This window comes from Pseudomonas sp. YQ_6 (assembly GCF_043103245.1).
Taxonomy (GTDB): Bacteria; Pseudomonadota; Gammaproteobacteria; order Pseudomonadales; family Pseudomonadaceae; genus Aquipseudomonas; species Aquipseudomonas alloputida.
Map to the genome: position 1 here is coordinate 1 of NZ_JBICJR010000049.1, position 48,109 is coordinate 48,109.

Annotated in this window: 51 protein-coding genes, 1 tRNA gene and 1 pseudogene; 44 read left to right on the forward strand and 9 right to left on the reverse strand. The window is 61.4% G+C overall.

Annotated features, from left to right (window positions below):
* Positions 1–172 precede the first annotated feature (172 nt).
* The 3 genes from alaC (at position 173) to ACF8FG_RS15925 (ending at position 3,167) form a co-directional block, all read left to right on the forward strand.
* A complete protein-coding gene (gene alaC / locus ACF8FG_RS15915) occupies positions 173–1,381 on the forward strand; it encodes an alanine transaminase (protein WP_004576357.1) in 1,209 nt (402 codons plus the stop codon).
* A 113-nt stretch (positions 1,382–1,494) separates the two neighbouring features.
* Positions 1,495–2,622 carry a hypothetical protein gene (locus ACF8FG_RS15920; protein ID WP_014589729.1) on the forward strand — a complete coding sequence of 376 codons (1,128 nt, stop codon included), beginning with the start codon at positions 1,495–1,497 and terminating at the stop codon, positions 2,620–2,622.
* A gap of 161 nt (positions 2,623–2,783) precedes the next feature.
* On the forward strand, positions 2,784–3,167 hold the full coding sequence (locus tag ACF8FG_RS15925; RefSeq protein WP_003248590.1) for a YkgJ family cysteine cluster protein: 384 nt from the start codon (positions 2,784–2,786) through the stop codon (positions 3,165–3,167).
* 186 nt (positions 3,168–3,353) lie between these two features.
* Here ACF8FG_RS15925 and ACF8FG_RS15930 read toward each other — a convergent pair whose 3' ends face one another.
* Positions 3,354–4,085: an RHS repeat-associated core domain-containing protein gene (locus tag ACF8FG_RS15930; RefSeq protein WP_318075625.1), complete on the reverse strand. Its 732-nt coding sequence runs from the start codon at positions 4,083–4,085 to the stop codon at positions 3,354–3,356.
* 228 nt (positions 4,086–4,313) lie between these two features.
* Here ACF8FG_RS15930 and ACF8FG_RS15935 point away from each other — a divergent pair, with 228 nt between their 5' ends.
* The 6 genes from ACF8FG_RS15935 to ACF8FG_RS15960 all read left to right on the forward strand — a co-directional run bounded on the left by ACF8FG_RS15935 (position 4,314) and on the right by ACF8FG_RS15960 (position 10,060).
* Positions 4,314–4,877 (forward strand): GNAT family N-acetyltransferase, encoded by a 564-nt coding sequence (locus ACF8FG_RS15935; RefSeq protein ID WP_014589731.1) that lies wholly within the window; start codon positions 4,314–4,316, stop codon positions 4,875–4,877.
* Positions 4,878–4,933: 56 nt separating this feature from the next.
* A complete protein-coding gene (locus tag ACF8FG_RS15940) occupies positions 4,934–5,461 on the forward strand; it encodes a sigma-70 family RNA polymerase sigma factor (RefSeq protein WP_014589732.1) in 528 nt (175 codons plus the stop codon).
* The gene (locus ACF8FG_RS15945; RefSeq protein WP_014589733.1) at positions 5,458–6,429 is read left to right on the forward strand and encodes a FecR domain-containing protein; all 972 of its coding nucleotides are present in this window, start codon (positions 5,458–5,460) and stop codon (positions 6,427–6,429) included. Before ACF8FG_RS15940 ends, ACF8FG_RS15945 begins: the two co-directional genes overlap by 4 nt.
* Positions 6,430–6,520: 91 nt before the next feature.
* Complete coding sequence (locus tag ACF8FG_RS15950; RefSeq protein WP_014589734.1) at positions 6,521–9,046, forward strand: TonB-dependent receptor; 2,526 nt, start codon at positions 6,521–6,523, stop codon at positions 9,044–9,046.
* Between the two features lie 67 nt (positions 9,047–9,113).
* Entirely contained in the window at positions 9,114–9,653 is a 540-nt protein-coding gene (locus tag ACF8FG_RS15955) for a hypothetical protein (protein ID WP_014589735.1), read from the forward strand.
* Positions 9,654–9,673: 20 nt separating this feature from the next.
* Positions 9,674–10,060 carry a lysozyme inhibitor LprI family protein gene (locus ACF8FG_RS15960; protein WP_019438901.1) on the forward strand — a complete coding sequence of 129 codons (387 nt, stop codon included), beginning with the start codon at positions 9,674–9,676 and terminating at the stop codon, positions 10,058–10,060.
* 135 nt (positions 10,061–10,195) lie between these two features.
* Here ACF8FG_RS15960 and mnmH read toward each other — a convergent pair whose 3' ends face one another.
* Positions 10,196–11,308 carry a tRNA 2-selenouridine(34) synthase MnmH gene (gene mnmH, locus ACF8FG_RS15965; RefSeq protein WP_019438900.1) on the reverse strand — a complete coding sequence of 371 codons (1,113 nt, stop codon included), beginning with the start codon at positions 11,306–11,308 and terminating at the stop codon, positions 10,196–10,198.
* Positions 11,308–12,342: a selenide, water dikinase SelD gene (gene selD, locus ACF8FG_RS15970; RefSeq protein WP_014589738.1), complete on the reverse strand. Its 1,035-nt coding sequence runs from the start codon at positions 12,340–12,342 to the stop codon at positions 11,308–11,310. The genes mnmH and selD overlap by 1 nt, the downstream gene beginning before the upstream one ends.
* Positions 12,343–12,468: 126 nt before the next feature.
* Here selD and ACF8FG_RS15975 point away from each other — a divergent pair, with 126 nt between their 5' ends.
* From ACF8FG_RS15975 to phnE, 4 genes are read left to right on the forward strand one after another with little or no spacing between them, the layout of a single operon-like run.
* On the forward strand, positions 12,469–13,323 hold the full coding sequence (locus ACF8FG_RS15975; RefSeq protein WP_010952054.1) for a putative selenate ABC transporter substrate-binding protein: 855 nt from the start codon (positions 12,469–12,471) through the stop codon (positions 13,321–13,323).
* The gene (locus ACF8FG_RS15980) at positions 13,320–14,129 is read left to right on the forward strand and encodes a phosphonate ABC transporter ATP-binding protein (protein ID WP_019438899.1); all 810 of its coding nucleotides are present in this window, start codon (positions 13,320–13,322) and stop codon (positions 14,127–14,129) included. The genes ACF8FG_RS15975 and ACF8FG_RS15980 overlap by 4 nt, the downstream gene beginning before the upstream one ends.
* Positions 14,123–14,950 (forward strand): ABC transporter permease, encoded by an 828-nt coding sequence (locus tag ACF8FG_RS15985; protein WP_014589740.1) that lies wholly within the window; start codon positions 14,123–14,125, stop codon positions 14,948–14,950. The genes ACF8FG_RS15980 and ACF8FG_RS15985 overlap by 7 nt, the downstream gene beginning before the upstream one ends.
* Positions 14,947–15,714: a phosphonate ABC transporter, permease protein PhnE gene (phnE, locus tag ACF8FG_RS15990; protein ID WP_318075626.1), complete on the forward strand. Its 768-nt coding sequence runs from the start codon at positions 14,947–14,949 to the stop codon at positions 15,712–15,714. The genes ACF8FG_RS15985 and phnE overlap by 4 nt, the downstream gene beginning before the upstream one ends.
* A 36-nt stretch (positions 15,715–15,750) precedes the next feature.
* Here phnE and ACF8FG_RS15995 read toward each other — a convergent pair whose 3' ends face one another.
* Positions 15,751–16,644, reverse strand: coding sequence for a bestrophin family protein (locus tag ACF8FG_RS15995; RefSeq protein WP_014589742.1), 894 nt, complete (start codon positions 16,642–16,644; stop codon positions 15,751–15,753).
* Positions 16,645–16,964: 320 nt separating this feature from the next.
* Here ACF8FG_RS15995 and ACF8FG_RS16000 point away from each other — a divergent pair, with 320 nt between their 5' ends.
* On the forward strand, positions 16,965–17,261 hold the full coding sequence (locus ACF8FG_RS16000) for an addiction module antidote protein (RefSeq protein WP_003248566.1): 297 nt from the start codon (positions 16,965–16,967) through the stop codon (positions 17,259–17,261).
* Positions 17,262–17,271: 10 nt separating this feature from the next.
* On the opposite strand, the gene ACF8FG_RS16005 is transcribed toward ACF8FG_RS16000, so the two are convergent.
* Together ACF8FG_RS16005 and ACF8FG_RS16010 are read right to left on the reverse strand one after the other, a co-directional pair.
* A complete protein-coding gene (locus ACF8FG_RS16005) occupies positions 17,272–17,751 on the reverse strand; it encodes a GNAT family N-acetyltransferase (protein WP_014589743.1) in 480 nt (159 codons plus the stop codon).
* Between the two features lie 170 nt (positions 17,752–17,921).
* Positions 17,922–18,569, reverse strand: coding sequence for a trypsin-like peptidase domain-containing protein (locus ACF8FG_RS16010; protein WP_026031968.1), 648 nt, complete (start codon positions 18,567–18,569; stop codon positions 17,922–17,924).
* A 341-nt stretch (positions 18,570–18,910) separates the two neighbouring features.
* Between ACF8FG_RS16010 and ACF8FG_RS16015 the strand changes: the two genes are divergently transcribed.
* Positions 18,911–19,333 carry a VOC family protein gene (locus tag ACF8FG_RS16015; protein ID WP_014589745.1) on the forward strand — a complete coding sequence of 141 codons (423 nt, stop codon included), beginning with the start codon at positions 18,911–18,913 and terminating at the stop codon, positions 19,331–19,333.
* Between the two features lie 24 nt (positions 19,334–19,357).
* Here ACF8FG_RS16015 and ACF8FG_RS16020 read toward each other — a convergent pair.
* A pseudogene (locus ACF8FG_RS16020) lies at positions 19,358–19,459 on the reverse strand (effector protein); the annotation flags it as partial.
* A 434-nt stretch (positions 19,460–19,893) separates the two neighbouring features.
* Here ACF8FG_RS16020 and ACF8FG_RS16025 point away from each other — a divergent pair.
* Complete coding sequence (locus ACF8FG_RS16025; RefSeq protein ID WP_041166846.1) at positions 19,894–21,309, forward strand: FAD-binding oxidoreductase; 1,416 nt, start codon at positions 19,894–19,896, stop codon at positions 21,307–21,309.
* Positions 21,310–21,388: 79 nt separating this feature from the next.
* On the forward strand, positions 21,389–21,886 hold the full coding sequence (locus ACF8FG_RS16030; RefSeq protein ID WP_014589747.1) for a RidA family protein: 498 nt from the start codon (positions 21,389–21,391) through the stop codon (positions 21,884–21,886).
* Positions 21,887–21,959: 73 nt separating this feature from the next.
* Here the strand turns inward: ACF8FG_RS16030 and ACF8FG_RS16035 are convergent.
* Positions 21,960–22,044: transfer RNA gene (locus ACF8FG_RS16035), tRNA-Leu, on the reverse strand.
* Positions 22,045–22,149: 105 nt separating this feature from the next.
* Here ACF8FG_RS16035 and queA point away from each other — a divergent pair.
* From queA to ACF8FG_RS16065, 6 genes are all read left to right on the forward strand, one after another.
* On the forward strand, positions 22,150–23,199 hold the full coding sequence (gene queA / locus ACF8FG_RS16040; protein WP_004576301.1) for a tRNA preQ1(34) S-adenosylmethionine ribosyltransferase-isomerase QueA: 1,050 nt from the start codon (positions 22,150–22,152) through the stop codon (positions 23,197–23,199).
* A 14-nt stretch (positions 23,200–23,213) separates the two neighbouring features.
* Positions 23,214–24,329, forward strand: coding sequence for a tRNA guanosine(34) transglycosylase Tgt (gene tgt / locus ACF8FG_RS16045; RefSeq protein WP_014589748.1), 1,116 nt, complete (start codon positions 23,214–23,216; stop codon positions 24,327–24,329).
* Between the two features lie 43 nt (positions 24,330–24,372).
* Positions 24,373–24,708 (forward strand): preprotein translocase subunit YajC, encoded by a 336-nt coding sequence (yajC, locus tag ACF8FG_RS16050; RefSeq protein ID WP_003248556.1) that lies wholly within the window; start codon positions 24,373–24,375, stop codon positions 24,706–24,708.
* A 63-nt stretch (positions 24,709–24,771) separates the two neighbouring features.
* Complete coding sequence (gene secD / locus ACF8FG_RS16055; protein WP_019438895.1) at positions 24,772–26,634, forward strand: protein translocase subunit SecD; 1,863 nt, start codon at positions 24,772–24,774, stop codon at positions 26,632–26,634.
* Between the two features lie 10 nt (positions 26,635–26,644).
* Positions 26,645–27,553, forward strand: a complete 909-nt coding sequence (gene secF, locus ACF8FG_RS16060) for a protein translocase subunit SecF (RefSeq protein ID WP_014589750.1) — start codon at positions 26,645–26,647, stop codon at positions 27,551–27,553.
* Positions 27,554–27,674: 121 nt separating this feature from the next.
* Entirely contained in the window at positions 27,675–28,217 is a 543-nt protein-coding gene (locus ACF8FG_RS16065) for a glycine zipper 2TM domain-containing protein (protein WP_014589751.1), read from the forward strand.
* A gap of 167 nt (positions 28,218–28,384) precedes the next feature.
* On the opposite strand, the gene suhB is transcribed toward ACF8FG_RS16065, so the two are convergent.
* A complete protein-coding gene (gene suhB / locus ACF8FG_RS16070) occupies positions 28,385–29,203 on the reverse strand; it encodes an inositol-phosphate phosphatase (RefSeq protein WP_003248548.1) in 819 nt (272 codons plus the stop codon).
* 151 nt (positions 29,204–29,354) lie between these two features.
* Here suhB and trmJ point away from each other — a divergent pair, with 151 nt between their 5' ends.
* The 21 genes from trmJ to ACF8FG_RS16175 all read left to right on the forward strand — a co-directional run bounded on the left by trmJ (position 29,355) and on the right by ACF8FG_RS16175 (position 47,986).
* Positions 29,355–30,110, forward strand: a complete 756-nt coding sequence (gene trmJ / locus ACF8FG_RS16075) for a tRNA (cytosine(32)/uridine(32)-2'-O)-methyltransferase TrmJ (protein ID WP_004576300.1) — start codon at positions 29,355–29,357, stop codon at positions 30,108–30,110.
* A 3-nt stretch (positions 30,111–30,113) separates the two neighbouring features.
* The gene (gene cysE / locus ACF8FG_RS16080; RefSeq protein WP_010952064.1) at positions 30,114–30,899 is read left to right on the forward strand and encodes a serine O-acetyltransferase; all 786 of its coding nucleotides are present in this window, start codon (positions 30,114–30,116) and stop codon (positions 30,897–30,899) included.
* A gap of 179 nt (positions 30,900–31,078) precedes the next feature.
* Positions 31,079–31,570 carry a Fe-S cluster assembly transcriptional regulator IscR gene (gene iscR / locus ACF8FG_RS16085; protein ID WP_003248542.1) on the forward strand — a complete coding sequence of 164 codons (492 nt, stop codon included), beginning with the start codon at positions 31,079–31,081 and terminating at the stop codon, positions 31,568–31,570.
* A 45-nt stretch (positions 31,571–31,615) separates the two neighbouring features.
* Complete coding sequence (locus tag ACF8FG_RS16090) at positions 31,616–32,830, forward strand: IscS subfamily cysteine desulfurase (RefSeq protein WP_003248541.1); 1,215 nt, start codon at positions 31,616–31,618, stop codon at positions 32,828–32,830.
* A gap of 46 nt (positions 32,831–32,876) precedes the next feature.
* Positions 32,877–33,263 carry a Fe-S cluster assembly scaffold IscU gene (gene iscU, locus ACF8FG_RS16095; protein WP_003248539.1) on the forward strand — a complete coding sequence of 129 codons (387 nt, stop codon included), beginning with the start codon at positions 32,877–32,879 and terminating at the stop codon, positions 33,261–33,263.
* 28 nt (positions 33,264–33,291) lie between these two features.
* Positions 33,292–33,615 carry an iron-sulfur cluster assembly protein IscA gene (gene iscA, locus ACF8FG_RS16100; protein ID WP_003248536.1) on the forward strand — a complete coding sequence of 108 codons (324 nt, stop codon included), beginning with the start codon at positions 33,292–33,294 and terminating at the stop codon, positions 33,613–33,615.
* Between the two features lie 8 nt (positions 33,616–33,623).
* Complete coding sequence (gene hscB / locus ACF8FG_RS16105) at positions 33,624–34,145, forward strand: co-chaperone HscB (RefSeq protein ID WP_010952065.1); 522 nt, start codon at positions 33,624–33,626, stop codon at positions 34,143–34,145.
* A gap of 43 nt (positions 34,146–34,188) precedes the next feature.
* Positions 34,189–36,051 (forward strand): Fe-S protein assembly chaperone HscA, encoded by a 1,863-nt coding sequence (gene hscA / locus ACF8FG_RS16110; RefSeq protein ID WP_392518963.1) that lies wholly within the window; start codon positions 34,189–34,191, stop codon positions 36,049–36,051.
* A 3-nt stretch (positions 36,052–36,054) separates the two neighbouring features.
* Entirely contained in the window at positions 36,055–36,396 is a 342-nt protein-coding gene (gene fdx / locus ACF8FG_RS16115; protein ID WP_003248531.1) for an ISC system 2Fe-2S type ferredoxin, read from the forward strand.
* Between the two features lie 10 nt (positions 36,397–36,406).
* A complete protein-coding gene (gene iscX, locus ACF8FG_RS16120) occupies positions 36,407–36,607 on the forward strand; it encodes a Fe-S cluster assembly protein IscX (RefSeq protein WP_003248529.1) in 201 nt (66 codons plus the stop codon).
* Between the two features lie 88 nt (positions 36,608–36,695).
* Positions 36,696–37,121 (forward strand): nucleoside-diphosphate kinase, encoded by a 426-nt coding sequence (gene ndk / locus ACF8FG_RS16125; protein WP_003248526.1) that lies wholly within the window; start codon positions 36,696–36,698, stop codon positions 37,119–37,121.
* Between the two features lie 28 nt (positions 37,122–37,149).
* Positions 37,150–38,295, forward strand: coding sequence for a 23S rRNA (adenine(2503)-C(2))-methyltransferase RlmN (gene rlmN, locus ACF8FG_RS16130; RefSeq protein ID WP_003248524.1), 1,146 nt, complete (start codon positions 37,150–37,152; stop codon positions 38,293–38,295).
* Between the two features lie 14 nt (positions 38,296–38,309).
* Positions 38,310–39,071, forward strand: coding sequence for a type IV pilus biogenesis/stability protein PilW (gene pilW / locus ACF8FG_RS16135; RefSeq protein WP_014589755.1), 762 nt, complete (start codon positions 38,310–38,312; stop codon positions 39,069–39,071).
* A complete protein-coding gene (locus ACF8FG_RS16140) occupies positions 39,068–40,078 on the forward strand; it encodes a RodZ domain-containing protein (RefSeq protein ID WP_014589756.1) in 1,011 nt (336 codons plus the stop codon). The genes pilW and ACF8FG_RS16140 overlap by 4 nt, the downstream gene beginning before the upstream one ends.
* A gap of 3 nt (positions 40,079–40,081) precedes the next feature.
* Positions 40,082–41,191 carry a flavodoxin-dependent (E)-4-hydroxy-3-methylbut-2-enyl-diphosphate synthase gene (ispG, locus tag ACF8FG_RS16145; RefSeq protein ID WP_010952070.1) on the forward strand — a complete coding sequence of 370 codons (1,110 nt, stop codon included), beginning with the start codon at positions 40,082–40,084 and terminating at the stop codon, positions 41,189–41,191.
* Between the two features lie 25 nt (positions 41,192–41,216).
* A complete protein-coding gene (gene hisS / locus ACF8FG_RS16150; protein WP_014589757.1) occupies positions 41,217–42,506 on the forward strand; it encodes a histidine--tRNA ligase in 1,290 nt (429 codons plus the stop codon).
* A gap of 39 nt (positions 42,507–42,545) precedes the next feature.
* Complete coding sequence (locus tag ACF8FG_RS16155) at positions 42,546–43,187, forward strand: tetratricopeptide repeat protein (RefSeq protein ID WP_014589758.1); 642 nt, start codon at positions 42,546–42,548, stop codon at positions 43,185–43,187.
* Entirely contained in the window at positions 43,188–44,330 is a 1,143-nt protein-coding gene (gene bamB / locus ACF8FG_RS16160) for an outer membrane protein assembly factor BamB (RefSeq protein WP_003248513.1), read from the forward strand.
* 113 nt (positions 44,331–44,443) lie between these two features.
* Entirely contained in the window at positions 44,444–45,907 is a 1,464-nt protein-coding gene (der, locus tag ACF8FG_RS16165; RefSeq protein ID WP_014589759.1) for a ribosome biogenesis GTPase Der, read from the forward strand.
* Positions 45,908–46,058: 151 nt separating this feature from the next.
* Positions 46,059–47,207 carry a pyridoxal phosphate-dependent aminotransferase gene (locus ACF8FG_RS16170; protein WP_014589760.1) on the forward strand — a complete coding sequence of 383 codons (1,149 nt, stop codon included), beginning with the start codon at positions 46,059–46,061 and terminating at the stop codon, positions 47,205–47,207.
* Positions 47,195–47,986, forward strand: coding sequence for an amidohydrolase (locus tag ACF8FG_RS16175; protein WP_119714135.1), 792 nt, complete (start codon positions 47,195–47,197; stop codon positions 47,984–47,986). Before ACF8FG_RS16170 ends, ACF8FG_RS16175 begins: the two co-directional genes overlap by 13 nt.
* The last annotated feature ends 123 nt before the right edge of the window (positions 47,987–48,109 follow it).

The following is a 48,109-nucleotide window of genomic DNA, read 5'->3' on the forward strand; positions in this document are numbered from 1 at the left end:
GCACAGGAAAATATAAATCTCTGATTTTCAAACAATAGATCTGAAAAGATCTAACAAAACAGGAAATTATCCTTTACAAGGATCCTGTTTCGGCACTATCTTCTGATTCGGGCCGCCACATCGGCCAACGTCGCTCGGACGGTTCCGGGCGCTTACGTACTCAGAGGAAGCCATGGCCAACCCAGGTTCGCCGCGCCGCTTTGCGCGCATCGATCGTCTCCCCCCCTACGTCTTCAACATCACCGCCGAGCTCAAGATGGCTGCCCGCCGTCGTGGCGAGGACATCATCGACCTGAGCATGGGCAACCCCGATGGCGCCACCCCGCCGCACATCGTCGAGAAGCTGGTACAGGTCGCCCAGCGTGAAGACACCCACGGCTACTCCACCTCTCGCGGCATCCCGCGCCTGCGCCGAGCAATCTCCAACTGGTACAAGGACCGCTACGAGGTCGACATCGACCCGGAAAGCGAAGCCATCGTCACCATCGGCTCGAAAGAGGGCTTGGCCCACCTGATGCTGGCCACCCTCGACCAGGGCGACACGGTGCTGGTGCCCAACCCCAGCTACCCGATCCACATCTACGGCGCAGTGATTGCCGGTGCCCAGGTGCGTTCGGTGCCGCTGGTGCCGGGAGTGGACTTCTTCAACGAGCTTGAGCGGGCCATTCGCGAGTCCATCCCCAAGCCGAAGATGATGATCCTGGGCTTCCCGTCCAACCCGACCGCCCAGTGCGTGGAGCTGGACTTCTTCGAGCGCGTGGTGGCCCTGGCCAAGCAGTACAACGTACTGGTGGTGCATGACCTGGCCTATGCCGATATCGTCTACGACGGCTGGAAAGCCCCGTCGATCATGCAGGTGCCGGGTGCCAAGGACATTGCGGTGGAGTTCTTCACCCTCTCCAAGAGCTACAACATGGCCGGCTGGCGCATCGGCTTCATGGTCGGCAACCCCGAGTTGGTCAGCGCCCTGGCGCGGATCAAGAGCTACCACGACTATGGCACCTTCACCCCGCTACAGGTCGCAGCCATTGCCGCGTTGGAAGGCGATCAACAGTGCGTGCGCGACATTGCCGAGCAGTATCGCCAGCGCCGTAACCTGCTGGTCAAAGGGCTGCACGAACTGGGCTGGATGGTCGAGAACCCCAAGGCGTCGATGTACGTGTGGGCGAAGATCCCGCCGGAGTATGCGCACCTGGGGTCGCTGGAGTTCTCCAAGAAGCTGCTGGCCGAGGCCAAGGTCTGCGTGTCGCCGGGGATCGGTTTCGGTGACTATGGGGACGACCATGTGCGCTTTGCGTTGATCGAGAACCAAGACCGTATTCGCCAGGCCATCCGCGGGATCCGGCAAATGTTCCGGGCTGATGGTTTGGCTCGCAAGTAAGCCCATTGGGGCTGCGAAGCAGCCCCAACTGCCTCTTGGGTGAGCTTTCCGCCTGCCTGCGGGTTACCCCTACGCCTACCTTCAGCACTCATTTCTCACCAAAGAGATACCCCATGAGTGTCTTCACCGCCTACTTCTGCGGCACTGGCTCGCACCGTTTCGACGACGCCAATCCCAACTTCTGGAATGGCGAGCTGGTCTCGACCCTGGCCAGCAACGACCAGAGCCGGGAATTTGCCCACTGGATCGCCGTCGACGGCCCAGGCAGCGGCAACCTTCAGGATGACAACCTGTTCGTCGAACCCGGCGGCTATTTCAACTGGACCGGCCAGCTGTTTGGCCGCGGCTGGGAGGAGAACGTCAACCATGTGCTGCAGGTCATCAAAGGTGAAAGCAGCTGGCGGCGCACCAAACTCAGTGAGCAAGAATACGAGCGGCTGAAAGCTGCCGGCGTGCCGATTCCGGATGTGTCTTCCTCCGCCTCATGGTTCTGGCGAACCTACGACTACGGCGATCGCCACCCAACCCCGCAGGAACTGCAGGAGCGCATCATCAGCATGTTCCGCAAGCCGCGCCTGCCAACCCAGGTCAACCTGGTGGGCTGGAGCAGGGGAGGGATCAGCTGCCACATGCTGGCCAATGCCATGGCGCAAGACCCTGTATTGCGGGGCATACCGGTGAACATATTTGCCATCGACCCGGTGCCTGGCGTCGGTAACGTACAGGGCGAGCGCGTAACCTTGGCGGATAACGTCAAAGAGTACGTAGGCTTCTACTCAAGGGATGAGCGTTCCAAAGGATTTGCCTGCGTGATCCCTTCGGTCGCCAAAGGGACAAGGATATGCGTTTATCCGATGCCGGGTCGCCATGCCACGCTGGTGGGCAATGCCTCGGCTGATGGCGCAGGCGATGGCAAGGTGCTGGCTGAACCTGGGCTGATCGTTCGCCACTTTGCCGAGGTTTGCCTGACCCGCTGGGGCGTGCACCTGGACAAACGTCTGGCCTTGAGCAGCAGCCAGTTGATGAAGTATCACCAGGTCATGGCGGCCGCCGACAGGCAGTATCAGGCCATGCGCAGTAAGTCTTACACGGTACTCACCGAGGGCGATGAGAACGATCGTCTGGTGCATTGTGGTGAGGCGCATACTCAATTCAGCAAGGTGCAGGGAGGTGGCTACGAGCCGAGCGCAGGCCTGGGTTTGCAACGCTGGGATGCTGAAACTTACCAGCCCATCTGCTAACTGAAAGGGGGGCGGCCGGCAAAGGCTCTGGTCGTCCTTGTTCAGCAGCCGGATCAGCGGCATTTTTTTTTGCAGTCCCCCTCTATCCAGCGGCCCCTGCTTGGATTAAAAATGGCGCCGCGGGCCAGCCCCGATAACAACAACCTTCCCTCCGTGACATCATGTCTGAATATAACCCTTGCCTTGACTGCGGCGCCTGCTGCGGGTACTTCCGTGTGTCCTTCTTCTGGGGCGAATGCCAGTCTGCCGGGGGCGTTGTGCCGGACGACCTGGTGGTGCAGATCAACCCCACCCGCGTTGCCATGATCGGCACCGATGCCAAGCCTTGCCGCTGTGTCAGCCTTCAGGGCGAGATCGGAAAGGAAGTGGCCTGTACCATTTACGCCAACCGTTCCAGCCCGTGCCGCGAGTTTGATGCGTCGTGGGAGGGTGGGGTGCATAACCCGAGCTGTGATGATGCGCGGGCGGCGTATGGTTTGCCGCCGCTGACCCCGCCAGAGGCCAACGAGCCGCATTGGCCGGATGATGGGGCTGAGGTGGCCTGAGCGTATTCCGTTAGCCTGTGCCCGCCCTATGTCGGCTAGCCAGCCGACAGGTACTGCACAGAGCACAGGTATTGTGGGGACGCTGTGTGGAGCTGGTTGGCCGGTGATAGGGCCATCAGGTTGCAGACAGACACATGAAATTGAATGGTCAGTATCTATATGTGTGTAAAGGCTCGCAAGTTCCTGTTACCGGTAATGGAACGGCCGGATGGTGGCCCGGGTCGGTTCGGGTAATCGGATATCTGCTTGTGCGGTTTGGGCGCTAGCGGGCAACGGAGCGATATTCTCTTTGGCGTCCCTCCGAAACTCTTGGCTTTCGGCAACAATACGGCGCAGGGCATTGATCACGCTTTGCTCAGAAGCAGAGTGCTGCTCCATCAACGTCTTGTAGTGTGTGGCTTGCTGTGAGTTTTGCTTAGCAGCTTGCAGATGCTGCGTTACTGATGCATCAGTTGTTGAAGCGTGGGCTGCCGTGATGGATTCCTGCATGGCCCGACGGAATCGTAGGTATTTTCTAGACGCATCGTATTTAAGCCTATTGAATCGTTGCGCTAACTGGGAAGTGTTCTCAGCGTTTCGCTCAAAGATTTCAAGCGTAACGCGAGTCGGGTTGCCTGAATGGGTGGGGGGGCGATTCGCGTTCGCGTTGATTCGCTTCAACGGTTTCCGATGCTGACCGGTGGGGTCGCTGAAATTTATGGGGTCGCCAGAGCAGTAACAGTAACAATTCACTCCCCCTTGCAAGAAGGGGCTTTGTAAATCAGGTGAGTAAAATCTCATTATTGTCGGGCTGAAGGCGCGATGGCCGTTACCAAGCGAATATAGCCCGGTTAGCTTATCGAGGTATTCTCCGTTGAAAAAGAGCATGGTTGAAACTTGCAGCGCGTACGAGGTAAATCCGTAGGGACTGTAATTCATTGGATGCTCCCGCTGCAGGTTTAAATCGATTAATTGCTTGATACGGTATGAGTTCCCAAAACTGGTCCTCTTAAAAAAAGAATGCAACTGGCATTTCTATCAGGTTTCGGTGTGACCAGACCCTGCTCCGGTTGACTTCTGGACGAGCAATGGTGAAACGAGCGGATGCTTCAGTGCGTTACTTGACGTTAAACTGTCATCTCCCCAGCAATGGACAGGAGATCCGGCGTGACCCCACCCCGCAGTTTCCCCAGTGACCTCTGCCTCGACAGCCCACGCCTGCAACTGCGCCCCATGCGCCATGCCGATGCCGCGCAGTGGCTGGCGATCATGGCCGACCCCGAGGTCATGCGCTATTGGCACCATGCACCCTGGCAAGACCTGGCTGAAGCCGAGAGCGCCCTGGCCGCCGACCGCGAAGCCTATGCCAATGGCGACCAACTCAAGCTCGGCATGTACCGCCGCGACAACGGCGAACTGATCGGCATGGTCCAGATGTTCAACATCGACGACATTTCCCGCCGTGGCGAAATAGGCTACTGCCTGGCCAGCGCCGTGCAGGGCAGGGGCTACATGGACGAGGCTCTGACCTGCTTCATCGACTACCTCGCCCACACCCTGCACATGCGCCGCCTGGAAGGCGAAATCGATCCGCGCAACCAAGGCTCGGCACGCACCCTTGAGCGGCAGGGCTTCGTGCTGGAGGGCACCTTGCGGGCGCGATGGTGCGTGGCGGGTGAGCTGTCCGACTCTGGCATTTACGGCTTGTTGCTCGAACCACCTGTTGCATAGTCTTACGGCGAATAGCTACTATTCGGGAACAATTCTCACTTGTGTCCCGGTGCCCCATGCCCGTAGCCGACTCACCGAGCCCGTACCCGCTTGAACAGCTGTACAGCGAGCACCATGGCTGGCTTTTCAGCTGGCTACGTCGCAAGCTGCGTTGTTCGCACAGCGCAGCCGACCTGGCCCAGGACACCTTCGTGCGCATCCTGGCCTCGCGTGATGCCTTGCTGGGTATGCGCGAGCCACGCGCCTACCTCAGTACCACTGCACGCCGCCTGTTGATCGACCGGGTGCGCCGACAGCAAATCGAAGAGGCCTACCTCAGCGAACTTGCCTTGGCTGCCGAGGCCCTGGAGGGGCACCAATCTCCCGAAAGCGTCCTCATCACCCTCGAAGCGCTGGAGCAGATCGCTTTCCTGCTGGAAGGCCTGCACGTGAATGCTCGCGAGGCCTTCGTCGGTTACTACCTGGACGACCTGACCCAGCCTCAGATTGCCAAACGCCTGCAGATTTCCCCACGCATGGTGCGCAAGTACCTGGCCCAGGCCCTGATCCATTGCCACCGCACGCTGGACATTGCCGAACCGTGAATCCCTCGCGTATCGAACAGGAAGCTGCCGAATGGGCCCTGTGCCTGGGCGAGGGTGAACTGGATGCCGACGAGGCGCGCGAGTTCGACGCCTGGCTGCAGGCCGACCCACGCCACGGCGCCACCTTGCGCCGCATGCAAGGGGTGATCAGCCAGGTGCAGGCACTGCGCGAGCAACGCGGACCGGTGGGCGCCGGGCTGCGCGCCGGCGCACAGGTTTCGGCTTCAGGCTCGGGTGCACGGCGCACTTTGCTCGGTTTGGCCCTGGCAATCTCCTTGCTGGGCACACTGAGCCTTTCCGGTGGAGCGCCGCGCGACTGGCTGGCCGACTTGCATACCGCGCCGGCGGAGTGGCGCAGCCAAACCTTGGAAGATGGCTCGCAGCTGACCTTGGCGGGCAACTCTGCCGTGGATGTCGAGTTCAGCACTGGCGAGCGGCGCATCCGCCTGCTGCATGGCCAGGTGCTGGTAGATGTCAGCCATGACCCGACGCGACCCTTCGTGATACAGACCGACGAAGGCAGCTTCAAGGCTCTGGGGACGCGCTTCGTGGTCAGCCAAGGCCACGCTCGCAGCGAGCTGACCATGCTTGAGTCCCGGGTCGAGGCGCGCACTGCCGTGTCCGGCGATCAGTTGGTCGTCGGCCCGGGCGAGCGGGCATGGGTGGCGCGTGACGGGCTTGGCCCGTTGCCGGCCATCGAACCGGCGCGGGTCGATCGAGCCTGGCAGCATCACCAGTTGGTGGCCGACGGCGTACCGCTCGACCAGGTGCTCGATGCCTTGGCTGAGCAACGCCGTGGCGTGCTGCGCTTCGACCGCCAGGCAATGCAGGCGATCAGGGTGTCGGCGGTATTGCCTCTGGATGACAGCGAAAGGGCCCTGCGCCTGCTGGCCGAGGCGCTGCCGATTCGTATCGGCGGCGTTGGCCGCTGGTGGACCACGGTCGAACCCGTCTCACGAGAAAATTGATCCAGGTGGTTCCGCTTCTGCGAAGTGGCCCGTCAGACAAGAGGCCAACCGATCAAGAACAAGGAGCCGATCCACCATGCGCCGATCCACCATGCGCCGATTCCCTGGCCACCCCGTCCTCAGCCCGCTAGCCCTGGCCTTGCGCCTTTCCTGTGCCGGGCTGGCCCTATCCGTTGCGGCCCTGCCAGCCGTCGCCGAGGAGGCTGCCCGCCGTAGCTTCGAAGTGCCTGCTGGCAACCTCGCCCAGGCGCTTGGCAGCTATGCCCAGCAAGCCGCCGTGTCGCTGGCCTTTACCCCTGAAGCACTGGCCGGCCTGCAAAGCAACGGCCTGCATGGCCTGTATTCGGTGGACAGCGGTTTTGCCGTGTTGCTGGCCGGCAGTGGCTACCGGGTAGAGCGTAGCGATAACGGCTACCGGCTGGTGGCCGAGCCGCAAGCGGCGGTGAGCAGTGAGGCGATGGAACTTGGCGTGACCACAGTAGCCGGGCAGGGCATGGGCCAGAGTACCGAGAACACCGGCTCCTACGCACCGGGCCTGATCAGCGTTGGCTCCAAGACCCCGACCAGCCTGCGCCAGACGCCGCAATCGGTGTCGACCGTGACCCGCCAGCTGATTGAAGACCAGCAACTGACCGACATCAACCAGGCGATGAAAGTGACGCCGGGCATCGTCACCCAGAGCACCACCTTCCGCACCCAGGACTTCATCTCGCGTGGTTTCAGTATCCAGAACCTGCAGATCGACGGCGCTGCACCGCAGGCGCTGGGCACCGCCATGGGTTCGTTCTATTCGTCGAACATCTTCGAACTGGCCGAGTTCGACCATATCGAGGTACTGCGCGGTACTGCTGCGTTGTATGGTGGCTCGGGTGACCCGGGTGGCATCATCAACATGGTGCGCAAGCGGCCGACTTCCTTTAACCAGCTGAAGCTGACCCTGTCGGCCGGTAGCTGGGACAACTATCGCCAGGAGTTCGACCTGTCCGGCCCGCTGGGCTGGGATGGCCGCCTGCGCGGCCGCCTGGTGATGTCCAACACCGATCGCCAGTATTTCACCGACAACCGCGCCACCGAGCGGCCGTTGGTGTATGGCGTGCTGGAGGCGGACGTTACGGACGACACCATGCTCACCTTCGGTGCTCGCTACAACAAGTCCCACGAAACCGGCAGCAACAGCGCGGTGCCGCGCTACAGCAATGGTGCTGACCTGAACCTGCCACGGCATACCGGCCTGACCAAGAATTGGGCCTACCTCGACGCCACCGCGCGCGAGTACTTCGCCAAGGTGGACCACCGATTCAACGACGACTGGAAGCTCAACCTCAGCTACACCAACACTTGGGACCTTGGGCTGTTCAAGACGGCGACCACCTTGAATGCAGTAGACCCGGTAACCAATACCGGGGCGACCTGGTACGGCACCTCGACCCGCCAGGAGAACGAGCAGCATCTGTATGACGGTAACGTCTCTGGCCATTTCCAGGCCTTTGGTCTGGACCATGAAGTGGTCTTCGGTGCCGACTACCAGAAGATCGACAGCCGGTGGCTGGGCACTGCGCCTTATGCCGCCTCGGGCGCGCCGGCCAACGTATTCGACCCCGACAGCTCAGCGTTCGACGACCCCGGCAACGGGCGTGACTACAAGCGCGACTACAGCCCCAACTCGCAACGCCAGTACGGCCTGTACGGCAGCCTGCGTTTGCAGCTGGCTGAACCCCTGCACCTGATTGTCGGGGCGCGTGCACAGCGTTTCCACTTTTGGCAGACCTACACCAACAACCTGACCTCGCCAGCAAGTATCTCCAGCCCGGAGCAGCGTATAGGCACGAAGGTCACCCCGTTCGGTGGCCTGGTCTACGACCTTGACGATCAATGGTCGACATACGTCAGCTATTCGGAAATCTACAAACCGCAGTCCAGCCGAATCAGCGGCCCTGCGCAAAGCGGTTCGCCGCTTGAGCCCATGACCGGCAAAACCTACGAAACCGGCCTCAAGGGTGAGTTGTTCAACGGCGCACTCAACGCCAGCGTGGCGCTGTACTACAGCACCCGCGAAAACGAAGCGGTGCAAGACCCGAACTTCCTGGCCACCAACGCCGGCTTCTCGGGCAGCTGCTGCTATGTGTCCAACGGTAAGGTGGTGAGCAAGGGCATCGACATGGAGCTGTCTGGCGAGCTGCTGCCGGACTGGATGCTGGTGGGGGGCTACACCTTCAACCTGAACCGCAACCGCAGCGCCGATGCACCGCTGAGCACGGTGATGCCAAAGCACCTGTTCAAGCTGTACAGCACCTACCGGCTGCCGGGTATCCTCAGCGACTTCAAGGTCGGCGGCGGCGTGCAGGTGCAAAGCGCCACGTACATGAGCGGTACAGTGAATCGCTACGACAGCAGCGGCGCGCTGGTTGAGCGAAACGTACCGTTCGACTTCGACCAGAGCGGCTATGCGATCTGGAACGCGTTGGTCGAATACCGTGTCGATGATCACTGGAACGTCACGCTCAACGGCAACAACCTGTTCGACAAGAAGTACTACGAAACCGTGGGTACTTCGACCTATGGCAACTACTATGGTGAACCACGCAACTTCATGGTGACCCTGCGCGGCACCTATTGAGGGTTTGGAAGCGGGGCAGGGCCTGGGTTAAGGTCGTAGGCTGTCCCGTTTCTCTCAGGAATCCCCTTTGCCCGCTTTCTACCTGAGTATCAGCCTGCTGCTGTATTTGCTCGCCCTGTTCTTCGATGGCGCGCTGATGAGCGGCGAGCGTCATATGCCGGCCCTGCAGATGCTGCTGTACGGGCCATGGGGCATGCCGTTCGGCTTGTACCAATGGTTTGCCAACCCGCTGCTGGCCCTGGCCATCCTGGCACATCGGCGGTTTCGCCGGCTGGCCTTGCTGGCCGGGCTTGGGGCGGCGTATCTGGCTGCCAGCAGTTTTGGCATCGACCGCTTGCCGGATAACAGCAGCTATGAATTTCATGACCTTACCGGCTTTGGTGCTGGCTTCTACCTGTGGCTGGTCGCGATGGTGGTGTTTTGCCTGGGGCAAGCCTGGTTTTGCTGGAAGGCGCGAAGGGCTGACGACGTGCCAGGCTGGAACTGGCTTGATGTCGCCTTGATTGCCGCCCTGGGGGTAACGTTGTATGCAGCGACGCAAATGCCCTCGCTGCGCTTCGAGCCAGGCAAGGTGCTGATGCCCCCGGAGCAGCCGCAGACGCTTTGATACCCACAAGGAGGGTTAGCATGATCAAGCATTACCTGGCAGGCCTGGCACTGGCTTGCGTGCTACCGGTAGCGATGGCGGACGATTACACGGCGGCCTACGGGCAGTGCATGGACAAGGCCTCCAGCACCGTGGCCATGAACGCGTGCATCGGGGCCGAAACGCAAGTGCAGGACCAGCGGTTGAACCGGGTGTACAAGCAGTTGATGGGCAAGCTGGATGCCGGGCAGCAGAAGAGCCTGCGGGATGTGCAGCGAAAGTGGCTGGCCTACCGTGATGGCAATTGCCAGTTCCATGTACAGGCCAGTGGCGGGACCCTGGCGCAGCTGGAAGGTGGCACCTGCATCATGGACATGACCCGCGACCGCGCTGCGGAGCTGGAGCGGGTGCTTAGCCCTGGGCAGTAGCGCCTGTTCAGGCATGATTGGCCCACATTTGCAGGCGCAGGTTCATCCGCGAACACCGGCTTTGCCGGTGTCATGCACCGCGTTGCCTTCTTCGCGGGTGAACCCGCTCCTACAGGGCACTGCATGGTGCTGGTTCTATTTACGCGGTTCGCGCAGCGCCCGGGCCTTGAGGTACTCGCGCACTTCCACGGCATCCCCGGCAAACTCGATGCGCTCGGCCTTGGCTGCGCGCTGGTAGGCATACATCGGGTCGTAGTACTCGTTCAGCAAGCCTTCGATCCAGCCCCGGTGCAGGTCTACTGCGCCGCTGCGCTGCTGCTCTTGCAGGGCTTCGCGCAGCATCTCGGACAAGCGCTGATGGCGCTCTCCACCTAAACGCTTGTAGATGTTGGCCATGCTCTGCAGCATGCGCTCGGCAAACAGCCGGGGACCGTCTTCCTCGCCATGCACGGCCTTGAACTCGGCGCTCAGGTTGACCACGTAGTCGCGCAGGATGCGCTCCACGCGGTTGGTGAAGCTGTCTTCAAGCCATACCAGCGGGTAATGCTGCATGCCTTGGTACAACTCCAGCGGCACCGTGCAGCTGCCGACAATGCGGCCTTCATCTTCCAGTACGAACTGCCCGATACCGCGGGCGCGCTTTTTCAGCACGTCGATTGCCAGCTGGTTTTCAAAGTCGATCTGCGCCGGTTGTGCCGTGGCGCGCTTGCCGAAACTGGAGCCGCGATGGTTGGCGTGGCCTTCAAGGTCGAGCACGTTGTCCAGCTGGTGCAGGACATCGGTCTTGCCGGTACCGGTCAGTCCACCGACCAGCACGAAATCACATTGCTCCACCGCTTGCTGGGTAGTCTCCAGCAGAAAGGTACGCATGGCCTTGTAGCCGCCTTTGACACGCGGGTACTGAATGCCCGCCTCATCGCGCAGCCAGCCCTGCACGATCTGCGATCGCAGGCCGCCACGGAAACAGTACAGGTAACCGTCTGGGTGGGCCTTGGCAAACGCTGCCCAGGCCTCCAGGCGAGCCTGCTTGGTGGCGCCACTGACCAGCTGGTGGCCCAGGGCGATAGCGGCGGCCTGGCCCTGCTGCTTGTAGCAGGTGCCGACCTTCTGCCGCTCCTGGTCGTTCATCAGCGGCAGGTTTACCACGCCAGGGAAGGCGCCTTTGGCGAATTCGACGGGGGCGCGCATGTCCATCATCGGCACGTCGTCTAGGAACAGCTGACGGAAGTCGGTGCAGTCGGGGCGCATCAGATCACCTCGACCGCATGGCTCTGTCGCTCGACCAGCTTGCCGATCGGGGACAGTTTCAGGCCCAGTTCGGCAGCCACAGCGAGGAACTCGGCTTCACCCTCCGGGGCAACAGCAACCAGCAAGCCACCGCTGGTCTGCGGATCGCACAGCAGGTGCTTCTGGTCGTCGCTGAGGGCGCCGATCTTGTGCCCGTAGCTGTCGTAGTTGCGCAGGGTTCCACCGGGGATGCAGCCTTCGGCCAGGTAGTGGTCGACGCTAGGCAGGCGTGGCACGGCGGCGTAGTTCAGGTGTGCGGTGAGGCCGCTGCCTTCGGCCAGCTCGACCAGGTGGCCGAGCAGGCCGAAGCCGGTGACGTCGGTCATGGCCTTGACCCCGTCCAGCTTGCCGAAGCGGCTGCCCGGCGTATTGAGGGTGCACATCCAGTCACGGGCCAGGCCTTGGTCTTGCACTCGCAGCTTGGCCTTCTTTTCGGCAGTGGTGAGGATGCCGATGCCCAGGGGCTTGGTCAGGTACAGCTGGCAGCCCGCGCTGGCAGTGTCGTTGCGTTTGAGGTGGCGTTTATTGACCACGCCGGTGACGGCCAGGCCAAAGATCGGCTCAGGCGCGTCGATCGAGTGGCCGCCGGCCAGCGGGATACCCGCTTCGGCACACACTGCGCGGCCGCCGCGGATGACTTCGCGGGCGACTTCCGGCGGCAGCACGTTGACCGGCCAGCCGAGGATGGCAATGGCCATCAGCGGGTCGCCGCCCATGGCATAGATGTCGCTGATGGCGTTGGTGGCGGCAATGCGGCCGAAGTCGTAAGGGTCATCGACGATCGGCATGAAGAAGTCGGTGGTCGAAACCACGCCGCGCTCGTCGTCCAGCGCGTACACTGCTGCATCGTCGCGCGAGGCATTGCCGACCCACAGTTTCGGGTCCAGGGCCTGGGTGCCGCTTTCGGCGAGGATCACGTCCAGCACCTTGGGGGAGATCTTGCAGCCACAGCCGGCGCCATGGCTGTACTGGGTCAGGCGAATCGGCTCGCTCATATGCACCTCTGCAGGTCAAATTGTTGCGCGATTGTAGCAAAGCTGGCCTTTAGGCCCTTGCCTCTTATAATTCCCGGTGTCGGCAAATGTGTCGGCACTTCCCCGCTATTGAACCGGAGAACACCCATGCTCAACCGCCCCCTGGCGCTTGCCGCCGGCCTCGTGCTGTCTTGCTGTGCCGCTGTCGTTCAGGCCGCAGAAACGCTGCGTGTCAGCGCCATCCCCGACGAAGCGCCGACCGAACTGCAGCGCAAGTTCAAGCCTTTGGGTGAGTACCTGGCCAAGCAACTGGGCATGGAGGTGAAGTTCGTACCCGTGGCGGACTACCCGGCGGTGGTGGAGTCGCTGGCCGCAGACCGTCTCGACCTGGCCTGGCTGGGGGGCTTCACGTTCGTTCAGGTGCACCTGAAGGACCCGACCGCCACGCCACTGGTACAGCGTGAGCAGGACGCACAATTCACGTCCAAGTTCATCACCGCCAACCCCGACGTGAAGAGCCTGAGCGACCTGAAGGGCAAGTCGTTTGCCTTCGGTTCCATTTCCTCTACTTCGGGCAGCCTGATGCCGCGTTACTTCATGCTCAAGCAGGACAATATCAAGCCTGAAGAGTACTTCAGCCGCGTGGCTTATTCTGGCGCCCATGATGCCACCGTGGCCTGGGTGCAGGCTGGCAAGGTCGATGGCGGCGTGCTGAACGCCAGCGTGTGGCAAAAACTGGTGGATGCCGGCAAGGTCGACACCACCAAGGTGAAGGTGTTCGCCACCACCCCAACCTACTTTGACTACAACTGGACCGTGCGCGGCAACATGGACCCGGCGTTGAAGCAGAAAATCAAGAAAGCCTTCCTGGACCTCGACCCGAGCAACCCGGAGCACAAGGCGATCCTTGACCTGCAGGCCGCCAGCCGCTTCATCGAGACCAAGCCTGAGAACTACAAGGGCACCGAACAGGCTGCACGCGAGGCCGGCCTGCTCAAGTGACAGCTTCGAATGCGGCAATTCATCTGCACGGTGCCAGCCTGCGCCACGGCCAGGTACGCGCGCTTGACGCGGTGAGCCTGCGTATCGCGCAGGGCGAGCGTGTCGCCATCATCGGGCCGTCGGGGGCGGGCAAGTCCAGCTTGCTGCACCTGATGGCCACGGCCATCCAGCCCAGCAGTGGGCGCCTGGAGTTGCTTGGCGAGCAACCTTGGGCACTGTCGGCAAGGGCACGCCAGCGACTGCGTGCGCGGGTTGGCCTGGTGCATCAGTCGCCGCCTTTGCCACCGCGTCAGCGGGTGGTGACCGCCGTGCTGGCGGGTCGCCTGGGGCAGTGGGGTACGCTGCGCGGCTTGCTCAACCTGCTGTATCCCAGCGATGTGCCGGGGGCGCGCCAGGTGTTGGCTGAACTGGGCCTGGCCGACAAGCTGTTCGTGCAGTGTGGGCAGTTGTCCGGTGGCCAGTTGCAGCGGGTGGGCATTGCTCGGGCGTTGTACCAGCGTCCGCAGGTGCTGCTGACCGACGAACCGGTCTCGGCCATGGACCCGGTGTTGGCCGACCACAGCCTGGCCTTGCTCAATCGCCATGCCCAGGCCACTGGCGTGACGTTGGTGGCGAGCCTGCACGCCGTAGAGTTGGCGCTGGCGCATTTTCCGCGGGTGATTGGCATTCGGGAAGGGCAGGTTGTGTTCGACTGCCCGGCCGAAGCGGTCACCGAGCAACTGCTGGACGCGCTATACGCCAACGAACAACTGGCTCCGCCGCCAACCCAGGGGCCGACCCTGACCGTGCAGATTCCGCGATGCTGAAGGCCGACGCCCGCGACCCCGCGCTGCTGCCGCGGTTGCTGCTGGCCCTGTTGGCGGTAGCGGTACTGTGGCCGGCTATCCTGACAAGCGAACTGAACCCCGGGGTGCTGTTGCAGGCGGACAACCGTCAGCAGATTGCCAGCTTTACCAGCGCCTTCTGGCCGCCGGCACATGATGCCGATTTTCTTGCACTGCTCTATGAAGCCACCTTGCAGACCCTGGCCGTGGCGACTGCCGGCATGGCGCTGGCGTTGTTGTTGGCGATCCCGGCTGGCTTGTTGGCCAGCCGTGCCTTGTCCTTGCGTGCCGCTTCACGCGGCGGGCGGGCCGGGTTCTGGTCGCGACTGTTGCGTCTGCCGGTGCGCGGGCTGCTGATTTTCCTGCGTAGCGTGCCGGAGATCGTCTGGGCGTTGCTGTTCGTGCGCGCCGTGGGGCTGGGGCCGACGGCGGGCGTACTGGCTATCGCCATCACCTACAGTGGCATGCTCGGCAAGGTTTACGCCGAAATATTCGAGTCGGTCGACCAGCGCCCGGCGCATGCTTTGTTGCAGGCGGGCAGTGGCCGGCTGGCGGCGTTTTTCTACGGCATCCTGCCCAATGCTGCCTCCGAAGTGGTGTCGTACACCGTGTACCGCTGGGAGTGCGCGGTGCGGGCTTCGGTGGTGATGGGCTTTGTCGGTGCCGGCGGGCTGGGCCAGCAGATCGACCTGTCGATGCGCATGTTTGCGGGCGCGCAAGTGGCGAGCATGCTGTTGACGTTCTTGCTGCTGGTGATCCTGGCCGACCTGCTCAGCCGCCTGCTGCGTTGGAGGCTGGCATGAACCGGGTGATCAACTTGGTGCTGTTGGGTGCCATCGTGTCAGCGGTGGTGGCCTCGTTCGCATACCTGGAGTTGGACCTGCACGCACTGGTCGGCAATGGCGGGCTGGGGCAGATGGGCGAGTACGCCGGGCGCTTCCTGCAGCCGGATCTGTCTGCGGGGCATCTCAAGGCGGTGTGGCGCGGGGCGCTGGAAACCCTGGCCATGTCTGGCATGGGCACCTTGTTGGCAATGGTAGTGGGGATGTTGCTGGCACTGCCTGCGGGGGGCCGCTTCGGTTGGCCGTTGCAAGGGGCCGCGCGTTTGCTGCTCAATGCCTTGCGTGCCATTCCTGAACTGGTGTGGGCTGCGCTGACTGTGCTGGCGGCTGGGCTGGGGCCGAATGCCGGTACCCTGGCTTTGGCGTTGCACACCGCTGGCGTGCTGGGGCGGTTGTTTGCCGAGGCGCTTGAGAATGCCCCGCCCGAGCCGGCGGCGGCGATCCGTTTGCAGGGGGGCAGCCAAGTGGCGGCGTTCTGCTTTGGTACCCTGCCCAACCTGTGGCCGCAGTTGCTGGCCTACAGCTTGTACCGCTGGGAGAACAACATCCGCATGGCCAGCGTGCTCGGGTTCGTCGGGGCGGGCGGGTTGGGGCAGATGCTGTACACCACCTTGAGCCTGTTCCAGGAGGCCCAGGCCAGCACGGTGATCATCGGTATGCTGGTGTTGGTGTTGCTGGTGGATGTGTCGAGTGATGTGTTGCGTCAGCGCTATGTGCGGGCCTGACGGAAAGCCCGGGCTGCAAAGCAGCCCCGACATCTCTCAGGCGTCTACAGCCTCGGCACACTGCGCCTCCCGCTGCATCGACTCCAGGTTACGCTCGATCGTCTCGCATATGGTATCCATCTGGATCTGATGCTCGCTGAACCTGAACGGGCTCTGCAAGTCCGTGCCGATCCGCTCGATGGCCAGCAACATGAACCCTACCACCGTCGACGCCAGCGGCGTGAACCAGCCCAGCGACTCCACAAGCCCCACCGGCACGATCAGGCAGAACAGGGTGATGAACAGCCGTGGGAAATACACATAGGGGTAGGGCAATGGCGTATTGGCAATCCGTTCCATGCCGCCCTGGGCGTTAGAAAGGTCTACCAGCGTCGACTCCAGTCGCGCCAGACGAATGCTGTCCAGTCGCCCGGCCTGGTATTCCCGCGCCAGCAAGGCTGCCGAGCCGCCGAGAATGTCATTGGCGAAATTGTTCGAGCGGTTGCGCCGTTCGAACTCCGCCGGGGGGATGAAGGCCATCAGCTCCTCCGGGCAGCTTTCGCCTTTCAAGTGCGCCGCCAGGCAGTTCACATAGGCGATATGCCGGCGCAGCAGGGTGGCCTTGACCGGGTTCAGGCTGTCATCCGGGTCATCGATCAGCGTCAGCGTCTGCCGGGCGAAGCTGCGCGAACTGTTCACCAGCGCCCCCCATAGGGTGCGAGCCTCCCACCAGCGGTTGTAGGCACTGCTGTTGCGAAAACTCACCAGCACTACCAAGGCTGAGCCCAGCAGGGTCAGCGGGATCAGTGGCAGGGTGAACTTGCTGTTCAAGAACAGCATGAAATCGATGGTGACCAGCACATCCCAGATCAGCAGCCAGAACAGCGACCAGCCGATATAGCCGATGGTCTTCACCACCAGGCGGTACTTGCGGGCGATGACGTCTTTCACGCGGGGGCACCTCGAAACGCGGGGGATGCAGGATGGGACGCCGAGGCTCGTCGAAGGTTCGAGGGTTGAATGTTGCAAGGGATTTTGTAGCTGAAACGAAGGGAAAAATCCGACCAGCCTATCAGATGTGCCTGAATTCCTGGTTCAGCTCAAAAACGAAAGAGTGGGTCGCTTCAATCCTTGAAGGGGTGTATCCATAAGGATACGATTGGGTGACCACTTGATGTTTCTCGTTGAACAGACGAAAAGCTTTGCCGCTTGGCTACTGCCACCCAGGCCGCCGATATCCTCAAAGCCAGAAAGCTGCTGAAGGAGATGAAATGAGCGAAAAATTGATCCCGTTTGATATGGCAGCCTTGTTGAGCAGCGATGAGGCAATCAGTGAATACCTTAGCCAGGTGCTATCAGATGGCGATACCGAGGAAATCATTCGAGCACTTGGCCATATCGCTCGTGCACGGGGCATGACACATATTGCTACGGAGAGTGGGCTGGGTAGAGAAAGCCTGTACAAGGCGCTGAGCCCTGGCGCGAAGCCTCGTTTTGACACTGTATTGAGGGTCATTCGTGCTCTGGGGGTGGACCTTCTCGTTCAGCCACATGCAATGACCCGCTGATCCAGCTCGGTTAAGTCAGTATTTGCTTCATCTGCACCAACGCTACCCGCGTGCCGTCCCACGCCCGCCGCTCCTCGATGCCGAACGGTGTGAAGCCCAGCTGTGGATAAAGCAGCAGGCCGGCGGTGTTGTGATTGAAGCATGACACCCAGACCTCCCGGGCGCTGTACTGCTGGCGGGCGAGGTCGATCATTGCCGTTACCAGATAACGCGCTACACCAAGGCCGCGGGCGCTGGGGGCCACTACTACGTTGCCCAGGGCACATAGGCCGCCATGTTCGGCTTTGTAGAAATTGGCGAAGGCCAGGACAGCGCCGTTACCTTCCACTACCGTGGAGCCGCTGCGTTGGGCTATGGCGTCGCTCAGCTGGTTGGGGGTGAGGGGGTAGGTGGCTTTGGGGAACATGTAGAACAGTTCGTCCGGGCTCTGCGGGAAGCTGCAGATAACGGGGATGTCTTCTGGCCGGATGGGGCGGTGGGTCAGGTGCATGGCAGGTCCTTCTCGCGTTGGCTGGCAGGGCCTCTTCGCGGGTAAACCCGCTCCCACAGGTACTGCACAAGGCTCAAATCCTGTGCAGGCCCTGTAGGAGCGGGTTTACCCGCGAAGAGGCCATCAGCCTCACATCATAGGCCGCTTTCCATCCAACACCGCGCCCCGATTCACGGCTTGGCGGCCACCGCCACGTAGCCTTTGACCGCAGCCGGTGCCTTGGGCTTGGCCTTGTGCGCCAGCAGGTACTGATAGCGTCGCCATTCCTTGTCGATTTCGCTGAACGACATGAACACGCTGATACGGTCCTTGCCGACCAGGTCCGGGCGCTTGCCCGCATCGATCTCGTCGGTAGGAATGATGGCCACGTTGATGCCCACCACCTTGCCGTCATCGGCAAACACAGGCCCACCCGACATACCCTTGGTAATCGGGCCGTCGTGCACCGAGTAGAAGACGCTGCCAGGCGTACCTTCAAGCCGTACCAGCGACGACAGGGCATGGCCCTTGCCCCGCATCGGCATCATGAAACTGTTGAAGCCCACCGCCGTCACGGCTTCCCCTGGCACGTACTGGCGCCAGTGCGGCACGCTGCTGGCTTTGTGCTTGAAGAACACTACGTCACCGAGGCCCTCATGGACCACGTTGCGCAGGAAGGGGGTGTGTTTGGCGGTTACAGCGTAATCCTCGTTCCACTGGATGGCGCTGGCCATCAGCAACATGGGCAGCGGGGCACCTGAGGTAACCACGAACGCCTGGCTATAGACGGGATCTGAAACGTACGACGTTGGCACTCCATTGCACCCACTGAGCAGCATCATTGCCGCCATGCAGGGCGCGATTGTTTTCATGGGACACACATTGCGTGGAGAAAGGGGAGCGCCACTATGGCGAAGTGCCATTACTCTAACAATACTTTCGACATATATCCGACGAATGACAGCTTAAGTGTTAGTCATGACGGCGGCCAATAGAATGCAGGTATGGCTGCAGGTCCCAGAGCCATTGGGGCGGCGTCAAAGTGAAGGCATTTTTTTCGGGCGGATCTGATGGGTGTGAACTGCATTGAGCTGCAGGGGCGATCACACTGACAAGCTACCTTTTTCAGGGCGACCTGTTCATAGTTGCCAGTCGACTTACCCTGAAAGGAATCAGAACATTGTTTAAGCTAAATCCCCTGGTGCCGGAGCTGATTGTTTCTGATCTACCTCGCAGCCTGGCATTCTACTGCGGCGTACTGGGCTTCAAGATTGAATACGACCGGCCAGAAGAGCATTTTGCCTTCCTGTCTTTTGGTGGCAGCCAGCTGATGCTGGAGCAGGACTGGCAGAGTGAGTCACCCTGGCGGGTCGGCCCGCTGGAGCCGCCTTATGGTCGAGGCATCAACCTGTCAATCGAATGCGCTGATGCACTGGCCTTGGTCGAGTCGCTGGGGGTTGCGGGGCATAGCATCAGAAAGCCGATTGAAGAGTGTTGGTACCGCCAGGGCGGCATGCTGGTCGGCCAGCGCAATTTCCTGGTGCAGGACCCGGACGGCTACCTGCTTCGGTTTGCTGAAGATCTCGGCGTGAAGAGCGCCTGAGCCAGGGGCGGATGCACGAAAAATTCACCCCAGGTTGCGCTCGAGGGGCTCGCCACGGGTATCCATCTGGATCGGGTGCTCACTGAACCTGAACAGGCTCTGCTAATCCGTGCCGATCCGCTCCATGCCACCCTGTGCATTGGACAGATCTACCACCGTCGGATCCTGATGCCTTTGTCCATACTGAATATGTGGCAATGAAGTGTTGCCACATAACGCTGTGCACCCACACAGTTACTGAACCCGCAGCGCTTATTGCCCCCGTGCACTTTCGGAACTAAGCCAGCATCTTCGCCCGAACTAACTTCCCTCTTTCAAGTGTTGAGTGTCGCCATATCAACTATTTATGTCCCTTGTACGATAGTTTCAAAATGGCTGAACTAAGTATTTGCCCACAGCGCTTTTTCCCGAAGCGGGTCATCAACAAAATAGCCGCCCTTCAAATTTAAACATCAGCCTGACGCGGTGGCCGAAAGTTGACCGCGGCGGCTGGCGGCCGGGGAGGTGGCTCGCCGCCTGAGCTGATGAACCCACACCGATTACCAGGAAAGGAAAGTGTCATGGGAATGACGAGGCGTAAATTTTTGATCGGCGGCGGCGTCGTGGCTATTGCAGGTGGCGCAGGCATTCTGACCCCCTTGCTGACCCGCGAAGGCAGGTTGATCCCCGGCAAACCGCGGTTTGGTTTTGTAGAAGGTAGCGAAGGTGCGCTTCCCAAACAGGCAGACGTCGTCGTTGTTGGCGCTGGTATTCTGGGGCTCATGACCGCAATCAATCTTGTCGAGCGTGGCCTCTCGGTAGTCGTCGTTGAAAAAGGTGATATTGCCGGCGAGCAGTCATGCAGGTTCTATGGTCAGGTCATGACCTACAAGATGCCTGATGCGACGTTCCAGTTGCACCATCTTGCCAAACAACGGTGGCGCGAGATGAATGCCAAAGTGGGTGCAGATACCAGCTATCGCACACAGGGCCGGGTCGAAGTTCCTTTCGATGAAGAAGACCTGGAAAACGTCAGAAAGTGGATCGATGTCAAAAGCCGGGAAGTAGCAGCGGACAACCCCTTCAAGACTCGGATCATTCAGGGGAATGAACTCGAACAGCGGCTGCGCGGTGCATCATCAAGCTGGAAAATTGCAGGTTTCGAGGAAGACTCCGGTAGCCTGGACGCCGAGCGCGCATCGTTTGTCATGGCGGAGTACGCCAAGAAAATGGGTGTGCGTATCTACACCCACTGCGCCGCAAGGGGCCTGGAAACCCAGGCAGGCGTCATCTCCGATGTGGTGACCGAGAAGGGCGCCATCAGGACTTCTCGCGTGGTCGTGGCAGGCGGCGCCTGGTCCAGGCTGTTCATGCAGAACCTGGGCGTCGATGTGCCTACCTTGCCGGCCTACCAGTCCCAGCAAATCATCAGCGCGGCGCCCCGTGCACCGGGGGGCAACGTTGCATTGCCAGGGAATATCTACTTCCGTGAGCAGGCCGACGGTACATACGCCACCTCGCCGCGCGTCGTCGTTGCCCCGGTGGTCAAAGAATCGTTCATGTATGGCTATAAATACCTGCCATTGCTGGCCATCCCCGACTTCCCGGTGCACATCTCACTCAACAAGCAACTGATCGATTCGTTCACTCAGCCCACCCAGTGGAGGCTGGACGAGGTATCGCCCTTCGAGAAAAACAGGCTGATGACGGCGGCCCCGGATATTCCAGAGCTGGATGCATCTCTGGAAAAGCTCAAAGTCGAGTTCCCTGCCTTCAAAGATGCGAAGTTGATCGATCAGTGGAGCGGTGCCATGGCCATCGCCCCGGATGAGAACCCGATCATTTCGCAGGTCAACGAGTACCCAGGCCTGGTCATCAACACCGCGACCGGTTGGGGTATGACGGAAAGCCCGGTGTCGTCCGAACTGACGGCAGACCTGCTGCTTGGAAAGGCGCCGGTGCTGGACCCGAAACCCTTCAGTTTGTATCGATTCTAAGTACGCCTACCGCAATGGGATGACCCGTACACGCATAAACGGTGCGTGTACATTCTTGTGTAACCATCAGGAGAGAAATATGAAATTCGCTTTCAAGACCGTTGCTGCATTGGCGTTGGGAATAGCCGGTGTTGGCAGCGTTCATGCACAAGATATCGTGCGCCATGGCGCAGGTAGTTTCCCTATCTCGTCGGCTGTAGAGATTCCTGCCGGGAAGTCGGTCGTCTATCTGAGCGGTTCCGTCCCGTCGGTGATCCATCCCGATGCGCCCAAGGATTCGCTGGAAGCCTACGGTGATACCAAGGCACAAACCATCAATGTGCTTGAAAGCATCCAGCAGCAGCTGAAAACGCTGGGTCTTGGCCTGACTGACGTGGTGAAGATGCAGGTATTCCTGGTGGGGGGACCGGAGAACGGCGGCAAGATGGATTTCGAAGGTTTCATGGCTGGCTACACCCAGTTCTTCGGGCCAGCCGCCAAGCAGCCGGTGCTACCTGCGCGCTCGGCGTTCCAGATTGCAGGCCTGGCGCATCCTGCCTGGCGGGTTGAGATCGAAGTGACAGCGGTTCGTCCCTGAGAGGACCTTTGCCCAGCCCGACAAAATCGGCGGGCAAAAAAAAACCGACCGTAAGGTCGGTTTTTTCCGGATTTGGTGCCCCGAGGGAGACTCGAACTCCCACTCCTTTCGAAAACGGATTTTGAATCCGCCGCGTCTACCAATTCCGCCATCAGGGCGTGGCGCGCAGTATAAAGAGGTGCCGCTGGTCGGTCAATCGGCTTTCATGGTCAATTTTCACACATTGGGCTAAACTTCCCGGCCCTGCCGAACCGAACATCATCATGCGCGTCGCCGATTTTTCCTTCGAACTCCCTGATTCCCTGATCGCCCGCCACCCGTTGGCCGAGCGCCATGGCAGCCGTCTGCTGGTGCTCGATGGGCCTACCGGCGCGCTGGCGCACCGGCAATTCCCCGACTTGCTCGACTATCTGCGCCCCGGCGACCTGATGGTGTTCAACAACACCCGGGTGATCCCGGCGCGGTTGTTTGGCCAGAAAGCCTCCGGCGGCAAGCTGGAGGTACTGGTCGAACGCGTGCTCGACAGCCACCGGGTGCTGGCCCATGTGCGCGCCAGCAAGGCGCCCAAGGTAGGCGCGGTCATCCTCATCGATGGCGGTGGCGAGGCCGAAATGGTCGCGCGCCATGACACGCTTTTCGAACTTCGCTTCACCGAAGAGGTGCTGCCGTTGCTTGACCGTGTCGGCCATATGCCGTTGCCGCCCTATATCGACCGCCCGGACGAGGGCGCCGACCGTGAGCGCTACCAGACCGTGTACGCCCAGCGCGCTGGCGCGGTTGCCGCGCCTACCGCAGGCCTGCACTTTGACGAGGCGCTGCTGGAAAAGATCGCCGACAAGGGCGTCGAGCGCGCCTTCGTCACCCTGCATGTGGGCGCCGGCACCTTCCAGCCGGTGCGGGTCGACAAGATCGAAGACCACCACATGCATAAAGAATGGCTCGAAGTGGGCCAGGATGTGGTCGATGCCATCGAGGCCTGCCGGGCCCGTGGTGGTCGGGTGATCGCGGTTGGCACCACCAGTGTGCGTTCGCTGGAAAGCGCCGCGCGTGATGGCGTGCTCAAGGCGTTCAGTGGCGACACCGACATCTTCATCTACCCGGGCCGGCCGTTCCATGTGGTCGATGCCCTGGTCACCAACTTCCATCTGCCGGAGTCCACGCTGCTGATGCTGGTCTCGGCTTTCGCCGGCTACCCCGAAACCATGGCTGCCTACGCAGCGGCGGTCGAGCACGGGTACCGCTTCTTCAGTTACGGTGATGCCATGTTCATCACCCGCAATCCGGCGCCACGCGGGCCCGAGGATCAAGCATGAGTCGCACCTGTCGAATGTCCTTCGAACTGCTGGCCACCGACGGCAAGGCCCGTCGGGGTCGCATCACCTTCCCACGTGGCACCGTGGAAACCCCGGCATTCATGCCGGTGGGTACCTATGGCACGGTCAAGGGCATGCTGCCACGCGATATCGAGGCCATCGGCGCCGAGATGATCCTCGGCAACACCTTCCACCTGTGGCTGCGTCCGGGCACCGAGGTGATCAAGAAGCACAACGGCCTGCACGATTTCATGCAGTGGAAAGGCCCGATCCTCACCGACTCCGGTGGTTTCCAGGTATTCAGCCTGGGCGCCATGCGCAAGATCAAGGAAGAGGGCGTGACCTTCGCTTCGCCGGTCGATGGTTCCAAAGTGTTCATGGGCCCGGAAGAGTCGATGCAGGTTCAGCGTGACCTGGGCTCCGACGTGGTAATGATCTTCGACGAGTGCACCCCGTACCCGGCCGAGCACGATGTGGCACGCACTTCCATGGAGCTGTCGCTGCGCTGGGCCCAGCGCTCGAAGAACGCCCATGCCGACAACACCGCAGCGCTGTTCGGCATTGTCCAGGGCGGCATGTACCAGGACCTGCGCATGCGCTCGCTGGAAGGCCTGGAAAACATCGGTTTCGACGGTCTGGCCATTGGCGGTCTGTCGGTGGGCGAGCCCAAGCACGAAATGATCAAGGTGCTGGATTACCTGCCGGGCCAGATGCCTGCTGACAAACCTCGTTACCTTATGGGGGTAGGCAAACCGGAAGATCTCGTTGAGGGTGTGCGCCGCGGCGTCGACATGTTCGACTGCGTGATGCCGACGCGTAACGCGCGCAACGGTCATCTGTTCGTCGATACAGGGGTGATCAAGATCCGCAATGCGTTCCATCGTCACGATGAATCCCCGCTGGATCCGACCTGTGACTGCTATACCTGCACCAACTTCTCGCGCGCCTATCTCCATCATCTGGACAAATGCGGCGAAATGCTGAGCAGCATGCTGAATACCATCCACAACTTGCGCCATTATCAGCGCTTGATGGCCGGTTTACGCGAGGCTATTCAACAGGGTAAATTGGCCGCCTTTGTCGACGCCTTCTACGCCAAGCGCGGGCTTCCTGTACCGCCCTTGGACTGACTGTCCGCATCCATTATTAGAAAATTAACATTAGGAGTGCCCAATGAGCTTCTTCATCCCCGCCGCATACGCGGACGCTGCAGCACCTGCCGCTGGCCCAGCCGGTACCGGCTTCGAGTGGATTTTCCTGGTCGGTTTCCTGGTCATCTTCTACCTGATGATCTGGCGCCCGCAGGCCAAGCGCGCAAAAGAGCAGAAGAACCTGCTGAGCAACTTGCAGAAAGGTGACGAAGTTGTCACCAACGGCGGCATCGCCGGCAAGATCGTCAAGGTTTCCGATGACTTCGTGGTGCTGGAAGTGTCCGACACTGTCGAGCTGAAGTTCCAGAAGGGTGCCATTGCTGCGACCCTGCCAAAAGGTACGCTCAAGGCTATCTGAGTTACCGGTTTTATTTTCCAGTCGGGGCGCGCAACGCGCCCCGCGTCTTGAACGGGCGGCGTGATGCTGAACAAATATCCTCTGTGGAAATATGCACTGATCGTGCTGGTACTGGTGGTCGGTTTCATTTATTCCGCTCCCAACCTCTACCCGGATGACCCGGCGGTACAGATCAGCGGTGCCAGCTCGGCGCTGCAGGTGAATCAGGCCGACCTCGATCGCGTCAGCAAGGCGCTGGTCGATGCCAAGATCGCCGTCAAGGGCGCAAGCCTGGGTGAAAAGGGCAGCGGGCTGATCCGCCTGACCAATCAGGAAGACCAACTGCCAGCCAAGGATGTCGTGCGCAAGGCACTGGGCGATGATTACGTCGTGGCCCTGAACCTGGCCCAGACTACCCCGCAATGGCTGCGCAACCTGGGCGCAAGCCCGATGAAACTGGGCCTGGACCTGTCTGGTGGTGTGCACTTCCTGCTGGAAGTGGACATGGACAAGGCCATGACTGCCCGCATGAAAGTCTACGAAGGCGAGGTCAAGACCTTGCTGCGCAAAGAGCGCGTCCGCTACCGCAGCCTGCCTCAGCAGGATGGCGGCATCATGCTGGGCTTCGCTGACGATGCCACCCGCGAACAGGCACGTGCCCTGATCCGCAAGAATTTCAATGATTTCGAACTGACCACCACCGAGCGCAACGAGCTTGCGGTGCTGCGTCTGGCGCTGACTCAGGCGAAAGTCGCCGAGATCCGCGAATACTCGATCAAGCAGAACCTCACTACCGTGCGCAACCGCGTGAACGAACTGGGTGTGGCCGAGCCGCTGGTGCAGCGCCAGGGCGCCAACCGTATCGTGGTCGAGCTGCCAGGCGTGCAGGACACTGCCGAAGCCAAGCGTATCCTCGGTAAAACGGCCAACCTGGAGTTCCGCTTCGGTGCTGAACCAGGTGCATCCAAAGCCACTACCGAGGTGTTCGAGTTCCGTGAGGGCGGCCGCTCCGCTGCCGTCGAGCGGGGCCTGATCATCACGGGTGACCAGGTCACCGACGCCCAGGCCAGTTTTGACGAGCATGGTAGCCCGCAGGTGAACATTCGTCTGGATGGTCACGGTGGCGAGCTGATGAGCCGCGCAACGCGCAGCAACGTTGGCCGTAGCATGGCGGTGATCTTCATCGAGCAGAAGCCAGTCACCCGTTACGTCAAGCAGACTGTCGGTGGCGTCGAGAAGGACGTTGCCGTACAAAGCTTTGTCGAAGAGAAGAAAATCATCAGCCTGGCGACCATCCAGTCGCCGCTGGGCAGCCAATTCCGCATCACCGGCCTGAACGGCCAGGGCGAGTCGTCGGAACTGGCTCTGCTGCTGCGTGCCGGTGGTCTGGCCGCGCCAATGTACTTCGCTGAAGAACGTACCATTGGCCCAAGCCTGGGTGCCGACAACATCACCAAGGGTATCGACGCCTCGCTGTGGGGCATGTTGTTTGTCTCTCTGTTCATCATTGCCATCTACCGCGCCTTCGGCGTGCTGGCCACCATCGCCCTGGCGGGCAACATGGTGCTGCTGCTGGCGTTGATGTCGCTGCTGGGGGCGACCCTGACCCTGCCGGGTATTGCCGGCATCGTGTTGACCATGGGTATGGCGGTGGACGCCAACGTGCTGATCTTCTCGCGTATTCGCGAAGAGATCGCTGCTGGCATGTCGGTGCAGCGCGCTATCCACGAAGGCTTCAATCGCGCCTACTCGGCAATCGTCGACGCCAACCTGACCACCCTGTTGGTCGGCGGCATCCTGTTTGCCATGGGTACCGGCCCGGTCAAAGGCTTTGCGGTCACCATGTCCCTCGGGATTTTCACCTCGATGTTCACCGCCGTCATGGTGACCCGTGCATTGGTCAACCTGACCTGCGGCGGGCGTGACATCAAGAAGCTGTGGGTTTGAGGGAGCTGCGATGAAAACCATCAATTTCATGGGCGTGCGCAATGTCGCGTTCGCCGTCACCGTGCTCCTCACCGTGTTGGCGCTGTTCAGCTGGTGGCAAAAGGGCCTGAACTTCGGGCTGGACTTCACCGGGGGTACGCTGATCGAGCTGACCTACGAGCGTCCTGCCGACCTCAAGGCGGTGCGTGCCGAGCTGGTCAACTCCGGCTTCGACGAGGCGGTGGTGCAGAGCTTCGGCGCCACTACCGACCTGCTGGTGCGCATGCCGGGCGATGACCCGCAGTTGGGCAACAAGGTAGCTGCCGCGCTGCAGAAGGCAGGCGGCGACAACCCGGCCACGGTCAAGCGTGTCGAGTTCGTCGGTCCGCAGGTCGGTGAAGAGCTGCGCGACCAGGGCGGCATGGGCATGCTCCTGGCTCTGGGCGGTATCCTCATCTACCTGGCCTTCCGCTTCCAGTGGAAGTTCGCCGTTGGCGCGATCATCTCGCTGATCCACGACGTGGTGGTAACGCTGGGTATCCTGTCGTTCTTCCAGATCACCTTCGACCTGACAGTGCTGGCGGCGGTCCTGGCGATCATTGGTTACTCGCTGAACGACACCATTGTTGTGTTCGACCGGGTACGCGAGAACTTCCGTGTCATGCGCAAGGCCTCGCTGATCGAGAACATCAACATTTCCACCACCCAGACCCTGCTGCGTACCGTCGCCACTTCGGTTTCGACCTTGCTGGCCATTGCTGCGCTGCTGTTCTTCGGGGGTGACAACCTGTTCGGTTTCTCGCTTGCCCTGTTCATTGGTGTCATGGCCGGTACCTACTCGTCGATCTATATCGCCAACGTGGTACTGATCTGGCTGAACCTGAACAGCGAAGACCTGATCCCGCCGACCAAGGCCGAGGGTGTGGATGATCGTCCGTAAGGGCTAGTCCATCACCGCCTGGCGGTGTAAAAGGCGCGAGTATTGAACTCGCGCCTTTTTTTTTGCTCCAAGGCTGGGAGAAGCGCGGGTTTATACCCGCTGGTACGATCAGGAGGTCCACGTGAATAAATCAATGCTGGTGGGTGCGGTACTGGGTGCTGTCGGTGTGACTGCCGGAGGTGCTGTCGCGACCTACAGCTTGGTCAACAAGGGGCCTGAGTATGCCCAGGTCACCGACGTGCAGCCGATCAAGCAACAGGTGAAAACCCCGCGCGAAGTGTGCAAGGACGTTGCCGTTACGCGCCAGGCGCCGGTCAAGGACCAGCATCAGATCGCTGGCACCGTCGTGGGTGCGCTGGCCGGTGGTTTGCTGGGTAACCAGATTGGTGGTGGTACCGGTAAGAAGATTGCCACGGTGGCCGGTGCGGTCGGTGGTGGTTATGCCGGTAACAAGGTGCAGGAAGGCATGCAGGAGCGTGATACCTACACGACCACGCAAACCCGCTGCAACACGGTCAACGACATCAGCGAGAAGGTGGTGGGCTACAACGTGACCTATTCCATCGGTGATCAGGTAGGCAAGGTGAAGATGGACCGCGAGCCGGGATCGACCATTCCGCTGGACAAGAATGGCAAGTTGATCCTGAGCGAAGCGGGTCAGTAATTTGCGTTGTCTGTGCCGGCCGCTTCGCGGGTAAACCCGCTCCTACAGGGGCAATGCGATCCATGTAGGAGCGGGTTTACCCGCGAAGAGGCCGGTACGGGCAATGCAAAACCACCAGGCACAAAAAAGCACCTCGAGAGGTGCTTTTTGTTTGCCGCAATCTGCGCTTAGCGCTTCATGCTTTCTGGCAGGTGGGGCTGGATGGCAGTCAGTACTGCCTTGAAGCACTTGATGTTGCCTGCAACGATGTGGCCTTTGTCGAGGAAGTCGTGGCCACCGTTGAAGTCACTCACCAAGCCACCGGCTTCCTGGATCAGCAGTACGCCCGCTGCCATGTCCCATTCGGACAGGCCCGACTCCCAGAAGGCGTCGAAGCGGCCGGCAGCCACATAGGCCAGGTCCAGGCTGGCGGAGCCGGCGCGGCGGATGCCGGCGGTCTGGCCGGTCAAGGCGCGGAACATGCCCAGGTAGTTGTCCATGTCCGCCATCTGGCCATCACGGAACGGGAAGCCGGTGCCCAGCAGGGCGCCTTCCAGGCTTGTGCGCGAGCTGACGCGCAGGCGGCGGCCATTGAGCTGGGCGCCACGGCCACGGCTGGCGGTGAATTCTTCCTGGCGAACCGGGTCGACGATCACGGCGTGCTCAAGGCGGCCGCGGTATTTGCAGGCGATGCTGACGGCGAAGTGCGGGATGCCGCGCAGGAAGTTGGTGGTGCCGTCCAGCGGATCGATGATCCACAGGTAATCTTTGCCTTCTTCGCCGCTACCCGCGTGCAGGCCGGTTTCCTCGCCCTGGATGGAGTGGTTCGGGTAGGCCTTGCGCAGGGCGTTGACGATGCTCTGCTCGGCGGCGCGATCGACTTCGGAAACGTAGTCCTTGGCCTCTTTCTCATCGACCTTGATGCTATCCAGGCGTTCGATGGAGCGGAAAATCAGTTCACTGGCGCTGCGAGCGGCGCGCAGGGCGATATTCAGCATAGGCTGCATGGGCGGGTCACCTGGAGATGTTAAAGAAGAAAGCCGATCATTCTAGCAGAAAACTTTGGCGGCAGAAGTGTCACATTTGCTTTCATGGCGTTACGTCTGTCGGTTCTGTAAGATCGAAGGCCCTGATTCCTGCATCTGTGAGCACAACACCTTGCTGCAAAATATTCGTGTTGTTCTGGTCAATACCAGCCACCCCGGCAACATCGGCGGCGCTGCGCGTGCCATGAAAAACATGGGCTTGTCGCGTCTGGTGCTGGTGCAGCCGAAAGAATTCCCCGCCGTGGATGCCAGTGCCCGTGCTTCGGGCGCCGACGATGTGCTGGATAACGCCCAGGTGGTCGACAGCCTCGAGCAGGCGCTGGTCGGTTGCAACCTGGTGATGGGCACCAGCGCTCGCGAGCGCAGCATTCCCTGGCCGTTGATCGGCCCGCGTGAATGCGGTGCCAAGGCGGTGGAGCATGCCAATGGCGGCGAGGAAATCGCCCTGGTGTTCGGGCGCGAGCACGCCGGTCTGACCAACGAAGAACTGCAGCGATGTCACTTCCACGTGCACATTCCCTCCAACCCCGACTTCAGCTCGCTGAACCTGGCGGCTGCCGTGCAGGTGCTCTCCTACGAGGTGCGCATGGCCTGGCTGGCTGCCGGTGAGGCACCGGGCAAAGTCGAGAAGGTTGACGCCGCTGAGCTGGCGACCATGGATGAAATGGAGCTGTTCTACGACCACCTGGAGAAAACCCTGGTGGGCATCGGCTTCCTCGACCCCGAAAAGCCCAAGCACCTGATGCCGCGCCTGCGCCGGCTGTATGGGCGGGTGGCGGTCGAGCGTTCGGAAATGAGCATTTTGCGCGGCATCCTCACCGAGACCCAGAAAGTGGTCCGGGGCGAGCCGCATAAACGGAAGGACTGACAGATGTTCGAACGCCTGCGTGAAGATATTCAAAGCGTATTCCACCGAGACCCGGCTGCACGCAATGCCTTCGAGGTGCTCACCTGCTACCCCGGCATGCATGCCATCTGGCTGCACCGCCTGGGCAATGCCCTGTGGAGGCGTGATTTCAAATGGCTGGCCCGGCTGGTGTCGAACTTCGGTCGCTGGCTGACCGGTATCGAAATCCACCCTGGCGCCACCATTGGGCGGCGCTTTTTCATCGATCACGGTATGGGCATCGTCATTGGCGAAACCGCCGAGATCGGTGATGACGTCACCCTGTACCAGGGGGTGACGCTCGGTGGCACCAGCTGGAACAAGGGCAAGCGCCATCCCACCTTGGAAAACGGCGTGGTGGTAGGGGCCGGTGCCAAGGTGTTGGGGCCTTTCACGGTCGGCGCCGGGGCCAAGATCGGTTCCAATGCGGTGGTCACCAAGGCGGTGCCGGCCGGGGCTACGGCGGTAGGCATTCCGGGGCGGATCATCGTCAAGAGCGAGGACACCGAAGTCGAAGCCAAGCGTAAGGCAATGGCCGAGAAGATCGGCTTTGACGCCTATGGTGTCAGTGGCGACATGCCCGACCCGGTGGCGCGGGCCATCGGCCAGATGCTCGATCACCTGCAGGCCGTCGACGAACGGTTGGAGGGTATGTGTGGCGCGCTGACCAAGATGGGCAGTGACTATTGTGCCAAGGAACTGCCGGCCTTGCCGGAGGACGACTTCAGCGAGGCTGCCCAGGTGGCCCAGCGCGACACTCAGCCGCATTGATCGCGCCGCACTGAAGTCATGGTGGCATGCGGGGCGTGTGCTCACGCCCCTCGTCTGCTACAATCGCGCCCGCCTCCCTGATGCAATCCCGACTAAAGCAGTAGGTCTAATAGTTGACTTAAATGCTCGGGAATCGCATACTCGCACACATCCTGAAACTCCCGTGGTACCCAATAGCCATGCGACTGACTACCAAAGGCCGATACGCCGTGACCGCCATGCTCGACCTGGCGTTGCACGCGAAGCATGGGCCGGTGTCTTTGGCCGATATTTCCGAGCGCCAGGGCATTTCCCTCTCTTATCTGGAGCAGCTGTTCGCCAAGCTGCGCCGCAGCAGCCTGGTTTCCAGCGTGCGCGGTCCAGGCGGTGGCTACCAGCTGTCGCGGGGCATGGAAACCATCCAGGTGGCCCAGGTTATCGACGCGGTCAACGAATCGGTTGATGCCACCCGTTGCCAGGGGCTCGGGGACTGCCATGCCGGTGATACCTGCCTGACCCATCACCTGTGGTGCGACCTCAGCCAGCAGATCCATGAATTCCTCAGCGGCATAAGCCTGGCCGACCTCGTCAAGCGCCGTGATGTGCAGGAAGTCGCCCAGCGCCAGGACCTGCGCCGTGTCGCAGGGCGAACCGCCCAGCTGGACAAGATTGAGACGTCTGCCGTCGATTGACCCCCTGGGACGACGAGCGACGCCACCGCCTGATAGGAGAGACAAATGAAGTTGCCGATCTACCTTGATTACTCTGCGACCACTCCGGTCGACCCACGCGTTGCCCAGAAAATGGCCGACTGCCTGCTGGTCGACGGGAACTTCGGTAACCCGGCCTCGCGCTCCCACGTCTTTGGCTGGAAGGCCGAAGAAGCGGTGGAGAACGGTCGTCGCCAGGTTGCCGAGCTGATCAACGCCGATCCGCGCGAAATCGTCTGGACCAGCGGTGCCACCGAGTCCGACAACCTCGCGCTCAAAGGTGTCGCGCACTTCTATCAGACCAAGGGCAAGCACATCATTACCTCCAAGATCGAGCACAAGGCGGTCCTGGATACCGCTCGCCAGCTGGAGCGCGAAGGTTTTGAAGTCACTTACCTGGAGCCAGGCGAAGACGGCATCGTCACCCCGGCCATGGTAGAAGCGGTGTTGCGCGACGATACCATCCTGGTCTCGCTGATGCATGTGAACAACGAAGTCGGCTCGATCAACGACATTGCCGCCATCGGTGAACTGACCCGTTCGCGCGGCGTACTGTTCCATGTCGACGCCGCCCAGTCGGCCGGCAAGGTCGAAATCGACCTGCAAAAGCTGAAAGTCGACCTGATGTCGTTCTCGGCGCACAAGGTCTATGGCCCGAAAGGCATCGGCGCACTGTACGTCAGCCGCAAGCCGCGTGTTCGTCTTGAAGCCATCATTCACGGCGGCGGTCATGAGCGCGGCATGCGTTCGGGCACCCTGCCGACCCATCAGATCGTCGGCATGGGCGAAGCCTTCGCCATTGCCAAGCAGGAAATGGTTGCAGAAAACGCACGCATCAAGGCCCTGAGCGACCGCTTCTTCAAGCAGGTCTCAAACCTTGAAGAGCTGTACGTCAATGGCAGCCAGACTGCGCGTGTACCGCACAACCTGAACCTGAGCTTCAACTACGTCGAAGGCGAATCGCTGCTGATGTCGCTGAAAGACATCGCCGTATCGTCCGGTTCGGCCTGTACCTCCGCGTCGCTCGAGCCGTCCTACGTACTGCGTGCTCTGGGCCGCAACGACGAGCTGGCGCACAGCTCGATCCGCTTCTCCTTCGGCCGTTTCACCACTGAAGAAGAAGTCGACTACGCCGCGCAGAAAGTCTGCGAGGCCGTCAATAAACTGCGTGAGCTGTCGCCGCTGTGGGATATGTACAAAGACGGCGTTGACATCTCCAAGATCGAGTGGGCCGCCCACTAAGCAGTCGCCGGCAAGAGCGGCTCCCTGATGAGGAAGGAATTGCACCATGGCATACAGTGAAAAGGTCATCGACCACTACGAAAACCCGCGCAACGTCGGCAAGATGAATGCCGAAGACCCGGATGTCGGCACCGGCATGGTCGGCGCCCCGGCCTGCGGTGACGTGATGCGTCTGCAGATCAAGGTCAACGAGCAGGGCGTTATCGAAGACGCCAAGTTCAAGACCTACGGCTGCGGTTCGGCCATCGCGTCCAGTTCTCTCGCCACCGAGTGGATGAAGGGCAAGACTCTGGACGAGGCCGAAACCATCAAGAATACCCAACTGGCCGAAGAGCTGGCGTTGCCGCCGGTCAAGATCCACTGCTCGGTACTCGCCGAAGATGCCATCAAGGCAGCCGTACGCGACTACAAGCAGAAGAAAGGCTTGATCTAAGTCGCCTGTTGCAAGGTAAGGAGTTCTGATGGCTATCAGCATGACAGAAGCCGCCGCCAACCACATTCGCCGCTCCCTCGACGGGCGCGGCAAAGGTGAGGGCATTCGCCTGGGCGTGCGCACCACCGGTTGCTCGGGTCTGGCCTACGTGCTGGAATTCGTCGACGAACTGGCGGACGAAGACCAGGTGTTCGAAAACCATGGCGTCAAGGTGATCATCGATCCCAAGAGCCTGGTCTACCTCGACGGCACCGAACTGGATTTCGTCAAGGAAGGGTTGAACGAAGGCTTCAAGTTCAACAACCCCAACGTGCGCGGTGAGTGTGGCTGCGGCGAAAGCTTCAACGTTTGAGGCTGGCTGTGGGTACTCCTTGTCATTACGCATTGTTTGACCTCCAGCCAAGCTTCCGTCTGGATCTCGACAAGCTGGCCACTCGCTATCGCGAGCTGGCCCGCGAAGTCCATCCTGACCGCTTTGCCGACGCCTCCGAGCGTGAGCAGCGTATAGCGCTGGAAAAATCCGCGGCCCTCAACGACGCTTACCAGACGCTGCGCAGTGCGCCGCGTCGCGCGCGCTACCTGCTGGCCATCAGCGGCCATGAAGTGCCCCAGGAAGTCACGGTCCACGACCCTGACTTCCTGCTGCAGCAGATGCAGTGGCGTGAAGAGCTCGAAGAACTGCAGGATGAAGCCGACCTTGACGGTGTCGGCGTGTTCAAGAAGCGCCTGAAGGCCGCCCAGGACACGCTGAATGAGGACTTTGCCGGCTGCTGGGATGCCCCGGGCGAGCGCGACAAGGCTGAACGCCTGATGCGCCGCATGCAGTTCCTCGACAAGCTCGCCCAAGAAGTGCGCCAACTGGAAGAGCGCCTCGACGATTAACCCCGGTGCTGCCCGTGATGGCACCTAAGGTATTCAGATAAGCATGGCCCTACTGCAGATTGCCGAACCCGGTCAAAGCCCTCAGCCGCACCAGCGCCGCCTGGCGGTTGGGATCGACCTGGGCACCACCAACTCAATGGTCGCTGCACTGCGCAGCGGCCGTAGCGAGCCCCTGCCCGACGCGCAGGGTAACGTCATTCTGCCGTCCGCGGTACGCTACCTCGAAGGGCGTAACGAAGTGGGGCAGGCCGCGCGTGATGCTGCCTCCAGCGACCCGTTGAACACCGTGCTGTCGGTCAAGCGCCTGATGGGGCGCGGCCTGGCCGACGTCAAGCAGCTGGGCGAGCAACTGCCATACCGCTTTGTGGGTGGTGAATCGCACATGCCGTTCATCGACACCGTGCAGGGGCCGAAAAGCCCTGTGGAAGTGTCTGCCGACATCCTGAAGGTGTTGCGCGAACGTGCCGAAGCTACCTTGGGTGGCGAGCTGGTAGGCGCGGTGATCACCGTGCCGGCCTATTTCGATGACGCCCAGCGTCAGGCTACCAAAGACGCTGCGCGTCTGGCCGGCCTGAACGTGCTGCGCCTGCTCAACGAACCGACTGCGGCTGCCGTAGCCTACGGCCTTGACCAGAACGCCGAAGGCGTGGTGGCCATCTATGATCTGGGCGGCGGCACTTTCGATATTTCCATCCTGCGCCTGACCGCTGGCGTATTCGAAGTGCTCGCCACCGGTGGTGATACCGCCCTGGGGGGGGACGACCTCGATCACGCTATTGCCGGCTGGATCATCGAGCAGGCTGGCTTGTCGTCTGACCTCGACCCGGCTACCCAGCGCGCGCTGCTGCAAACCGCCTGCGCCGCCAAGGAAGCCCTGACCGATGCCGACGTGGTCAGCGTCAGCCACGGCGCCTGGCAGGGCGAACTGAGTCGCAGCGCTTTCGAAGCCATGATCGAACCCCTGGTCGCCCGCAGCCTCAAGGCTTGCCGCCGCGCTGTGCGCGACAGTGGGGTTGAACTGGAAGAGGTCGGCGCTGTGGTCATGGTCGGTGGTTCGACCCGCGTGCCGCGTGTGCGTGAGGCCGTGGGCGCGCTGTTCGGGCGCACCCCGCTGACCTCGATCGACCCAGACCAGGTGGTGGCCATCGGTGCCGCCATCCAGGCCGACACCCTGGCCGGCAACCGCCGCGAAGGTGGCGAGCTGCTGCTGCTCGATGTCATCCCGCTGTCGCTTGGTCTTGAAACCATGGGCGGGCTGATGGAGAAGGTGATCCCGCGTAACACCACCATTCCGGTGGCCCGCGCTCAGGAGTTCACCACTTACAAAGATGGCCAGTCGGCCATGATGATCCACGTACTGCAGGGCGAGCGCGAGCTGATCAGCGACTGCCGTTCGCTAGCCCGCTTCGAGCTGCGCGGCATCCCGGCCATGGTTGCCGGTGCTGCAAAAATCCGCGTCACCTTCCAGGTGGATGCCGATGGCCTGCTCAGCGTCGCTGCCCGCGAGCTGGGTTCGGGCGTGGAAGCCAGCATTCAGGTCAAGCCGTCCTACGGCCTGACCGACGGCGAAATCGCCCGCATGCTCAAGGACTCCTTCGAACACGCCGGTTCCGACAAGCACGCCCGCCAGCTGCGAGAGCATCAGGTAGATGGCGAGCGGCTGCTCGAGGCGGTACAGGGCGCCCTGGACGCCGACGGCGATCGCCTGCTCAGCAGTGATGAGCGCGACGCCATCGAATTCCAGATGCAAGAACTACGTGATTTGCTGGCCGGCACCGATGGCGCAGCCATCGAGCAACAGACCAAGCGTCTGTCGCAGGTGACCGATGCATTTGCCGCCCGTCGCCTTGATTCGACGGTCAAAGCCGCACTGGCCGGGCGCAACCTGAATGAGATCGAGGAGTAATCGATGCCGCTGGTGACATTCCTGCCGCATGAGAAGTTCTGCCCCGAGGGGCTGACCGTGGAGGTCAAGCCCGGGACCAACATCCTGGAGCTGGCCCACGACCATCACATCGAGATGGAAAGCGCCTGCGGCGGCGTCAAGGCCTGTACCACTTGCCACTGCATCGTGCGCAAGGGCTTCGATTCGCTCGAAGAGGCTGACGAGCTGGAAGAAGACATGCTGGACAAAGCCTGGGGCCTGGAAGCGCAATCGCGCCTGGGTTGCCAGGTTTTCGTCGCTGACGAAGACCTGACCATCGAGATCCCCAAGTATTCGCTCAACCATGCTGCCGAAGCACCGCACTGAGGGCCTGTACATGAGTCTGAAATGGGTTGATGTACTTGAGATCGCAATCCAGCTTGCAGAAAGCAAGCCTGAGGTCGATCCTCGTTATGTGAATTTCGTGGACCTGCACCGCTGGGTGCTGGCATTGCCAGAGTTCAGCGACGATCCGTCACGCGGCGGTGAGAAGGTGCTCGAGGCAATCCAGGCCGCCTGGATCGACGAAGCCGACTAAGCGTCACTTGCAGGTTAGGCAATCCCCCGGAACCCGCGTATAATTCGCGGGTTTAATTTTTCGTAACACTCATATTCTGGAGTTTTCCATGGCTGTTCAACGTACTTTCTCCATCATCAAGCCTGACGCTGTTGCCAAAAACGTCATCGGCAAGATCACCACTCGCTTCGAAGAAGCCGGCCTGAAAATCGTTGCCTCGAAAATGAAGCAACTGTCCAAAGCCGAAGCCGAAGGCTTCTACGCTGAGCACAGCGAGCGCGGCTTCTTCGGTGACCTGGTTGCCTTCATGACTTCCGGTCCGGTCGTTGTCCAGGTTCTGGAAGGCGAGAACGCCATTGCCAAGAACCGTGAGCTGATGGGTGCTACCAACCCTAAAGAAGCTGCTGCCGGCACCATCCGCGCTGACTTCGCCGAGTCGATCGACGCCAACGCCGTTCACGGTTCGGACTCCGAAGCTGCTGCTGCTCGCGAAATCGCTTACTTCTTCGCTGCTACCGAGGTAACCACTCGCTAAGCGAAAGCTTACGGGTGAGGGTGAATCCATGACGACATCTACTGGCAAAATCAACCTGTTGGGTCTGACCCAGCCGGAAATGGAACAATTCTTCGACTCTATTGGGGAGAAGCGCTTCCGTGCCGGCCAGGTGATGAAATGGATTCACCATTTTGGCGTGTCCGACTTTGCGGCCATGACCAACGTAGGCAAGGTCTTGCGCGAAAAGCTCGAGGCCGTTGCCGAAATTCGCCCACCGGAAGTGGTCAGTGAAGACATTTCCGCCGACGGCACCCGTAAATGGGTGATCCGCGTTGCCTCCGGTAGCTGCGTCGAGACCGTCTATATTCCAACCGACGACCGCGGCACGCTGTGCGTATCGTCGCAAGCCGGCTGTGCCCTGGACTGCAGCTTCTGCTCCACCGGCAAGCAAGGCTTCAACAGCAACCTCACTGCCGCCGAAGTGATCGGCCAGGTGTGGCTTGCCAACAAATCCTTCGGGACCGTTCCTGCCAAAGTCGACCGCGCGATTACCAACGTGGTCATGATGGGCATGGGCGAGCCCTTGCTGAACTTCGACAACGTCATTGCCGCCATGAAAATCATGATGGATGACCTTGGCTATGGCATTTCCAAGCGCCGTGTCACCTTGTCCACCTCGGGCGTGGTGCCCATGATCGACGAACTCGCCAAGCACATCGACGTGTCGCTGGCCCTGTCGCTGCATGCGCCGAACGACGAACTGCGCAACAAGCTGGTACCGATCAACAAGAAGTACCCGCTGAAGATGCTGCTGGAATCGTGCATGGGCTACATGTCCACCTTGGGCGGCAAGCGCGTGCTCACCGTCGAGTACACCCTGCTCAAGGACGTCAACGACCAGCCCGAGCATGCCGCGCAGATGATCGAACTGTTGCGCGATGTACCCTGCAAGATCAACCTGATCCCGTTCAACCCGTTCCCGCATTCGGGCTACGAGCGACCGAGCAACAACGCCATTCGTCGCTTCCAGGACCTGCTGCACCACGGTGGCTTCAACGTCACCACCCGTACCACGCGCGGCGACGACATCGACGCTGCCTGTGGCCAGCTGGTCGGCCAGGTCAATGACCGTACTCGCCGCAGTGAGCGCTACATCGCTGTTCGCCAGCTTTCTGCGGACGTCGAACTGCCAGACAGCGCCGCCAGCCACTGACAGGTACCTTGCCCATGAGCCTGCGTGCCGCGCTGTCGATCCTTGCGCTTTCGCTGCTGGCCGGCTGCGTGTCGGGCGGCGCGAGCGACCCCTTGGCCAGTCGCCAGGGCAGGGTGGAGGCAGGGCGGGCTTATGTACAGCTTGGCTTGGGTTATTTGCAACAAGGTTTGACCGAACAGGCCAAGGCGCCGCTGGGAAAGGCCCTGGCGCTGGATGACCAGGATGTCGATGCGCACGCCGCGCTGGCGGTAGTGTTTCAAGCCGAAGGCGAGCCGGCGTTGGCCGAAGCACATTTTCGCAAGGCCTTGCTGATAAGCCGCGGTGACACGCGAATTCGCAACAATTACGGCAGTTTCCTTTATGCTCAGGGGCGATTTGCCGAGGCCAAGCAGATGTTTCGCCTGGCCAGTGCCGATACCCTGTATCCTGAGCGCTCACGCGTATACGAGAATCTGGGCCTGACCGCCCTGAAGCTCGAACGCCGCGATCAGGCGCACGCGTATCTGTTGAAAGCGTTACAACTCAACCAGCGGCAACCAAAAGCGTTGCTGGAAATGGCTGAGTTGTCCTACGAAAACAGGCATTATGTGCCGGCCCGGGACTACTACGATCGTTTCAGCCAGTTGAGCGACCACGACGCCCGTAGCCTGCTGCTGGGCAGCCGCCTTGCCAGGGTGTTCGACGAGCAGGGCGCACTGGCCGAATTGGGCCAGCAATTACAACGACTTTATCCCGGTACGCCGGAATATCAGCAATACCTGTCGGAGCAACGATGAACGCCGCGCATCCCGAAGTAGCAGTAGCGCCTGGCCAGAACCCCGGTGAGCTTTTGCGCCTGGCCCGTGAGAAACGGGACTGGTCTCAAGCCGAGGTGGCCCGCAAGCTCAACCTCACTGTCAGTTCGTTGAACCACGTGGAAACCGGCGCCTTCGACAAGCTGCCCGGGCATACTTTCGCTCGTGGCTACATTCGCGCCTACGCCAAGCTGATGGACCTCGACCAGGCCGCCCTGGTAGATGCCTTCGACCGCTACACCGGTACCCACGCCAAAGGCAGCGACGTGCATTCGCTGGGCCGTATCGAAGAGCCTGTGCGGTTGTCGCACAACATCCTGCGCGGCGTCAGCCTGCTGTTGCTGGTGGCTGTGGTCGGTGGTGGCTTTTTCTGGTGGCAGGACCAGGGCAGCCTGCGGGGCAAGGAGTTGGCCAAGATCGCCTTGGAACATGTCGAGGTCGAAAGCGCCGACGGCACCACACAGATTCACCCGCTCGATGAGCCTGAAGACCAGGCCGTTTCCGCTGGCCAGCAAGCTGAAAGTGCGCCGCTGGCGCTGGAGCAGGGCGCTGCCGAGCAGCCTGCTGCCGCTGAACAGGCGCCGGTAACCTCTGAGGCAGCCATTGCCACAGCGCCTGCTCCAGCACAACAAGCGCCTGTGCAACCCGCACCTGCTGCTTCGCCTGCACCGGTTACTCCTCCAGTGCAGGCCACTGCTGCACCTGCACCGGCAGTGGCGGCCGCCGAGCCTTCCGCGGTGCCAGCTGGCAGCGCCAAGGTCGCCATCCAGTTCACTGCCGATTGCTGGACCCAGGTCAGCGACGGCAACGGCAAGGTGCTGTTCAGCGCCATCAAGCGCAAGGGGGACAACCTCGAGCTGACCGGCAAGCCGCCATTCGCGGTACGCCTGGGCTTTGCCCGGGGCGCCCAGGTAAGCTACAACGGCCAGGCCGTCGATGTTGCCCCGTTCACCAGTGGCGAGACTGCTCGCCTGAAGTTGGGACAGTAAGTCATGCACGGCGAATCTCCGATCAAACGTCGCGAATCCCGCAAAATCTGGGTTGGCAATGTGCCGGTGGGTGGTGATGCGCCCATCGCGGTGCAGAGCATGACCAACACCGACACCAACGATGTCGCTGCCACCGTGGCGCAAATCCAGCGTCTGGTCGACGCCGGCGTGGACATCGTGCGGGTCTCGGTGCCGGACATGGACGCGGCCGAAGCGTTTGGCAAGATCAAGCAACGGGTCAGCGTGCCGCTGGTCGCCGACATCCATTTCGACTACAAGATCGCCCTGCGCGTTGCCGAGCTGGGCGTTGATTGCCTGCGGATCAACCCGGGCAACATCGGCCGTGAAGACCGTGTGCGCGCCGTGGTCGATGCCGCCCGCGACCGCGGCATTCCGATTCGTATCGGGGTCAACGCCGGTTCGCTGGAAAAAGACCTGCAGAAGAAGTATGGCGAACCGACCCCGGCCGCACTGGTCGAGTCGGCCCTGCGCCACGTCGAGCATCTCGATCGCCTGGATTTCCAGGACTTCAAGGTCAGCGTCAAGGCCTCGGACGTGTTCATGGCTGTCGAAGCCTACCGTCTGCTGGCCAAGCAGATCGTGCAACCGCTGCACCTGGGCATCACTGAAGCCGGTGGCCTGCGTTCGGGCACCGTGAAGTCCGCCGTCGGCCTCGGTATGCTGCTGGCCGAAGGTATTGGCGATACCATCCGCATCTCGCTGGCGGCCGATCCGGTCGAAGAAGTGAAAGTCGGCTACGACATCCTCAAGTCGCTGCATCTGCGCTCGCGTGGCATCAACTTCATCGCCTGCCCGAGCTGCTCGCGGCAGAACTTCGATGTGGTCAAGACCATGAACGAGCTGGAAGGGCGCCTGGAAGACCTGCTGGTGCCGCTGGATGTGGCGGTGATCGGTTGCGTGGTCAACGGCCCGGGTGAAGCCAAGGAAGCCCATGTAGGCCTGACCGGCGGTACGCCGAACCTGATCTACATCGACGGCAAGCCGGCGCAGAAGCTGACCAATGACAACCTGGTCGATGAGCTTGAAAAACTCATCCGCCAGAAAGCGGCCGAAAAGGCCGAGGCCGACGCGGCGTTGATCGCTCGTGGCTGACACACAGAATTCGTAAGGACTTTTCGTGAGCAAATCGCTGCAAGCCATCCGTGGCATGAACGACATCCTGCCAGAACAGTCGCCGCTGTGGCGCTACTTCGAAGGCACCGTGGCCGGGCTGCTGGACTCCTACGGGTACAGCCAGATCCGCACGCCGATCGTCGAGTTCACCGAGCTGTTCAAACGCTCGATCGGTGAAGTGACCGACATCGTCGAAAAAGAGATGTACACCTTCGAGGACCGCAACGGCGATTCACTGACCCTGCGCCCTGAAGGCACCGCGGCCTGTGTGCGAGCAGTGCTCGAGCACGGCATCACCGGCAACGGTCAGGTGCAGAAGCTGTGGTACATCGGCCAGATGTTCCGCCACGAGCGCCCACAGAAGGGCCGCTACCGCCAGTTCCACCAGATTGGCGTGGAAGTGTTCAACCTGGACGGCCCGGACATCGATGCCGAGCTGATCATGCTGACCTGGCGCCTGTGGGGCCTGCTGGGCATTCAGGACGCGGTCAAGCTGGAGCTCAACAGCCTGGGCACCAGTGAAGCCCGCGCACGCTACCGTGACGCGTTGGTCGAGTTCCTCTCGGCGCGCCTGGAGCAACTGGACGAAGACAGCCAGCGCCGCCTGAAGAGCAACCCGCTGCGTATCCTCGACAGCAAGGACCAGAACACCCAGGCGGTGCTGGTTGGGGCGCCGAAGCTGGAAGACTATCTGGACGAAGAATCGCGCGTGCACTTCGAGGGCCTGAAGGCCCGCCTGGACGCTGCCGGTATTCCGTTCGTGATCAATACCAAGCTGGTACGCGGCCTGGACTACTACAGCAAGACCGTGTTCGAGTGGGTAACCGACAAGCTCGGTGCCCAGGGCACGGTGTGCGCGGGTGGCCGTTACGACGGCCTGGTCGAACAGATGGGTGGCAAGCCGACCACTGGCGTTGGTTTCGCCATGGGCATCGAGCGCCTGATCCTGCTGTTGGAAACCCTGGGCAAGGTGCCGGAGTCCATCAGCCGCCAGATCGACGTTTACCTGTGCGCCTTTGGCGAGCAGGCGGAGCTGGCAGGCCTGCGCCTGTCCGAAGGCTTGCGCGACCGCTTGCCGGGCCTGCGCCTGGCTGTCAACGCCGGTGGTGGCAGCTTCAAGAGCCAGTTCAAGAAAGCCGACAAGAGCGGTGCACTGTTCGCCCTGATCCTCGGCGACGACGAGCTGGCCAAGCAAGAAATCGGCTTGAAGCCCCTGCGTGGCCAGGGCGAACAACAGAACATTGCCTGGGATGCTCTTGCAGAGCACCTGGAAACCGCGATCGCGCAAGCGTAACGCGGTTCAACAAGCGAATAGGCGAAAAGGAGTATTGGGGTGTCGAGTACCGATGATGATGACCTGGCAGGCGTCAAGGACTGGTGGAGCCGCAACGGCAAGCCGCTGCTGACCGGTGCATTGCTGGCTGGCGTGGTGGTGTTGGGCTGGAATACCTGGCACAAATACCAGAACAACCAGTCGCAAGGTGCCTCGCAGTTGTATCAGGCGTTGATTGAAACCAGCCTGACACCGACCGGCCAGCCGGACGCCACCAAGGTCGCGGAACTGGCCGGCAAGCTCAAGAGCGAGTTTGGCGGCACCGCTTACGCCCAGTACGGCAGCCTGTTCGTGGCCAAGGTCGCGGTTGACAGCGGCAAGCTCGATGACGCCGCAGCCGAGCTGAAAAGCGTGTTGGACAATCCGGCCGACGTCACCCTGGGCGAGATTTCGCGTCAGCGTCTGGCGCGCGTACTGGCAGCCCAGGATAAGGCCGAGGATGCCCTCAAGCTGCTCGACGGTGACGCCGATAAAGCCTTCCTGGCAAGCCGTGAAGAGTTGAAGGGTGACCTGCTGGTGCAGCTGGGTCGCACCAACGACGCCCACAGCGCTTACGAAAAAGCCAAGGCCGCGCTGTCCGATGACGCGGCGGTCGGTGGCCTGCAATTGAAGCTGGATGACCTGGCTAAAGGGGACGCGTAAGTGATCGGTTGGAAACATGCAGCAGTGCTGACCCTGGCCGTACTGGCCGCAGGTTGCAGCAGCAACAGCAAGAAGGAACTGCCCCCGGCCGAGCTGACCAAGTTCACCGAGGAAGTGGTGCTGAAGAAGCAGTGGAGCCGTTCGATCGGTGATGGCCAGGGTGAAACCTACAACACCCTGGTACCGGCCATCGAGAACGACCGTATCTACGCTTCCGACGTCAACGGCGAAGTCTTCGCCCTCGACCGCATTACCGGTGACGTGGTGTGGAAGAAGGACCTGGAGCTGCAGGTTTCCGGTGCAGTTGGCGTAGGCTATGGCCTGGTCATGCTCGGTACCCTCAAGGGTGAAGTCATTGCCCTGGACTCCAGCACCGGTGAGGAGCGTTGGCGCTCGCGCGTGACCAGCGAAGTGCTCGCCCCACCTGCCAACAACGGTGACGTGGTGGTGGTGCAGACCCAGGACGACCGCCTGATCGGCCTGGATGCCGCCACTGGCGACCGCCGTTGGATCTACGAGAACTCCCCGGCCGTGCTGACGCTGCGTGGTACCGGTGCGCCGATCGCCACCAACCGCCTGGCGGTTGCCGGCCTGTCTACCGGCAAGGTAGTGGCGGTGGACATCAACAACGGTGTGCCGGTGTGGGAAAGCCGCGTGGCCATCCCGAAGGGCCGTTCCGAGCTGGACCGTGTGGTTGATATCGACGGCGGCTTGCTGCTATCTGGTGGTACCCTGTACGTCAGCACCTACCAGGGCCGTGTAGCGGGCCTGGACCTGGAAAGCGGCCGCGAGCTGTGGCAGCGCGATGCTTCCAGCTATGTGGGTGTTGCTCAGGGCTTCGGTAACGTCTACGTCAGCGAAGCCTCGGGTACCGTGGAAGGTGTGGATGAGCGCTCTTCCAGTGCCCTGTGGAGCAACGACAGCATGGCTCGCCGCCAGTTGACCGCCCCTGAAGTGTTCAGCAGCTACGTGGCTGTGGGTGACTTTGAAGGTTACCTGCACCTGCTGAGCCAGGTGGATGGCCGCTTCGTCGGCCGTGAGCGCATCGACAGCGATGGCCTGCGCGCCCGCCCACTTGTGGTCGGCGACACCATCTATGTCTTCGGCAACAGCGGCAAGCTCGAGGCACTGACCATCCGCTGAAGCTATGCTTGAAGCCTTGGCGGGCTTCAAGTCGCGGCGTACACGCCGCCCGTACTCCGGCCGCTGCCTTGCAGCGGCCTTTGCATTTTCAAGAATTCGAGAGTGGAGAGCCGATGGTTCCCGTAATTGCCCTGGTGGGCCGCCCGAACGTCGGCAAATCCACCATGTTCAACCGCCTGACCAAGACCCGCGATGCCATCGTCGGTGACCTGTCTGGCCTGACCCGTGACCGCCAGTATGGTGATGCCAGCTGGCAGGGTCGTTCCTTCATCCTGATCGACACCGGTGGTATCACCGGTGACGAAGTGGGCATGGACGAGAAAATGGCCGAGCAGTCGCTCATGGCCATTGAAGAAGCCGACTATGTGCTGTTCCTGGTTGATGCCCGTGCGGGCATGACTGCAGCAGACCAGATGATCGCCGAGCACCTGCGCAAGCGGAACAAGGCGGCGATCCTGGTTGCCAACAAGATCGACAACATCGACCCCGACGTTGCCCGCGCCGAATTCTCGCCAATGGGCATGGGTAACGCCATTCCGGTGGCGGGCTCCCAGGGCCGTGGTATCAACGCCTTGATGGAGGCCGTGCTCGGTCACCTGCCGCGTGATGCCGAAGACGAGGCCCTCGAACAGGACGTCGCTGAAGGTGAGGAAGCCGTGCGCATTCCTGGCCCAAGCGAGAAGGATGGCATCAAGATCGCCATCATCGGCCGCCCGAACGTTGGCAAGTCGACGCTGGTCAACCGCATGCTCGGTGAAGAGCGAGTGGTGGTCTACGACGAGCCGGGCACCACCCGTGACAGTATCTACATCCCGTTCGAGCGCGATGGCGAGAAGTACACCTTCATCGACACCGCCGGTGTGCGCAAGCGAGGCAAGATCCACGAGGAAGTCGAAAAGTTCTCGGTGGTGAAGACGCTGCAGGCGATCAAGGACGCCAACGTCGTGATCTTCGTCATGGATGCCCGCGAAGGTGTGGTCGACCATGACCTTAACCTGCTGGGCTTCGCCCTTGAAGCCGGTCGCGCCATCGTCATTGCCCTGAACAAGTGGGATGGCATGGAGCCGGGTGAGCGCGCCTACGTGAAGACCGAGCTGGAGCGCCGGCTGTTCTTCGTCGACTTTGCCGACATCCACTTTATTTCCGCGCTGCATGGCACGGGCGTGGGCAACTTGTACAAGTCGGTACAGGCTGCATTCCAGTCCGCGGTCACTCGCTGGCCGACCAGCCGCCTGACGCAGATCCTCGAAGATGCCGTGAGCGAGCACCAGCCGCCGATGGTCAATGGTCGCCGCATCAAGCTGCGCTATGCCCACCTCGGCGGTGCCAACCCGCCACTGATCGTGATCCACGGCAACCAGACTGACAGCATTCCCAAGTCGTACTCGCGTTACCTGGAAAACACCTATCGCCGCGTGCTCAAGCTGGTCGGTACGCCGATTCGTATTGAGTACAAGGGCGGCGAGAACCCGTATGAGGGCAAGAAAAACACCCTTACCGATCGCCAGGTCAACAAGAAACGCCGCCTGATGTCGCACCACAAGAAGGCCGAGAAGAAGCGTCGCGACAAACGCTAAGTAGCGCCATGTGGGGGCGGGCAAGGCCGCCCCCACAGACGCCCTTTGATCCAGAGCAATCCCCCTATTGTTTCAACCTTTTTCCTGACCGCTCGATCCGCTATGCTCGGACTCCACCCCGTGCCGGATATACCCCAGGAAAGAGGGCTCCATGATCCGCAGCAAACTGCCGAATGTCGGCACGACCATCTTCACCACCATGTCCCAGCTCGCCGTGCAGACCGGCGCGCTCAACCTGTCCCAGGGCTTTCCTGACTTCAATGGCCCGCAGGCCCTGCTCGATGCAGTGGGCCGGCACGTGGCTGCCGGGCATAACCAGTATTCGCCGATGACCGGCCTTCCGGCCTTGCGCCAGCAGGTAGCGGCCAAGGTCGAGCGGCTGTATGGGGCCAGGGTGGATGCCGATCAGGAAGTGACTATCACCCCCGGCGCCACCGAGGCTATTTTCTGTGCCATCCAGGCGGTGGTGCATGCCGGTGACGAAGTGATCGTCTTCGACCCCTGCTACGACAGTTACGAGCCGTCCGTGGAGCTGGCCGGGGGCCGCTGTGTACATGTGCAGTTGAGCGACGGCGATTTCCGTATCGACTGGCAGAAATTCAGCGATGCTTTGAGCCCGCGCACGCGCATGGTCATCCTCAACTCGCCACACAACCCCAGCGGCGCGTTGATCACCCGCGAAGACCTCGACCAGTTGTCCGCACTTATTGCCGACCGCGATATCTACCTGGTCAGCGATGAAGTGTACGAGCACTTGGTCTATGACGGCGTACGCCACGCCAGTGTGCTGGCCCATGAGCAGTTGTACTCCCGTGCCTTCGTGGTCAGTTCCTTCGGCAAGACGTACCACGTTACCGGTTGGAAGACCGGTTACGTGATCGCGCCGCCTGCCCTGAGCGCCGAGCTGCGCAAAGTGCACCAGTACGTCAACTTCTGTGGCGTGACGCCGCTGCAGTGTGCCTTGGCCGATTTCATGGCCGGGCATCCCGAGCATATTGATGAGTTGCCGGCCTTTTACCAGGCTAAGCGCGACCTGTTCTGCGGTTTGCTGGACGGCTCGCGTTTCAACTTTACCCGCACGACGGGCACTTATTTCCAGCTGGTGGACTATTCGCAAATCCGTCCTGACCTGAACGATGTCGACATGTCGCTGTGGCTGACGCGTGAGCACGGCGTGGCGACCATCCCGGTATCGGTGTTCTACCAGCAACCCATCCCCGAGCAACGCCTGGTACGCCTGTGCTTTGCCAAACGAGAGGAGACGCTGCGTCAGGCAGCGGAAAGACTATGCGCGATCTGAGTAAACTGCCGAACCTGAAAGTCGCACTGGTGCAAACCACCTTGGCCTGGCACGACCGCGAGGCCAACTACGCGCACTTCGAGGTGCTGCTGGAGCAGGTGGGCGAGGTCGACCTGGTGATCCTGCCGGAAATGTTTACCACCGGTTTTTCGATGCAATCGGAAAGCCTGTGCGAACTGGAGAACGGTCCGACCTACAAATGGCTGAAGGCGCAGGCGAAGAAGCATAACGCGGTGATTACCGGCAGTGTGATCATCCAGGCCGCCGATGGCAGCCACCGCAACCGCCTGTTGTGGGCGCGGCCGGACGGCGAGATTCTGCACTACGACAAGCGCCACCTGTTCCGCATGGCCGGTGAGCACAAACATTACACCCCAGGCGAGCGGCAGGTGCAGTTCGAGCTCAAGGGCTGGCGGATTCGCCCGCTGATCTGCTACGACCTGCGCTTCCCGGTGTGGAGCCGTGACGCCCAGGACACTGACCTGCTGCTGTACACCGCCAACTGGCCGGCGGCGCGTCGCCAGCACTGGAACCGCCTGCTGCCGGCGCGGGGGATCGAGAACCTGTGCTATGTGGCGGCGGTGAACCGGGTGGGCACGGACGGTAAAGGCTTTGCTTATTCTGGTGACAGCCAGGTGCTGGACTTCCAGGGTGAGAGCCTGCTCAGTGCCGGGGAGGCGGACGGGGTGTTCACTGCAGTACTGAGCGCGGCGGAACTGGCGGCGTACCGGGCCAAGTTCCCGGCCAACCTGGATGCCGATACCTTCGAGCTGCACTGACAGCAGGCCCGGCCCTTTCGCGGGTAAACCCGCTCCTACACAGATTGGTGGTGGACACACATCGGTGGTTGGGCACGGGCCCCCGTAGGAGCGGGTTTACCCGCGAAGAGGCCGGCCCTGCTG

Excerpts from the sequence above, each read along its gene's own strand:
- alaC (WP_004576357.1), top strand. The coding sequence starts at position 173 with ATGGCCAACCCAGGTTCGCCGCGCCGCTTTGCGCGCATCGATCGTCTC.
- ACF8FG_RS15920 (WP_014589729.1), top strand. The coding sequence starts at position 1,495 with ATGAGTGTCTTCACCGCCTACTTCTGCGGCACTGGCTCGCACCGTTTC.
- ACF8FG_RS15925 (WP_003248590.1), top strand. The coding sequence starts at position 2,784 with ATGTCTGAATATAACCCTTGCCTTGACTGCGGCGCCTGCTGCGGGTAC.
- ACF8FG_RS15930 (WP_318075625.1), bottom strand. The coding sequence starts at position 4,085 with ATGAATTACAGTCCCTACGGATTTACCTCGTACGCGCTGCAAGTTTCA.
- ACF8FG_RS15940 (WP_014589732.1), top strand. The coding sequence starts at position 4,934 with ATGCCCGTAGCCGACTCACCGAGCCCGTACCCGCTTGAACAGCTGTAC.
- ACF8FG_RS15950 (WP_014589734.1), top strand. The coding sequence starts at position 6,521 with ATGCGCCGATTCCCTGGCCACCCCGTCCTCAGCCCGCTAGCCCTGGCC.
- ACF8FG_RS15960 (WP_019438901.1), top strand. The coding sequence starts at position 9,674 with ATGATCAAGCATTACCTGGCAGGCCTGGCACTGGCTTGCGTGCTACCG.
- mnmH (WP_019438900.1), bottom strand. The coding sequence starts at position 11,308 with ATGCGCCCCGACTGCACCGACTTCCGTCAGCTGTTCCTAGACGACGTG.
- selD (WP_014589738.1), bottom strand. The coding sequence starts at position 12,342 with ATGAGCGAGCCGATTCGCCTGACCCAGTACAGCCATGGCGCCGGCTGT.
- ACF8FG_RS15975 (WP_010952054.1), top strand. The coding sequence starts at position 12,469 with ATGCTCAACCGCCCCCTGGCGCTTGCCGCCGGCCTCGTGCTGTCTTGC.
- ACF8FG_RS15985 (WP_014589740.1), top strand. The coding sequence starts at position 14,123 with ATGCTGAAGGCCGACGCCCGCGACCCCGCGCTGCTGCCGCGGTTGCTG.
- phnE (WP_318075626.1), top strand. The coding sequence starts at position 14,947 with ATGAACCGGGTGATCAACTTGGTGCTGTTGGGTGCCATCGTGTCAGCG.
- ACF8FG_RS16000 (WP_003248566.1), top strand. The coding sequence starts at position 16,965 with ATGAGCGAAAAATTGATCCCGTTTGATATGGCAGCCTTGTTGAGCAGC.
- ACF8FG_RS16005 (WP_014589743.1), bottom strand. The coding sequence starts at position 17,751 with ATGCACCTGACCCACCGCCCCATCCGGCCAGAAGACATCCCCGTTATC.
- ACF8FG_RS16010 (WP_026031968.1), bottom strand. The coding sequence starts at position 18,569 with ATGCTGCTCAGTGGGTGCAATGGAGTGCCAACGTCGTACGTTTCAGAT.
- ACF8FG_RS16025 (WP_041166846.1), top strand. The coding sequence starts at position 19,894 with ATGGGAATGACGAGGCGTAAATTTTTGATCGGCGGCGGCGTCGTGGCT.
- ACF8FG_RS16030 (WP_014589747.1), top strand. The coding sequence starts at position 21,389 with ATGAAATTCGCTTTCAAGACCGTTGCTGCATTGGCGTTGGGAATAGCC.
- queA (WP_004576301.1), top strand. The coding sequence starts at position 22,150 with ATGCGCGTCGCCGATTTTTCCTTCGAACTCCCTGATTCCCTGATCGCC.
- tgt (WP_014589748.1), top strand. The coding sequence starts at position 23,214 with ATGTCCTTCGAACTGCTGGCCACCGACGGCAAGGCCCGTCGGGGTCGC.
- yajC (WP_003248556.1), top strand. The coding sequence starts at position 24,373 with ATGAGCTTCTTCATCCCCGCCGCATACGCGGACGCTGCAGCACCTGCC.
- secD (WP_019438895.1), top strand. The coding sequence starts at position 24,772 with ATGCTGAACAAATATCCTCTGTGGAAATATGCACTGATCGTGCTGGTA.
- secF (WP_014589750.1), top strand. The coding sequence starts at position 26,645 with ATGAAAACCATCAATTTCATGGGCGTGCGCAATGTCGCGTTCGCCGTC.
- suhB (WP_003248548.1), bottom strand. The coding sequence starts at position 29,203 with ATGCAGCCTATGCTGAATATCGCCCTGCGCGCCGCTCGCAGCGCCAGT.
- cysE (WP_010952064.1), top strand. The coding sequence starts at position 30,114 with ATGTTCGAACGCCTGCGTGAAGATATTCAAAGCGTATTCCACCGAGAC.
- iscR (WP_003248542.1), top strand. The coding sequence starts at position 31,079 with ATGCGACTGACTACCAAAGGCCGATACGCCGTGACCGCCATGCTCGAC.
- ACF8FG_RS16090 (WP_003248541.1), top strand. The coding sequence starts at position 31,616 with ATGAAGTTGCCGATCTACCTTGATTACTCTGCGACCACTCCGGTCGAC.
- iscU (WP_003248539.1), top strand. The coding sequence starts at position 32,877 with ATGGCATACAGTGAAAAGGTCATCGACCACTACGAAAACCCGCGCAAC.
- iscA (WP_003248536.1), top strand. The coding sequence starts at position 33,292 with ATGGCTATCAGCATGACAGAAGCCGCCGCCAACCACATTCGCCGCTCC.
- hscA (WP_392518963.1), top strand. The coding sequence starts at position 34,189 with ATGGCCCTACTGCAGATTGCCGAACCCGGTCAAAGCCCTCAGCCGCAC.
- fdx (WP_003248531.1), top strand. The coding sequence starts at position 36,055 with ATGCCGCTGGTGACATTCCTGCCGCATGAGAAGTTCTGCCCCGAGGGG.
- iscX (WP_003248529.1), top strand. The coding sequence starts at position 36,407 with ATGAGTCTGAAATGGGTTGATGTACTTGAGATCGCAATCCAGCTTGCA.
- ndk (WP_003248526.1), top strand. The coding sequence starts at position 36,696 with ATGGCTGTTCAACGTACTTTCTCCATCATCAAGCCTGACGCTGTTGCC.
- rlmN (WP_003248524.1), top strand. The coding sequence starts at position 37,150 with ATGACGACATCTACTGGCAAAATCAACCTGTTGGGTCTGACCCAGCCG.
- pilW (WP_014589755.1), top strand. The coding sequence starts at position 38,310 with ATGAGCCTGCGTGCCGCGCTGTCGATCCTTGCGCTTTCGCTGCTGGCC.
- ACF8FG_RS16140 (WP_014589756.1), top strand. The coding sequence starts at position 39,068 with ATGAACGCCGCGCATCCCGAAGTAGCAGTAGCGCCTGGCCAGAACCCC.
- ispG (WP_010952070.1), top strand. The coding sequence starts at position 40,082 with ATGCACGGCGAATCTCCGATCAAACGTCGCGAATCCCGCAAAATCTGG.
- der (WP_014589759.1), top strand. The coding sequence starts at position 44,444 with ATGGTTCCCGTAATTGCCCTGGTGGGCCGCCCGAACGTCGGCAAATCC.
- ACF8FG_RS16170 (WP_014589760.1), top strand. The coding sequence starts at position 46,059 with ATGATCCGCAGCAAACTGCCGAATGTCGGCACGACCATCTTCACCACC.
- ACF8FG_RS16175 (WP_119714135.1), top strand. The coding sequence starts at position 47,195 with ATGCGCGATCTGAGTAAACTGCCGAACCTGAAAGTCGCACTGGTGCAA.